This window comes from Pseudomonas oryzihabitans, assembly GCF_001518815.1.
GTDB classification, from domain to species: domain Bacteria; phylum Pseudomonadota; class Gammaproteobacteria; order Pseudomonadales; family Pseudomonadaceae; genus Chryseomonas; species Chryseomonas oryzihabitans_E.
Map to the genome: position 1 here is coordinate 4350814 of NZ_CP013987.1, position 55324 is coordinate 4406137.

General features: G+C 63.5%; 66 protein-coding genes and 1 riboswitch (2 of these 67 running past the window's edge). Of the genes, 16 read left to right on the forward strand and 50 right to left on the reverse strand.

What is annotated here, in order from left to right:
- The 5 genes from adhP to APT59_RS19800 all read left to right on the forward strand — a co-directional run.
- On the forward strand, positions 1-367 hold the 3' portion of the coding sequence (gene adhP / locus APT59_RS19780) for an alcohol dehydrogenase AdhP (protein ID WP_059316426.1). It extends 665 nt beyond the left edge of the window; 367 of the gene's 1032 nt are visible here — the last part of the coding sequence; its start codon lies beyond the left edge, outside the window; its stop codon occupies positions 365-367.
- Positions 368-542: 175 nt separating this feature from the next.
- Complete coding sequence (locus APT59_RS19785; protein ID WP_059316427.1) at positions 543-1190, forward strand: DedA family protein; 648 nt, start codon at positions 543-545, stop codon at positions 1188-1190.
- A 4-nt stretch (positions 1191-1194) separates the two neighbouring features.
- Positions 1195-2031 (forward strand): zinc-dependent peptidase, encoded by an 837-nt coding sequence (locus tag APT59_RS19790; protein WP_059316428.1) that lies wholly within the window; start codon positions 1195-1197, stop codon positions 2029-2031.
- A 51-nt stretch (positions 2032-2082) separates the two neighbouring features.
- Entirely contained in the window at positions 2083-2610 is a 528-nt protein-coding gene (gene ppa / locus APT59_RS19795) for an inorganic diphosphatase (protein ID WP_007161198.1), read from the forward strand.
- 438 nt (positions 2611-3048) lie between these two features.
- Entirely contained in the window at positions 3049-4107 is a 1059-nt protein-coding gene (locus tag APT59_RS19800; RefSeq protein WP_059316429.1) for a DUF748 domain-containing protein, read from the forward strand.
- Between the two features lie 286 nt (positions 4108-4393).
- Here APT59_RS19800 and ilvA read toward each other — a convergent pair whose 3' ends face one another.
- Positions 4394-5935 (reverse strand): threonine ammonia-lyase, biosynthetic, encoded by a 1542-nt coding sequence (gene ilvA / locus APT59_RS19805; protein WP_059316430.1) that lies wholly within the window; start codon positions 5933-5935, stop codon positions 4394-4396.
- 272 nt (positions 5936-6207) lie between these two features.
- Here ilvA and APT59_RS19810 point away from each other — a divergent pair, with 272 nt between their 5' ends.
- From APT59_RS19810 to dxs, 3 genes are all read left to right on the forward strand, one after another.
- Positions 6208-6450 (forward strand): exodeoxyribonuclease VII small subunit, encoded by a 243-nt coding sequence (locus tag APT59_RS19810; protein ID WP_059316431.1) that lies wholly within the window; start codon positions 6208-6210, stop codon positions 6448-6450.
- Complete coding sequence (locus tag APT59_RS19815) at positions 6447-7325, forward strand: polyprenyl synthetase family protein (RefSeq protein WP_059316432.1); 879 nt, start codon at positions 6447-6449, stop codon at positions 7323-7325. The genes APT59_RS19810 and APT59_RS19815 overlap by 4 nt, the downstream gene beginning before the upstream one ends.
- Before the next feature lie 150 nt (positions 7326-7475).
- Positions 7476-9407 (forward strand): 1-deoxy-D-xylulose-5-phosphate synthase, encoded by a 1932-nt coding sequence (gene dxs / locus APT59_RS19820; RefSeq protein WP_059316433.1) that lies wholly within the window; start codon positions 7476-7478, stop codon positions 9405-9407.
- Positions 9408-9440: 33 nt separating this feature from the next.
- Here the strand turns inward: dxs and ribA are convergent, their stop codons facing one another.
- From ribA to nrdR, 10 genes are all read right to left on the reverse strand, one after another.
- Entirely contained in the window at positions 9441-10064 is a 624-nt protein-coding gene (gene ribA, locus APT59_RS19825) for a GTP cyclohydrolase II (RefSeq protein WP_059316434.1), read from the reverse strand.
- Positions 10065-10159: 95 nt separating this feature from the next.
- The gene (locus APT59_RS19830) at positions 10160-10792 is read right to left on the reverse strand and encodes a retropepsin-like aspartic protease family protein (RefSeq protein WP_059316435.1); all 633 of its coding nucleotides are present in this window, start codon (positions 10790-10792) and stop codon (positions 10160-10162) included.
- Between the two features lie 27 nt (positions 10793-10819).
- A complete protein-coding gene (locus APT59_RS19835) occupies positions 10820-11329 on the reverse strand; it encodes a phosphatidylglycerophosphatase A (RefSeq protein WP_059316436.1) in 510 nt (169 codons plus the stop codon).
- Positions 11330-11351: 22 nt separating this feature from the next.
- Complete coding sequence (gene thiL / locus APT59_RS19840; protein WP_059316437.1) at positions 11352-12308, reverse strand: thiamine-phosphate kinase; 957 nt, start codon at positions 12306-12308, stop codon at positions 11352-11354.
- 14 nt (positions 12309-12322) lie between these two features.
- Positions 12323-12814, reverse strand: coding sequence for a transcription antitermination factor NusB (nusB, locus tag APT59_RS19845; protein WP_059316438.1), 492 nt, complete (start codon positions 12812-12814; stop codon positions 12323-12325).
- On the reverse strand, positions 12811-13287 hold the full coding sequence (ribE, locus tag APT59_RS19850; RefSeq protein WP_007161209.1) for a 6,7-dimethyl-8-ribityllumazine synthase: 477 nt from the start codon (positions 13285-13287) through the stop codon (positions 12811-12813). The genes nusB and ribE overlap by 4 nt, the downstream gene beginning before the upstream one ends.
- 109 nt (positions 13288-13396) lie before the next feature.
- Complete coding sequence (gene ribBA / locus APT59_RS19855) at positions 13397-14434, reverse strand: bifunctional 3,4-dihydroxy-2-butanone-4-phosphate synthase/GTP cyclohydrolase II (RefSeq protein WP_420480528.1); 1038 nt, start codon at positions 14432-14434, stop codon at positions 13397-13399.
- A 61-nt stretch (positions 14435-14495) separates the two neighbouring features.
- The gene (locus APT59_RS19860) at positions 14496-15158 is read right to left on the reverse strand and encodes a riboflavin synthase (RefSeq protein WP_059316440.1); all 663 of its coding nucleotides are present in this window, start codon (positions 15156-15158) and stop codon (positions 14496-14498) included.
- Positions 15159-15300: 142 nt separating this feature from the next.
- A riboswitch (FMN riboswitch) is annotated at positions 15301-15460 on the reverse strand.
- A 56-nt stretch (positions 15461-15516) separates the two neighbouring features.
- Positions 15517-16641 carry a bifunctional diaminohydroxyphosphoribosylaminopyrimidine deaminase/5-amino-6-(5-phosphoribosylamino)uracil reductase RibD gene (ribD, locus tag APT59_RS19865; protein ID WP_059316441.1) on the reverse strand — a complete coding sequence of 375 codons (1125 nt, stop codon included), beginning with the start codon at positions 16639-16641 and terminating at the stop codon, positions 15517-15519.
- Positions 16638-17108, reverse strand: coding sequence for a transcriptional regulator NrdR (gene nrdR / locus APT59_RS19870; protein WP_007161213.1), 471 nt, complete (start codon positions 17106-17108; stop codon positions 16638-16640). The genes ribD and nrdR overlap by 4 nt, the downstream gene beginning before the upstream one ends.
- Before the next feature lie 181 nt (positions 17109-17289).
- On the opposite strand from nrdR, the gene APT59_RS19875 reads away from it, so the two are divergent.
- The 3 genes from APT59_RS19875 (at position 17290) to trxA (ending at position 19335) form a co-directional block, all read left to right on the forward strand.
- On the forward strand, positions 17290-17754 hold the full coding sequence (locus tag APT59_RS19875) for a YbaY family lipoprotein (RefSeq protein ID WP_059316442.1): 465 nt from the start codon (positions 17290-17292) through the stop codon (positions 17752-17754).
- The gene (locus APT59_RS19880; RefSeq protein ID WP_059316443.1) at positions 17751-18398 is read left to right on the forward strand and encodes a class I SAM-dependent methyltransferase; all 648 of its coding nucleotides are present in this window, start codon (positions 17751-17753) and stop codon (positions 18396-18398) included. The genes APT59_RS19875 and APT59_RS19880 overlap by 4 nt, the downstream gene beginning before the upstream one ends.
- A gap of 67 nt (positions 18399-18465) precedes the next feature.
- Complete coding sequence (gene trxA / locus APT59_RS19885) at positions 18466-19335, forward strand: thioredoxin (RefSeq protein ID WP_059316444.1); 870 nt, start codon at positions 18466-18468, stop codon at positions 19333-19335.
- A gap of 125 nt (positions 19336-19460) precedes the next feature.
- On the opposite strand, the gene APT59_RS19890 is transcribed toward trxA, so the two are convergent.
- Complete coding sequence (locus tag APT59_RS19890; protein ID WP_059316445.1) at positions 19461-19817, reverse strand: hypothetical protein; 357 nt, start codon at positions 19815-19817, stop codon at positions 19461-19463.
- 122 nt (positions 19818-19939) lie between these two features.
- Here APT59_RS19890 and APT59_RS19895 point away from each other — a divergent pair, with 122 nt between their 5' ends.
- From APT59_RS19895 to APT59_RS19915, 5 genes are all read left to right on the forward strand, one after another.
- Positions 19940-20482, forward strand: coding sequence for a ZrgA family zinc uptake protein (locus APT59_RS19895; RefSeq protein WP_059316446.1), 543 nt, complete (start codon positions 19940-19942; stop codon positions 20480-20482).
- Positions 20483-20489: 7 nt separating this feature from the next.
- Complete coding sequence (locus APT59_RS19900; RefSeq protein ID WP_059316447.1) at positions 20490-21197, forward strand: ABC transporter ATP-binding protein; 708 nt, start codon at positions 20490-20492, stop codon at positions 21195-21197.
- Between the two features lies 1 nt (position 21198).
- Positions 21199-22452, forward strand: coding sequence for an ABC transporter permease (locus APT59_RS19905; RefSeq protein WP_059316448.1), 1254 nt, complete (start codon positions 21199-21201; stop codon positions 22450-22452).
- Between the two features lie 13 nt (positions 22453-22465).
- Complete coding sequence (locus APT59_RS19910) at positions 22466-22960, forward strand: DUF3299 domain-containing protein (RefSeq protein ID WP_059316449.1); 495 nt, start codon at positions 22466-22468, stop codon at positions 22958-22960.
- Positions 22961-23056: 96 nt separating this feature from the next.
- Positions 23057-23746 (forward strand): OmpW/AlkL family protein, encoded by a 690-nt coding sequence (locus tag APT59_RS19915; RefSeq protein ID WP_059316450.1) that lies wholly within the window; start codon positions 23057-23059, stop codon positions 23744-23746.
- Positions 23747-23837: 91 nt separating this feature from the next.
- Here the strand turns inward: APT59_RS19915 and APT59_RS19920 are convergent, their stop codons facing one another.
- From APT59_RS19920 to rpoB, 38 genes are all read right to left on the reverse strand, one after another.
- Positions 23838-24767, reverse strand: coding sequence for an NAD-dependent epimerase/dehydratase family protein (locus APT59_RS19920; RefSeq protein ID WP_059316451.1), 930 nt, complete (start codon positions 24765-24767; stop codon positions 23838-23840).
- A complete protein-coding gene (locus APT59_RS19925) occupies positions 24760-25659 on the reverse strand; it encodes a sugar nucleotide-binding protein (protein ID WP_174523153.1) in 900 nt (299 codons plus the stop codon). The genes APT59_RS19920 and APT59_RS19925 overlap by 8 nt, the downstream gene beginning before the upstream one ends.
- 87 nt (positions 25660-25746) lie before the next feature.
- Positions 25747-27951 carry a YccS family putative transporter gene (yccS, locus tag APT59_RS19930; protein WP_174523154.1) on the reverse strand — a complete coding sequence of 735 codons (2205 nt, stop codon included), beginning with the start codon at positions 27949-27951 and terminating at the stop codon, positions 25747-25749.
- Positions 27952-28096: 145 nt separating this feature from the next.
- Complete coding sequence (locus tag APT59_RS19935; RefSeq protein WP_059316453.1) at positions 28097-29554, reverse strand: catalase; 1458 nt, start codon at positions 29552-29554, stop codon at positions 28097-28099.
- A gap of 196 nt (positions 29555-29750) precedes the next feature.
- Positions 29751-30140, reverse strand: a complete 390-nt coding sequence (rplQ, locus tag APT59_RS19940; RefSeq protein ID WP_007161227.1) for a 50S ribosomal protein L17 — start codon at positions 30138-30140, stop codon at positions 29751-29753.
- Positions 30141-30184: 44 nt separating this feature from the next.
- Entirely contained in the window at positions 30185-31186 is a 1002-nt protein-coding gene (locus tag APT59_RS19945; RefSeq protein WP_059316454.1) for a DNA-directed RNA polymerase subunit alpha, read from the reverse strand.
- Between the two features lie 22 nt (positions 31187-31208).
- On the reverse strand, positions 31209-31829 hold the full coding sequence (gene rpsD / locus APT59_RS19950) for a 30S ribosomal protein S4 (protein WP_059316455.1): 621 nt from the start codon (positions 31827-31829) through the stop codon (positions 31209-31211).
- A 16-nt stretch (positions 31830-31845) separates the two neighbouring features.
- On the reverse strand, positions 31846-32235 hold the full coding sequence (gene rpsK / locus APT59_RS19955) for a 30S ribosomal protein S11 (protein ID WP_003281811.1): 390 nt from the start codon (positions 32233-32235) through the stop codon (positions 31846-31848).
- A 30-nt stretch (positions 32236-32265) separates the two neighbouring features.
- Complete coding sequence (gene rpsM / locus APT59_RS19960) at positions 32266-32622, reverse strand: 30S ribosomal protein S13 (protein ID WP_059316456.1); 357 nt, start codon at positions 32620-32622, stop codon at positions 32266-32268.
- 130 nt (positions 32623-32752) lie between these two features.
- Positions 32753-32869 carry a 50S ribosomal protein L36 gene (gene rpmJ / locus APT59_RS19965; RefSeq protein ID WP_002555468.1) on the reverse strand — a complete coding sequence of 39 codons (117 nt, stop codon included), beginning with the start codon at positions 32867-32869 and terminating at the stop codon, positions 32753-32755.
- Between the two features lie 30 nt (positions 32870-32899).
- The gene (gene secY, locus APT59_RS19970; protein WP_027599183.1) at positions 32900-34231 is read right to left on the reverse strand and encodes a preprotein translocase subunit SecY; all 1332 of its coding nucleotides are present in this window, start codon (positions 34229-34231) and stop codon (positions 32900-32902) included.
- The gene (rplO, locus tag APT59_RS19975; protein WP_007161232.1) at positions 34232-34666 is read right to left on the reverse strand and encodes a 50S ribosomal protein L15; all 435 of its coding nucleotides are present in this window, start codon (positions 34664-34666) and stop codon (positions 34232-34234) included.
- Positions 34667-34669: 3 nt separating this feature from the next.
- Entirely contained in the window at positions 34670-34852 is a 183-nt protein-coding gene (gene rpmD / locus APT59_RS19980; protein ID WP_059316457.1) for a 50S ribosomal protein L30, read from the reverse strand.
- A gap of 2 nt (positions 34853-34854) precedes the next feature.
- A complete protein-coding gene (gene rpsE / locus APT59_RS19985) occupies positions 34855-35355 on the reverse strand; it encodes a 30S ribosomal protein S5 (protein ID WP_059316458.1) in 501 nt (166 codons plus the stop codon).
- Between the two features lie 3 nt (positions 35356-35358).
- Entirely contained in the window at positions 35359-35709 is a 351-nt protein-coding gene (gene rplR, locus APT59_RS19990; protein WP_059316459.1) for a 50S ribosomal protein L18, read from the reverse strand.
- 10 nt (positions 35710-35719) lie between these two features.
- On the reverse strand, positions 35720-36253 hold the full coding sequence (gene rplF / locus APT59_RS19995; protein WP_017640286.1) for a 50S ribosomal protein L6: 534 nt from the start codon (positions 36251-36253) through the stop codon (positions 35720-35722).
- An 11-nt stretch (positions 36254-36264) separates the two neighbouring features.
- Positions 36265-36657 (reverse strand): 30S ribosomal protein S8, encoded by a 393-nt coding sequence (rpsH, locus tag APT59_RS20000; protein ID WP_017640285.1) that lies wholly within the window; start codon positions 36655-36657, stop codon positions 36265-36267.
- Between the two features lie 162 nt (positions 36658-36819).
- Complete coding sequence (gene rpsN, locus APT59_RS20005; RefSeq protein ID WP_017640284.1) at positions 36820-37125, reverse strand: 30S ribosomal protein S14; 306 nt, start codon at positions 37123-37125, stop codon at positions 36820-36822.
- A 13-nt stretch (positions 37126-37138) separates the two neighbouring features.
- Positions 37139-37678 carry a 50S ribosomal protein L5 gene (rplE, locus tag APT59_RS20010; protein WP_007161239.1) on the reverse strand — a complete coding sequence of 180 codons (540 nt, stop codon included), beginning with the start codon at positions 37676-37678 and terminating at the stop codon, positions 37139-37141.
- Positions 37679-37697: 19 nt separating this feature from the next.
- The gene (gene rplX / locus APT59_RS20015) at positions 37698-38012 is read right to left on the reverse strand and encodes a 50S ribosomal protein L24 (protein WP_059316460.1); all 315 of its coding nucleotides are present in this window, start codon (positions 38010-38012) and stop codon (positions 37698-37700) included.
- A 12-nt stretch (positions 38013-38024) separates the two neighbouring features.
- Entirely contained in the window at positions 38025-38393 is a 369-nt protein-coding gene (rplN, locus tag APT59_RS20020) for a 50S ribosomal protein L14 (protein ID WP_007161241.1), read from the reverse strand.
- Between the two features lie 12 nt (positions 38394-38405).
- Positions 38406-38672 carry a 30S ribosomal protein S17 gene (gene rpsQ, locus APT59_RS20025; RefSeq protein WP_007161242.1) on the reverse strand — a complete coding sequence of 89 codons (267 nt, stop codon included), beginning with the start codon at positions 38670-38672 and terminating at the stop codon, positions 38406-38408.
- 2 nt (positions 38673-38674) lie between these two features.
- A complete protein-coding gene (gene rpmC, locus APT59_RS20030; RefSeq protein WP_007161243.1) occupies positions 38675-38866 on the reverse strand; it encodes a 50S ribosomal protein L29 in 192 nt (63 codons plus the stop codon).
- Positions 38866-39279 carry a 50S ribosomal protein L16 gene (rplP, locus tag APT59_RS20035; RefSeq protein ID WP_017640282.1) on the reverse strand — a complete coding sequence of 138 codons (414 nt, stop codon included), beginning with the start codon at positions 39277-39279 and terminating at the stop codon, positions 38866-38868. The genes rpmC and rplP overlap by 1 nt, the downstream gene beginning before the upstream one ends.
- Before the next feature lie 12 nt (positions 39280-39291).
- On the reverse strand, positions 39292-39981 hold the full coding sequence (rpsC, locus tag APT59_RS20040; RefSeq protein ID WP_059316461.1) for a 30S ribosomal protein S3: 690 nt from the start codon (positions 39979-39981) through the stop codon (positions 39292-39294).
- A 13-nt stretch (positions 39982-39994) separates the two neighbouring features.
- Entirely contained in the window at positions 39995-40327 is a 333-nt protein-coding gene (rplV, locus tag APT59_RS20045; protein WP_007161246.1) for a 50S ribosomal protein L22, read from the reverse strand.
- A 12-nt stretch (positions 40328-40339) separates the two neighbouring features.
- Positions 40340-40615 (reverse strand): 30S ribosomal protein S19, encoded by a 276-nt coding sequence (rpsS, locus tag APT59_RS20050; RefSeq protein ID WP_010796754.1) that lies wholly within the window; start codon positions 40613-40615, stop codon positions 40340-40342.
- An 18-nt stretch (positions 40616-40633) separates the two neighbouring features.
- Positions 40634-41455: a 50S ribosomal protein L2 gene (gene rplB / locus APT59_RS20055; RefSeq protein ID WP_059316462.1), complete on the reverse strand. Its 822-nt coding sequence runs from the start codon at positions 41453-41455 to the stop codon at positions 40634-40636.
- A gap of 12 nt (positions 41456-41467) precedes the next feature.
- Positions 41468-41767 carry a 50S ribosomal protein L23 gene (rplW, locus tag APT59_RS20060; protein ID WP_007161249.1) on the reverse strand — a complete coding sequence of 100 codons (300 nt, stop codon included), beginning with the start codon at positions 41765-41767 and terminating at the stop codon, positions 41468-41470.
- Complete coding sequence (gene rplD, locus APT59_RS20065) at positions 41764-42366, reverse strand: 50S ribosomal protein L4 (protein ID WP_007161250.1); 603 nt, start codon at positions 42364-42366, stop codon at positions 41764-41766. The genes rplW and rplD overlap by 4 nt, the downstream gene beginning before the upstream one ends.
- A gap of 13 nt (positions 42367-42379) precedes the next feature.
- On the reverse strand, positions 42380-43015 hold the full coding sequence (gene rplC, locus APT59_RS20070) for a 50S ribosomal protein L3 (RefSeq protein ID WP_007161251.1): 636 nt from the start codon (positions 43013-43015) through the stop codon (positions 42380-42382).
- 84 nt (positions 43016-43099) lie between these two features.
- Positions 43100-43411, reverse strand: a complete 312-nt coding sequence (rpsJ, locus tag APT59_RS20075) for a 30S ribosomal protein S10 (protein ID WP_003243886.1) — start codon at positions 43409-43411, stop codon at positions 43100-43102.
- Between the two features lie 171 nt (positions 43412-43582).
- Positions 43583-44776 (reverse strand): elongation factor Tu, encoded by a 1194-nt coding sequence (gene tuf, locus APT59_RS20080; RefSeq protein ID WP_059316463.1) that lies wholly within the window; start codon positions 44774-44776, stop codon positions 43583-43585.
- A 28-nt stretch (positions 44777-44804) separates the two neighbouring features.
- Entirely contained in the window at positions 44805-46907 is a 2103-nt protein-coding gene (gene fusA, locus APT59_RS20085; RefSeq protein WP_059316464.1) for an elongation factor G, read from the reverse strand.
- Between the two features lie 30 nt (positions 46908-46937).
- Positions 46938-47411 (reverse strand): 30S ribosomal protein S7, encoded by a 474-nt coding sequence (gene rpsG / locus APT59_RS20090; RefSeq protein WP_007163088.1) that lies wholly within the window; start codon positions 47409-47411, stop codon positions 46938-46940.
- Positions 47412-47497: 86 nt separating this feature from the next.
- On the reverse strand, positions 47498-47869 hold the full coding sequence (gene rpsL, locus APT59_RS20095) for a 30S ribosomal protein S12 (RefSeq protein ID WP_058765563.1): 372 nt from the start codon (positions 47867-47869) through the stop codon (positions 47498-47500).
- A 165-nt stretch (positions 47870-48034) separates the two neighbouring features.
- The gene (rpoC, locus tag APT59_RS20100; RefSeq protein WP_007163090.1) at positions 48035-52234 is read right to left on the reverse strand and encodes a DNA-directed RNA polymerase subunit beta'; all 4200 of its coding nucleotides are present in this window, start codon (positions 52232-52234) and stop codon (positions 48035-48037) included.
- Between the two features lie 62 nt (positions 52235-52296).
- Positions 52297-55324, reverse strand: the 3' portion of a protein-coding gene (gene rpoB, locus APT59_RS20105) for a DNA-directed RNA polymerase subunit beta (protein ID WP_059316465.1). It continues 1046 nt past the right edge of the window; only the last 3028 of its 4074 coding nucleotides appear in the window; the start codon falls outside the window, past its right edge — the gene reads right to left on this strand; it ends in the stop codon at positions 52297-52299.

Sequence of the window (55324 nt, forward strand, 5' to 3'; positions counted from 1 at the left end):
GGACCCGGCGGCCTACCTGAAGAAGGAGATCGGCGGTGCCCACGGCGCCCTGGTCACGGCGGTCTCGCCCAAGGCCTTCGAGCAGGCCATCGGCATGACCCGTCGCGGTGGCACCATTGCCCTCAACGGCCTGCCGCCGGGTGACTTCCCGCTGTCGATCTTCGACATGGTGCTCAACGGCACCACGGTGCGCGGTTCCATCGTCGGCACCCGCCTGGACCTGCAGGAGGCCCTGGACTTCGCCGGCGAAGGCAAGGTCAAGGCCACGGTGAGCGCCGAGCCGCTGGAGAACATCAACGACATCTTCGCCCGCATGCATGAAGGCGGCATCGAGGGTCGAGTGGTGATCGACATGGCGCTGAGCTGAGAACCGGTCCAACAGTCCCGCGCCCATCTAGGCGCGGGACTGAACCTTTGCCCTACCGTGACCTCTGAGCGGCTGGCGTTTTTTCCCGGCGCCGATCTCGACCAGGCCACAAACGCTGGCCCCGGCTGCCCTTATAATCGCCGCCGGACCCTCGCACCTACGGTAGGCACGCCCCATGGAATTCAACCCGATCGACCTGATCCTGCACCTCGACATCTATCTCAGCGGGTTGGTAGCCCAGTACGGCACCTGGATCTACGTCATCCTCTTCGCCGTGATCTTCTGCGAGACGGGCCTGGTGGTCATGCCCTTCCTGCCCGGCGACTCCCTGCTGTTCATCGCCGGTGCCATTTCCGCCCTGGGCGACATGGATCCCTATCTGCTGGCCGGCCTGCTGATGTTCGCCGCAGTGGCGGGCGACAGCACCAACTACCTGATCGGCCGCTTCGCCGGCGACAAGCTGTTCAGCAACCCCGACTCCAAGGTATTCCGCCGCGACTACCTGCTGCGCACCCAGGCCTTCTACGAGCACCACGGTGGCAAGACCATCACCCTGGCGCGCTTCCTGCCCATCATCCGTACCTTCGCCCCCTTCGTCGCTGGCGTCGGGCGCATGCACTACCCCTACTTCCTTGCCTACAGCGTGCTCGGTTCGCTGTTGTGGGTCGGCGGCCTGGTGAGCCTGGGCTACTTCTTCGGCAACGTGCCCTTCATCAAGCAGAACCTCACCGTCATGGTCCTGGCCATCATCGGCATCTCTCTGCTGCCGATGATCCTCGGCCTGATCAAGAGTCGTCGCGCCGCGGTCCAGAGCGGGGCCTGAGTCCTTGGGCTTCTGGCGCGCCTGGCGCGAGCGGCGCCTGCTGGAGCGGGTCGCCATCGCCGATGACCTCTGGGCGCGCCTGCGCCAGCGCCTGCCGATCCTCGATGGCCTGAGCGAGGAGGAAGACACCTGGCTGCGCGAGCACTGCGTGCTGTTCCTCGCCGAGAAGCGCCTCACCCTGCTCCAGGGCCTGGCACTGGACGACGGCGACCGGCTGCTGCTGGCCGCCCAGGCGCTCTTGCCGCTGCTGCACCTGCCGGAAGCGGCGCTCTACCCCAATGTCCGCGAGATCGTCGTCTACCCGGACGCCTTCGTCAGCCCGCAGCGCCATCGCGACGAGGGCGGCCTGGAACACGAGTGGGACGAGGAACGCGACGGCGAGGCCTGGGACCGCGGCCAGGTGGTGCTGGCCTGGCCCGGCATCCAGGCCAGTGGCGGCTGGGAGGCCTACAACCTGCTCATCCACGAATTCGCCCACCTCATCGACCTGCTCGCCGGTGGCCTGTGCAATGGCCAGCCGCCGCTGCACGAAGGCATGCCGCAGGCCGCCTGGACCAGCGCCTTGCAGACCGCCTACGACGACCTCAATCGCCAGCTCGATGCCGATCCGGACGCGCAGACCGTCCTCGATCCCTATGCGGCGGAAAGCCCCGAGGAATTCTTCGCCGTCGCCTGCGAGTACTTCTTCAGCGCCCCCGACCTGCTCAGCGAGCACTACCCGGCGGTCTACGCACAGCTGCAGCAACTGTTCCGCCAGGACCCGCGCAGCCGTCTCGCCGCCAGCCTGGCGAGCGTGCAACACCCGACAACCCCGGGGTCCGAGGCTCGAACCCCGATCTGAAAGCGCCTATACTCCCGGCCACTTTTCCCAACCGACCAGAGGGACCCGTTCATGAGCTACAGCAAGATTCCCGCCGGCAAAGACCTGCCGAACGACATCTACGTCGCCATCGAGATTCCGGCCAACCACGCGCCGATCAAGTACGAGATCGACAAGGACAGCGACGCCCTCTTCGTCGACCGCTTCATGGCCACCCCCATGTTCTACCCGGCCAACTACGGCTACATCCCCAACACCCTGGCCGACGATGGCGATCCCCTGGACGTGCTGGTCGTGACCCCCTACCCGGTCGCGCCCGGCGCCGTGATCCGCGCCCGTCCGGTCGGCGTGCTGCACATGACCGACGAAGCCGGTGGTGATGCCAAGCTGATCGCCGTCCCCCACGACAAGCTGAGCGTCCTGTACAAGGACGTGAAGGAATACACCGACCTGCCAGCCCTGCTGCTGGAGCAGATCAAGCACTTCTTCGAGAACTACAAGGATCTGGAGAAGGGCAAGTGGGTCAAGGTCGAAGGCTGGGGCGACGCCGACGCCGCCCGCGCCGAGATCACCAAGGCCGTGGCCGCCTACAAGGGCTGATCCGCGCTCCTTTCGAAAAGCCCGGCTCGCCGGGCTTTTCTGTTTCCGGACGTCACACCAGCCATTCCGGACTTCCTATCCGGCGGCAAAGCGACTACTCTGCACCCCTCGTCGCCATCCGCGACCCTGCGCCGATCCGCCATCTGCCGATCGCCGCCCGAGGCCCAGGCCTCTTTCTCATCTGCCCGGCAAGGGCAACCCGGGCGGGCCGGGCTCACCAAAAATCAGCTCAACCCGCCCTCGAAAGCCGGCCACAAGCCGGCTTTTTTGCGCCTGTCGTTCAAGCCCGGGCCGTGTAGTGCGGTGGGGCGCCGGCCGCCAAGCAGAGCCGCTCGCGACATTTAGATCAGCTTGAGTCAACGGGCCAGGCGCAGCCGAAAGAAACTCAGACCCGCTCTGCAGGGTCGACCGGGAACGAGTCCGCCCTGAGCTGCCATCATGTCCCGTCGTCTGCGTTTGCCTCTTTTCATCCTTATCGGCCTGGTCGTCGTGCTGCTGTGCCTGCACCTGGCCGCCCCCCTGGTGATCCGCCACTACCTCAACGAGAAGCTGGCGGACATGGGCGACTATCGTGGCCAGATCGCCGACGTGGACCTGGCCTGGTGGCGCGGCGCCTATCGCATCGAAGGACTGGAGATCGTCAAGGTCAACAAGGTGCCGGTGCCCTTTCTCAAAGCGCCCAGCATCGATATCGCGGTGAGCTGGCGTTCGCTGTGGCAGGACCATGCCATCGTCGGGCGCATCCTCTTCGATCGCCCCGAACTCAATTTCGTCGACGGCGGTGCACGCAAGGAGCAGTCGCAGACCGGTGAAGGCACCGACTGGCAGGACCAGGTGGACAAGCTGATCTCCATCACCCTCGACGAGGTACGGGTGGTGAATGGGCGGGTGACCTTCCGCAACTTCAACTCCAAGCCCCAGGTGAACCTGGCGGCCACCGACGTCAACGCCAGCCTCTACAACCTGACCAACGCCGCCGACGCCCAGGGCGAACGCATCGCCCACTTCGAAGGCAAGGCCGCCATCCTCGGCAGCGCCCCCCTGGAAGCCAGCGCCCGCTTCGATCCCTTCAAGGATTTCACCGACTTCGATTTCCGCCTGAGAGTCACCGACATCGACCTGCCCAAACTCAACGATTTCGCTCGCGCCTATGGCAAGTTCGATTTCCGTGCCGGTAGCGGCGACGTGGTGGTGGAGGCTAAGGCGGTGGACGGCCGGCTCAGTGGCTACGTCAAGCCGCTGATGAAGAACGTCGATATCTTCGACTGGCAGCAGGACGTCGAGAACCGCAACAAGAACGCCCTGGAAAGCGCCTGGGAAGCCGTGGTGGGCACCGCCCAGACCCTGCTCAAGAACCAGCCCCGCGACCAGTTCGCCACCCGGGTGGATCTCTCAGGCAGCGTGAAGAACCAGGACATCAGTCCGCTACAGGCTTTCTTCAACATCCTGCGCAACGCCTTCGTCCAGGCCTTCAGTGCGCGGTATGACGCGGATTGACGCTCTCGTAGGTTGGCGCTGAGCACAGCGAAGCCCAACAGCTAATTTCTGACGTCTGGCCGCCCTCACCCCAGCCCTCTCCCGGAGGGAGAGGGGGCGATTGGACTCCGTAGCGTGGAAAACGGCGCAGCCTTTTCCACTGACGGGCTCCAGTGCCCGTTACAGACTATCGCGGCCATGGGCCGCTCCTACAGCCATGGATGAACCCGTAGGAGCGGCCCATGGCCGCGATCAATGCAGAGCGGCCGCATCGACGGACTGCCATGCTGCGGTCCTGAAAACCCAATCACCCGATAAACAACCGATACGCCGGATTCTCGGTCTCGTCCCAGTAGCGATAGCCGATGGCATCCAGGGTCGCCAGCAGCTCGCCCCGCTCGGCATCACTGGCTTCCAGTGCGGCGAATACCCGCCCATCCGCCGCGCCGTGATTGCGGTAGTGGAACATGCTGATGTTCCAGCGTCCGCCCAGGCGGTCGAGGAAGTCGAACAGCGCCCTGGGCCGCTCGGGGAATTCGAAGCGGAACACCTGCTCCTCACCGACCCGTGCCGCGTGGCCACCCACGGTGTGGCGGATATGCAACTTGGCCAGTTCGTTGTCGGTCAGGTCCAGCACCGGGAAGCCCTGGTCGCGCAGGCCCTGGATGAGGGCGTCACGCGGATCGCGCTGCGGATGGGTCTGGACGCCAACGAAGATGTGGGCTTCCTGGCCGGTGTGGTACCGGTAGTTGAATTCGGTGATCTGCCGCCGGCCCAGCGCCTCGCAGAAGGCGCGAAAGCTCCCTGGCCGCTCGGGAATGGTCACGGCGATGATGGCTTCGCGCTGCTCGCCCAGCTCCGCGCGTTCGGCCACATGCCGCAGGCGGTCGAAGTTGATGTTGGCGCCGGAATCGATGGCCACCAGCACCTGGCCGCCACTGCCCGCGCGCTCGGCGTATTTCTTGATCCCCGCTACGCCCAAGGCACCCGAGGGCTCGGTGATGGAGCGGGTATCGTCGTAGATGTCCTTGATCGCCGCGCAGATCTCATCGCTGTTCACGGTGATCACTTCGTCCACGTAGCGCCGGCAGACCTCGAAGGTATGGTGGCCGATCTGGGCCACGGCCACGCCATCGGCGAACAGCCCCACGCGTGGCAGGACCACCCGCTCACCGGCGGCCATGGCCTGCTGCAGGCAGTTGGAGTCGTCCGGCTCGACGCCGATGACCCGGATCTCGGGACGCAAATATTTCACATAGGCGGCGATACCGGCGATCAGACCACCACCGCCCACGGGGACGAAGATGGCGTCCAGGCGCCCGGGATGCTGGCGCAGGATCTCCATGGCCACGGTGCCCTGGCCGGCGATGACGTCGGGATCGTCGTAGGGCGGCACGAAGGTGTAGCCCTGCTCCTCGACCAGGCGTAGCGCCTCGGCCAGGGCCTCGGGAAAGGCGTCGCCGTGCAGTACCACCTCACCGCCACGGGACTGCACGCCGATGACCTTGAGCTCGGGGGTGGTACGCGGCATGACGATGATCGCCCGCACGCCCAGCTCACGGGCCGCCAGGGACAGGCCCTGGGCATGGTTGCCGGCGCTGGCGGTGATCACCCCACGGGCCTTCTCGCTGGCCGAGAGGCTGGCCAGTTTGGTGTAGGCGCCACGGATCTTGAAGGAAAACACCGGCTGCAGGTCTTCGCGCTTGAGCAGCACCTGGCAGCCCAGCCGTTCGGACAGCGCCCGCGCCGGTTGCAGGGGCGTTTCGATCGCCACGTCGTAGACGGGGGCTTCGAGGATCTTGCGGGCATAGCGCTGCAAGAGAGCGGTGGCGGGTTCCTGGGCGGTCATGGTGGGCTCCTGGGGTGTTTCGTCGGGGCCCAGGAGTCAGAAAGTACAAACCCGCCTCTTGGGCGGGTCTGGTTGCGCAGCTAACGCTGTCCCGCCATCAGGTAATGGCGGTAATAATGCTGGAGCGTTGGGGGCTGCGCGTATTCATGACCGCTACCCTAGGGCGTCGACGAGCACCGCGTCAAGCAGCGCTACCAAGTGTGGCAAAATTGCTACCCTGCTCCGCCCTTTGCTACCTTCCCGCGATCCGATCGCGTCTGCCGAGAATCCCGATGGCCCGCAAGAAAGCTCCCGACTTCGAACAATCCCTGGCCGAACTGCAGACCCTGGTGGAACGCCTGGAAAGCGGCGAGCTGTCCCTGGAGGACTCCCTCGGCGCCTTCGAACAGGGCATCCGCCTGACTCGTGAATGCCAGGGCGCCCTGGCGCAGGCCGAGCAGAAGGTGCAGATCCTGCTGGAAAAGGATGGCGAACTCACGGCCGCCCCCTTCGCTCCGGCCGGGGACGACGCATGATCGAGGCCTACCAGCAACGCTGCCAGACCCGCGTCGATACCGCCCTCGCTCCCCTCTTCAGCGCACCCCGCGCCGAACTCGCCCGGCTCTATGCCGCCATGGCCTATAGCGTCATGGGTGGCGGCAAGCGAGTACGGCCACTGCTGGTCTACGCCGCCTGCGAAGCCCTGGGGGGCGATCCGGCGCGCGCCGACCAGGCGGCCTGCGCGGTGGAGCTGATCCACGCCTATTCCCTCGTCCACGACGACCTGCCGGCCATGGACGACGACGACCTGCGCCGCGGCCGACCCACTACCCACAAGGCCTATGACGAGGCCTGCGCCATCCTCGCGGGCGACGGCCTGCAGACCCTGGCTTTCGAGACGCTGCTGGCGGCGCCCCAGGCTGCCGCCGTGCGACTGGAGATGGTCGCCGTGCTGGCCCGCGCCAGTGGCCCGGCGGGCATGGTCGGTGGCCAGGCCATCGATCTGGAATCGGTCGGCCGGCGTATCGACCAGCCGGCGCTGGAAACCATGCACCTGCACAAGACCGGTGCCCTGATCGCCGCCAGCGTCCAGCTCGGCGCCCTGGCCAGCGAAGCCGCCGGCCCTACCGAGCGCGACGCCCTCGCCCGCTATGCCGAGGCCATCGGCCTGGCCTTTCAGGTGTGGGACGACGTGCTCGACATCGAGAGCGATACGGAAACCCTCGGCAAGCGCCAGGGCGCCGACCTCGCCCGCGACAAACCGACCTACCCGGCGCTGCTTGGCCTGGACGCCGCCAAGGCCTATGCCCTGGAGCTACGCGACACCGCCCTGGCCGCCATAGAGCCGCTGGGCGAGCCCGCCGAACCCCTGCGCGCCCTGGCCAGCTATATCGTGGAACGACGTAGCTAGACGCGCTCCAGCGGAAAAACTCGCGACCCGAGCCGCATTTGCCCCCGGGTCCGTTGTCACAGGGGCATAACAAGACGCCCTGCCCGCTGTTGGGATGCCACGCGGGCATCGGGTAAACTGCCTAATTCTCTGCGCAAAGTGATCAGCCAGATGCCCAAGACGTTTCACGAGATTCCCCGCCAGCGTCCCGCGACGCCCCTGCTCGACCGCATCGACTCGCCGGTGCAGCTGCGCCAGCTCGATGACGCCGAGCTGGAAGCCGTCGCCGACGAACTGCGCGCCTTTCTCCTGTGGACCGTGGGCCAGACCGGCGGTCACTTCGGCGCCGGCCTGGGCGTCATCGAACTGACCGTGGCCCTGCATTACGTCTTCAACACCCCGGAAGACCGGCTGGTGTGGGACGTGGGCCACCAGGCCTATCCGCACAAGATCCTCACCGGTCGTCGCGAAGGCATGGCCAGCCTGCGCCAGAAGGACGGCCTGGCCGCCTTCCCGCGCCGCAGCGAGAGCGAATACGACACCTTTGGCGTCGGTCACTCCAGCACCTCCATCGGTGCCGCCCTGGGCATGGCCATCGCCGCCCAGTTGCAGGGCATCGAGCGCAAGTCGGTCGCGGTGATCGGCGACGGCGCCCTGACCGCGGGCATGGCCTTCGAGGCACTCAACCACGCCTCGGACACCGGCGCCAACATGCTGGTGGTGCTCAACGACAACGACATGTCCATCTCGCGCAACGTTGGCGGGCTGTCCAATTACCTGGCGCGGCTGCTCTCCAGCCGCACCTACCAGCACCTGCGCGAGAACGGCAAGAAGGCCCTCTCCAAGCTGCCCGGTGCCTGGGAAATCGCCCGCCGCACCGAAGAAGCCGCCAAGGGCATGCTGGTACCCGGCACCCTGTTCGAGGAGCTGGGCTGGAACTACATCGGCCCCATCGACGGCCATGACCTGCCGACCCTGGTCACCACCCTGCGCAACCTGCGCGATGCCAAGGGTCCGCAGTTCCTCCATGTGATCACCCGCAAGGGCAAGGGCCTGTCCATCGCCGAGGCCGATCCCATCGGCTATCACGCCATCACCAAGCTGGAGCCGCTGGACGCCAAGCCCAAGCGCCCGGGTGCGCCCAAGTACTCCAACATCTTTGGCGACTGGCTGTGCGACATGGCCGCCGCCGATTCCAAGCTGGTGGGCATCACCCCGGCGATGAAGGAAGGCTCCGACCTGATCCGCTTCGCCGAACGCTATCCCGAGCGCTATTTCGACGTAGCCATCGCCGAGCAGCATGCGGTAACCCTGGCCGCAGGGCTGGCCTGCGACGGCATGAAGCCGGTGGTCGCCATCTATTCCACCTTCCTGCAGCGCGGCTATGACCAGCTGATCCACGACGTGGCGGTGCAGAACCTGGACGTGCTCTTCGCCATCGACCGCGCCGGTCTGGTGGGCGAAGACGGCCCTACCCACGCCGGCAGCTTCGACCTGTCCTACCTGCGCTGCATCCCCGGCATGGTGATCATGGCGCCCAGCGACGAGAACGAGCTGCGCCGCCTGCTTACCACCGGCTATCGCCACCAGGGTCCGGCTGCGGTGCGTTATCCCCGTGGCAGCGGCCCCAACGCCGCCCTCGATCCGGGCCTGGAACCCCTGCCTATCGGTAAAGGCGTGGTGCGTCGCCAAACCAGCCTGAAGAGCGGCCCCAAGGTCGGCTTCCTGGTCTTTGGCGTGCAACTGGCCGAAGCCCTGCAGGTCGCCGAGCGTCTGGACGCCAGCGTGGCCGACATGAGATTCGTCAAGCCGCTGGACGAGGCGCTGATCCGCCAGTTCGCCGCCGACCACGACCTGTTGGTCACCGTCGAGGAAAACAGCGTCATGGGTGGCGCCGGCAGTGCGGTCAACGAGTTCCTGCAGGCCAACGCCCTGCTCCGGCCGGTACTCAACCTGGGCCTGCCGGATAGCTACATCGAACACGCCAAGCCGGCTGACATGCTGGCCGAATGCGGCCTCGACGAGGCGGGCATCGAACGCTCAGTACGCGAGCGTCTGGCCCTGGCGGACCTGGCACCGACCGGTCTGCGCAAGGAAGCCTGAGCGCAGCCTGCCGCTGGCCAGTAAAAAGGCGCCCTAGGGCGCCTTTTCCATGTCTTCGTTTTGGTGCAGATTACCGAGCATGTGACCCAGCTTGCCGGCCTTGGTCAGCAGATAGCGGCGGTTGTGCGGATTGAGCCCCTCTTGCAGAGGCACCCGCTCGGCTACGGGAACCCCCAAGGCTTCCAACGCCTTCACCTTGCGCGGATTGTTGGTCATCAACCGCAGCGAGGTGATGCCCAGGTGGTCGAGCATCGGCTTGCACAGGGCATAGGTGCGCTGGTCGGCGCCAAAGCCCAGACGTTCGTTGGCTTCCACCGTATCGGCCCCGGCATCCTGCAGCTCATAGGCGCGGATCTTGTTGAGCAGGCCGATACCACGCCCTTCCTGGCGCAGATAGAGCAGCACGCCACGGCCCGCCTCGGCGATGGCACGCAACGCCGCTTCCAGCTGGAAGCCACAGTCACATCTCAGGCTGAACAGCGCATCGCCGGTCAGGCATTCGGAATGCAGCCGTCCCAGCACCGGCTCGCCGTCGGCCACGTCGCCGAAGGTCAGGGCGACATGCTCCTTGCCATCGGTCTCATCGAGAAAACCGTGCATGGTGAACAGGCCGAAGGGGGTGGGCAGTTGGGAGGCGGCGACAAAGACGACGGACACCTGCAGGCTCCTGACGGGGAAAGACGTACATTGTAACCTTTTCCCCGGGTCCGGCGTCATCGCCAGGGGTTATGACGTCGATACCCAATGATCTATCAGCGCGCCTGGACGTAGAAGATGCCCTGGGCCTCGCGCCAGCCGACCCGGTTGAGGAAACTCATGCCCAGCAGACCCTGGCTGGGGTAGTTGCCCTCCAGCACCATGGCCTCCACCCCGACGACCTCCACATCGCCCAGGCGCACCTGCGTGAGCGTGGTACGCCAGGCGCGGGCATGGCCACTGGCGGTCTCCACCCATCCCGGCGTGCCGTCACGGTAGCGGATCCCCAGCTGGTCGGCCTGGGCGCCGCTCAGGGCCACGCTGGTGGCGCCGGTATCCACCAGCAGGGATACCGGCCGGCCGTTGACGTTGGCGGTGACCTGATAGTGACCGTTGTTGCTGCGTGGCACGCTGAATTCGCGGCGCTGCGGCGCGCTGTAGCCATCGCTGTATTCGCGATCGAGACCAAAGGCCTGGGTCCGGCCCTCGATGCGCAGCACCGCCTGCTGGGAATCCGCGCTGACCACCTCGACCTCGTCCAGCCGCTGCCCGACCTTGAGCAGCTTGCGCTGGCCATTGACGTTGATCACCGCCGCGCCGTTGAACAACCCCACGACCCTGACCTGGGGCTGCGCCCAGGCGAGCGTACCGACGGCCCAGATGAGGCCGCACGCGCCCAGTCTTTTCACTGCCCTGCTCCTTGGGCCTGCGTCTCGTCAGCCGACGAGATGACCCCAACCGATATGTAGTCCCTGAACCACCAGCCAGGCGAGGATGCCGGCCAGTACATCGTCGACCATGATGCCGACGCCGCCGCGGACATTGACATCCAGCCAGCGGATTGGCCAGGGCTTGCAGATGTCTAGCACGCGGAAGGCGACGAAACCCACCACCAGCCAGATCAACCCCGGGGGCGCCAGCCAGAAGGTGATCCAGATGCCGACCATCTCGTCCCAGACGATGCCCTCGTGGTCGTGCACGCCCAGCTCCCGGGCAACCTTGCCGCACAACCAGCAACCGAACAGGGTGAGGGCCACCAACAACAACGGATAGCTCCAGCCAGTGAGCAGCTGCCACAGCGGCACGAAGGGCAAGGCGATCAGCGATCCCCAGGTACCGGGTGCCTTGGGCAGGGTGCCGGAACCCAGGCCAAAGGCCAGGAAGTGCCAGGGATCACGCCAGACCGACAGGGGGACCGGCTGGGCGGGGGCTTGGTGTTCGCTCAAGGAAGGACTCCGCTCGAAGGCGCTAGAAGTGTTGGAAACCGGTCTGCGCCAGCGTCATGGGCTGACCGTCGGCGGCGAGGACAGCAACACCGCTGCCCGTTTCGACCCGACCGATCACCTGCGCCTGGGGCCAGGCGACGGCCAGGGCCGGGGCCTGCTCGGGCGGCAGGGTGAAGACCAGCAGATAGTCATCGCCCGCACCCAGCGCCAGGCGCAGCACCTCGTCGGCCGGAAACAGCTCGGCCAACGCCGGGCTCACCGGCAGCCGCGCGGCCTCCACCACCAGTCGCACGCCAGAGGCCGCGGCGATATGCCCGCAATCGGCCACCAGGCCGTCGGAGACATCCTGGGCCGCCGTCGCCCTGCCCCGCAGCCAGAGGCCGAGTTCGAATTGCGGTTGGGGCGCCCAGTAGCGAGCCAGCAGGTGCCGACTGGCGGCGCCCTCTGGAGCACGCTGGCCGAGAACGAAGGGCAAGGCGCCGCCTGCCTCGCCGGGCGCGCCGCCCAGGCACAGCAGATCGCCCGGCCGGGCGCCGCTGCGCAGCAGCGCCTGACCAGCTGGAACCCGACCGAAGACCGTGAGGGTGAGGGACAATGGACCGCGGGTGGTATCACCCCCGACCAGGCGCAGGTCGCACCGCTCGGCCATCTGGGCGAGTCCTGCGGCGAGGCCTTCCAGCCAGCTCGGTTCGACCACCGGCAGGGTCAGCGCCAGGGTGAAGCCCAAAGGCGCCGCACCCATGGCGGCCAGGTCGCTGGCGCTCACCGCCAGGGCGCGCTGCCCGAGGCCGAAGGCGTCCGGGCAGGGATCGGGGAAGTGCACCCCGGCGGTCAGGGTGTCGGTGGATACCGCCAGCTGCTCACCCGGAGCAGGTGCCAGTAACGCGCAGTCGTCACCGATCCCCAGGGCCACGCCCGGACCGCCGCGCGCGCAGGGCGCCGCGGCGAAATAGCGACGGATGAGTTCGAATTCACCCATGCCGACGTGGGCGATCAGCGCTTGCCGCGCAACTCGGCGCTGCGCAGCTTGGGCGCCAGCTTGTCCAGCACGCCGTTGACGAACTTGTGGCCGTCGGTGGCGCCGAAGATCTTGGCCATCTCGATGCCCTCGTTGATCACCACGCGATAGGGCACGTCGATGCGCTTGAGCAGTTCGTAGCAGGACAGCCGCAGCACGGCGAGTTCGACCGGGTCCACCTCGTCCATGGCACGGTCCAGGCAGGGCAGGATCAGGCCATCGATCTCGCTCTTGTTGGCCGGGACGCCATGGAGGACTTCATGGAAGTAGGCGCCGTCGACCTTGGCGAAGTCGTTGTCGACGCGAAACTGCGCCTCGATCTCGTTGATCGCCTGGCCCGCCATGTGCCACTGGTACAGGGCCTGGACCGACAGGCTGCGCGCTTCGCGGCGAGCAGCCAGTTTGCCGGTGGGGGCCTTCTTGCCCGCGGGCTTGCCGGCCGCGGGCGGAGTCAGATCGCCGCTCACTTGGCCTCCAGCTGCGCCAGCAGGCTGACCATTTCCAGAGCGGACAGGGCCGCTTCGGCGCCCTTGTTGCCGGCCTTGGTGCCGGAGCGCTCGATGGCCTGCTCGATGGAGTCGACGGTCAGGACGCCGAAGGACACCGGGACGCCGAATTCCATGGAGACTTGGGCCAGACCCTTGGTGCATTCGCCGGCCACGTATTCGAAGTGGGGCGTGCCGCCACGGATGACCGCGCCGAGGGCGATGATGGCGTCGAATTCGTCGCGCTGGGCGATTTTCTGCACGGCCAGCGGGATCTCGAAGGCGCCGGGGACGCGGATGATGGTCAGGTCGTCCGGCTTGATGCCGTGGCGCACCAGGGCGTCGATGGCGCCTTGCAGCAAGCTCTCGACGACGAAGCTGTTGAAGCGGCCGACCACCAGGGCGAAACGGCCCTGGGGAGCGATGAAGGTGCCTTCAAAGGTCTTGATGTTCATGTGCGGGTCCAGTTGTCAAAGAGCCGGACGGCCGGCAACTGCCAGGCCGTCCGTGGAAATCCAGGTGAAGCGCGCCGCACCACCCGGGCGGGCGCGCCAGGCGGAAGGGTCATTCTTCAGGAGGCAGATAGTCTACTACTTCCAGGTCGAAGCCGGATATGGCGTTGAACTTCATCGGCGAGCTGAGCAGCCGCATCTGACGAATGCCCAGGTCGCGCAGGATCTGCGAACCGGCACCGACGGTGCTGTAGGTGGACAGCGCCTTGGGCGCCGGGCGCGGCTCGCGCAGATGCGCCAGCAGGTCGTCGCCTTCCAGCGAGTGCCCCAGCAGCAGCACCACGCCAGCGCCTTCGCGAGCGACCCGCTCCATGGCGCTGCGCAGGCTCCAGCGACCCGGCTGGTGGACCTGCAGCAGGTCGCGCAGCGGGTCCATGTTGTGCACCCGCACCAGTGGCAGCTCCTGGCTGGCCAGGTCACCGCGGATCAGCGCCAGATGGACGTCGCCCTCCACCTCATCGCGGTAGGTCACCAGCTTGAAGGGGCCGAGTTCGGTATCGAGCTGCTGCTCGTCGATGCGCTTGACGGTGTGCTCGTGAAGCAGGCGGTAGTGGATCAGATCGGCGATGGTGCCGACCTTGAGGCCGTGCTGCTCGGCGAAGGTCTCGAGTTCGTCGCGACGGGCCATGGTGCCGTCGTCGTTCATCACCTCGCAGATCACGCCGCTCTCGGCGAAGCCGGCCATGCGCGCCAGGTCGCAGGCGGCCTCGGTGTGGCCGGCGCGGGCCAGCACGCCACCGGGCTGGGCCATCAGCGGGAACATGTGGCCAGGGCTGACCACGTCGCCGGCCTTGGCGTCCTTGGCGATGGCGGCCTGCACGGTGCGCGCCCGGTCAGCGGCGGAGATGCCGGTGCTGATGCCCTCGGCGGCCTCGATGGAGACGGTGAACTTGGTGCCGAAGCCGGAGGCGTTGCGGCTGGCCATCATCGGCAGACTGAGGCGTTCGCAGAGGCCCTTGCTCATGGGCATGCAGATCAGGCCGCGGGCATGGCGGGCCATGAAGTTGATGTGTTCGGCGGTGACGCATTCGGAGGCGATGATGATGTCGCCTTCGTTCTCGCGGTCCTCGTCGTCCATGAGGATGACCATCTTGCCCGCGCGGATGTCCTGGATGATGTCTTCGATGCTGGAAAGTGCCACGGTGTCGTCCTTAGCGCTGCAGATAGCCGTGTTCGGCGAGGAAGTTTTCGGTGACGCCGCCCTTGCTGGACTCGGCGGCCTTGTCGCCCAGCAACAGGCGTTCCAGGTAGCGGGCCAGGAGGTCAACCTCCAGGTTCACCCGCCGACCGGCGCGGTAGTCGGCCATGATGGTCTCGCCGAGGGTATGGGGGACGATGGTCAGCTCGAACTCGGCGCCGTCCACCGCGTTCACCGTGAGGCTGACGCCATCCACGGTGATGGATCCCTTTAGGGCGATGTAACGGGCCAGCTCGGCCGGGGCGCGCAGACGGAATTGCACGGCACGGGCGTTATCGGCGCGGGAAACCACTTCGCCGAGGCCGTCCACGTGGCCGCTGACCAGGTGGCCGCCGAGACGGCTGGTGGGCATCAGCGCCTTTTCCAGGTTGACCCGGCTGCCAGGCTTGAGCCCGCCCAGGCTGGTAAGGCTCAGGGTCTCGCGGCTGACGTCGGCCCAGAAGCCGTCGCCAGGCAACTCCACGGCGGTGAGGCAGACCCCGTTGACGGCGATGCTGTCGCCGAGCTTGACGTCGGCAAGGTCGAGCTTGCCGGTGGCGACATAGAGGCGCACGTCTCCGCCCTTGGGCGTGAGGGCGCGGATCTCGCCGAGGGCTTCGATGATTCCGGTAAACATCAGCTCAGGCCTCCAAGAGGCGGAGCCGAAACGGCGGTGCAGCTAGACATCGACGAACTCCTGTTTCGGTGAAAAAACAGGGCGTACGGACAGAAGGGAAATCAGACGGACGAGGGGCTCGCACCCCTGCCAGGCGAGGCTATCCCGTTCTCTCTCATCCGGACTATGACCGTCGGCCCCGGAATCCAACCAGGTCTGCTGACCTCCCCCGCCGCAGAGGGCAAGGGAGCGCTCGCGGGCTCGTCCCGAGTCGATCGGGCATTACCGCCGGTGGGGAATTACACCCCGCCCTGAGAACTCGCTACCCGCAGGCAGCGCAGGTTTTGTAACACAGTTCGCCGCCAGGGGGCCAGGGGCGTCAGGCACCCCGGACAGGTCGGGCGATCAGGTGCATGTCCGCGCCCACCAGCGTGGCGCTGAGGATTTCCAACTGCGGTGCCTCGGCCAGGTGCTCCAGCGGCCAGTCCAGCAGCGGCCGGGCACTGGAGCCGAGGAACTTGGGCGCCAGGAACAGATGGTATTCATCGACCAGCCCGGCCTGGGCGAAGGCACCGGCGAGGCGCGGCCCGCCTTCCACCAGGACGTCGTTGACCTGCTCGCCGCCCAATCGGGTCAGCAGGGCGGCCAGATCGACCTGGCCCTGGGCGCCAGGCAACTCCAGGTAGTCGTGACCAGCAGCGGCATAGGCGGGCGCCTCGGCGGCCATACCGGCCACTCGCGCCGCGCCGGCCTGGAAGAACGGGGCCGTGAGCGGCACCCGGCCGCGGCCGTCCACCAGCAGCCGCTGCGGCGTGCGCAGGGTGGCCAGCTCCAGTTCGTCACCGCTCAGGCCCAGCTCGGCCTGGCGCACGGTCAGGCGGGCGCCGTCGGCCAGCACGGTATCGGCGCCGGTGATCACCACGCCCGCTTCGGCGCGTAGCCGCTGGACACTCTGGCGCGCCAGCGGCCCGGTGATCCACTGGCTCTCGCCATTGGCCATGGCGGTGCGACCGTCCAGACTCAGCGCCAGCTTGACCCGCACGAAGGGCCGCCCGGTCAGCATGCGCTGGATGAAGCCGGCATTGAGCGCGCGGGCCTCGGCTTCCAGCACCCCGGCGCGGGTGGCAATGCCAGCGGCGGCGAGACGGGCGAGGCCACGGCCGGCCACCAGCGGATTGGGATCGGTCATGGCTGCCACCACCTCGGCCACGCCAGCCGCGACCAGGGCGTCGGCGCAGGGCGGTGTGCGGCCATGGTGGCTGCAGGGTTCCAGGGTCACATAGGCGGTGGCGCCGCGCGCGGCCTCCCCTGCCTGGCGCAGGGCATGCACCTCGGCATGGGGACCGCCGGCCTGGCGGTGCCAGCCCTCGCCCACTATCCGGCCATCCCGGACGATGACGCAGCCCACCCGGGGATTGGGCGCAGTGCTGTAGCGGCCGAGCGCCGCCAGTGCCAGGGCGCGGGCCATCCAGAATTCGTCATTCATCTCGTTGGCAGCGCTCATACCGGCTGCTTGCCCGGATCCTGGGCCAGTCGCTCGATCTCGTCGCGAAACTCGGCCAGGTCCTGGAATTGCCGATAGACCGAGGCGAAGCGGATATAGGCCACCTGGTCCAACTTGCGCAACTCGTCCATCACCAGTTCGCCCACCACCCGCGAACGGATCTCCCGCTCGCCGGTGGCGCGCAGCCGGTGCTTGATCAGGGCGATGGCCTCTTCCAGGCGCTCGACGCTGACCGGGCGCTTTTCCAGGGCGCGCTGCATGCCGGCGCGCAACTTGTCTTCGTCGAAGGGCTGGCGGGTCCCGTCCTGCTTGATCAGCCGCGGCAGGACCAGCTCGGCGGTTTCGAAAGTGGTGAAGCGTTCCTGGCAGGCCAGACATTCACGCCGCCTGCGCACCTGCTCGCCGGCCGCAACCAGCCGGGAATCCGTGACCTTGGTGTCGTGGGCGCCGCAGAAGGGACAATGCATGGGAGAGTCGACCGCCGGAAGGGAAAGCCCTCATGGTACCCGATCACCCCTCGCCGGGAACCTCCGGGTACCGGACGAATCGACAGCCAGAGGCCGCCAGGCTATAAGAGCGCACTCTACTCGACGGCCACTCCTCAACCTCCCGTGCAGCCCTCGCGGGCCGCGACCTACGGATCCTGCCATGACCCCACGCGTCCTCCTGCCCCTGCTGCTCACCGGTCTGCTCGTGGCGTGCTCCAGCCCACCCGAAACCACGCCGCCGCAGCCCACCACCCCGGCCGACGAGCCGGTTCCGGTGGCCGGCGCCCCTACCCCGGCCAATCTGCGCGAGATCTCCGGCGTCTTGCGCAATGCCCAGGGCCTGGTCCCGGCCGGCGCCCAGGTCGAGATCGCCCTGCTGGCGGTCAACGCCAAGGGCCTGCCCCAGCGCCTGCTGGCCAGCGAGACGGTGACCGGCAAGGGCGCGCCCCTGGCCTTCCGCCTGCCCTTCAACCCGGACATCTTCCCCACCCGTCCGGACCTCAAGGTGGAATTCCACGCCCGTCTGATCCAGGCCGGTCAACTGGCCAGCTACCTGCCACCGGTCGGTGTGGGCGGGCCGACCACGCAGAACCTCGGCGAACTGGTGCTGAACCAGACTCCGTGACCCCGCCCTCCGACCTTGCCGACGCCCTGGCGGCGCTGCTCGGCGACGCCCGCCTCCGCCTGCAGGCCTTGCCCGGCAGTACGCTATCCTTGTGGCTGGTCGATCCCGCCAACATGACGCGGGCCTTTTCCCCGGCGGAAACCCAGCGCCTGCTGGAGGCGCCGCCCTACTGGGCCTTCTGCTGGGCCAGTGGTCTGGCCCTGGCGCAGTGGATAGTCGCGAACCCCGCGGTAGTCGCTGGGCGCCAGGTACTGGATTTCGGCAGCGGTTCGGGCATCGCCGGTCTTGCCGCCGCCCAGGCCGGCGCGGCGCGGGTGGTCTGTTGCGACCTCGATCCATTGGCACTGGCCGCCTGTCGTGCCAATGCCCGGGCCAACGGCCTGCAGATCCAGACGCTGGCCGATTTCCAGGCCAGCACCGAGCGCTTCGAGCTGATCCTGGCCGCCGACGTGCTCTACGACCGCGCCAACCTGTCCCTGCTGGGATCGTTGCAGAGCCGTGCCGACAGCCTATTGCTGGCCGACTCGCGCGTACGCGACCTGGTCCACCCCGGTTTCAGCCGCCTCGCCGAACTCCAGGCCTGCACCCTGCCGGATCTGGCGGAGCCGGAAGAATTCCGCCGCGTGACGCTCTATCAGGGCTGAGCCACCTGCCTTGTTTCCAAGGGCGGCGCCCCCACCTATAGTGCATCTTTCGTCTGCCGAGTCCGCCATGAGCCAGGTCCCCTACATTTTCGACGCCACCCTCGACACCTTCCAGCAACAGGTCATCGACGCCTCCTTCAGCACCCCGGTGCTGGTGGACTTCTGGGCGGAGTGGTGCGCGCCCTGCAAGGTGCTGATGCCGCTGCTGGCCAAGATCACCGAGTCCTATGGCGGCGCCCTGCACCTGGCCAAGGTCAACTGCGACATCGAGCAGGAACTGGTGATGAGATTCGGCATCCGCAGCCTGCCGACGGTGGTGCTGTTCAAGGACGGCCAGCCGGTGGACGGCTTCGCTGGCGCCCAGCCGGAGTCGGCCATCCGTGCCCTGCTCGAACCCCATGTGCAGGCCTTGCCACCGGCCGCGGAAGATCCGCTGGAAGCCGCCCAGGCGCTGTTCGCCGAAGGCCGTTTCGCCGAGGCCGAGGCGCTGCTCAAGGCGCTGCTGGAAGAGGACAACAGCAACGCCCTGGCGCTGATCCTCTATGCCCGCTGCCTGGCCGAGCGCAATGAACTGGACGATGCCCAGGCGGTACTGGACGCGGTCAAGGGCGACGAACACAAGCAGGCCCTGGCCGGCGCCCGTGCCCAGCTGACCTTTCTCCGCCAGGCCGCCAGTCTGCCCGAGGTCGCCGAGCTCAAGAGCCGCCTGGCTCGCGATGCCGGTGATGACGAAGCCGCCTACCAGCTGGCCGTGCAGCAACTGGCCCGCCAGCAGTACGAACCGGCGCTGGATGGCCTGCTGGACCTGTTCCGCCGCAATCGTGGCTATGGCGACGACCTGCCGCGCAAGACCCTGGTGCAGGTCTTCGATCTGCTGGGCAATGATCATCCCCTGGTCGCCACCTATCGCCGCCGCCTGTACCAGGCCCTGTACTAAGCGCCTATCGATAAGGCTGCGTCGTCCCGGGCGCAGCCTCATCCACAGCCAGCGCCAGCCTGGCGCTGTGGACCTTTCGTAGCGTGGAAAACCGCGCAGCGTTTTCCACCAACCCGCACCCAGCCTCACCCCTGCCAGATATAGAACTGCGCCTCCCCCACCCGCTCCATGCGCACCTGGGGACTGTGCCTCAGCCGGACCAGCAGCTGCTTGGCCACGCCCAGATTGCCGGTCAGCTTTTCCAGCGCCACGAGGATGTCCGGTCCGCTGAGCCGCCCAGCGGAGCTGAGCAACTTCACCACCTGATCCCAGAGCATGTCGCCTCCCGACTTGGGCCCGCTGGGTGCGGCGGCCACCGTCGCAGCAGGCAGGGACGCCTCCATCGGCCGCAGGGCCGCGGCCAGGCGCTGCCAGTCGGCCTCATCCAGTTCCACCGTGAGATCCACGGGCTGGCTGCCGATGGTTCCGCGAATGCGTACCATGGTGTTCTCCTCGTCGTGCAGAGGCCCATGCTCCCACAGCCACCGGCCGACGCCAAACCAAGGTTGCAGCGCGGAAAAGCAACAACATAACATAGCGCCTTTCCGTTCACTGGAAGCCCACCATGCGCCTGCCCCTGCTGACCTTCTGCCTTGCTGCCGCACTCGTCCAACCGGCTCTTGCCCATGACGACCATGACGAACACGAGCACGGCGCCCTGGGTGCCCATGTGCACGGCGAATCCCACCTCGATCTGGCGCAGACCGATACGGGCCTGGAGTTGCAGTGGCGCAGTCCGGCGGCCGATCTGCTGGGTTTCGAACATGCACCGCGCAACCAGAAGGAGCAGGACGCCGTCGCCGCGCTCCGGCAGAGCCTGGAGAATCCTCAGGCACTGGTGAAGCTGCCCGCAGCAGCCGATTGCCAACTGGCCGAAGCCAGTGCCATCAGCCCGCTGTTCGCCAAGGACGCCAGCGCCAGCGGCCATCTGGATGTGGAAGCCACCATGAGCTTTACCTGCAGCAAGCCGACCGCCCTCGACGGCCTGGACCTCTCCGGCTGGTTCGCCCGCTTTCCCAACAGTCACAGTGTCGAAGTGCAGGCCATCGTCGCCAGTGGCCAGCAGGGCGCCGAGCTGACGGCTCAGCAACCGCAGCTGACGTGGTAGGACGGCCATGAGCACCGCGCCCCTGGTCGAGATCCGGGACCTTGGCTTCGCCTGGCCTGGCCAGGCGGAATGCCTGGATATCCAGCACTTCCAGCTGGCGCGCGGTGAGGCGCTGTTTCTCGAAGGCCCCTCGGGTAGCGGCAAGACCACCCTGCTCGGCCTGCTCGGCGGCGTGCAGCGCCCCAGCCGCGGCCAGGTCCGGCTGCTCGGTCAGGATCTGGGGCAACTCGCCACTGCCCGGCGCGATCGTTTTCGCGTCGACCACACCGGCTTTCTCTTCCAGCAGTTCAACCTGCTGCCCTTTCTCTCGGTGCTGGACAATGTCCTGCTGCCCTGTCAGTTCTCCAGACTGCGCCACGAGCGTGCCCGCGCGCGCCATGGCGATCCACAGGACGCTGCCCTGACCCTGCTGCGCGCCCTGGGCCTGAGCGATCCCGACCTGCCCCGGCGCCCGGCCCGCGAATTGTCCATCGGCCAGCAGCAGCGGGTCGCCGCCGCTCGCGCCCTGATCGGCCAGCCGGAACTGGTGATCGCCGACGAACCCACCTCGGCGCTGGATACCGATCACCGCGACGCCTTCCTGCAGCTGCTGTTCGGCGAGTGCGCCGCAGCCGGCGCCGGCCTGCTGTTCGTCAGCCACGATCGCGGCCTGGCAGGCCATTTCGACCGCCACCTCACCCTGGCCCAGCTCAACGCTGCCCGGGCGGAGACCTAGGATGCCCCTCCTTCAGCTGGCCTGGGCCAGCCTGCGCAATCGTCGCGCTACCGCCCTGCTCACCATCTTCACCATCGCCGTCTCGGTGGCCCTGCTACTAGGCGTCGAACGGCTGCGCACCGAGGCCAAGGCCAGCTTCGCCAGTACCATCGCCGGCACCGACCTGGTGGTGGGCGCCCGCTCCGGCGCGGTCAACCTGCTGCTCTATTCGGTGTTCCGCATCGGCAATGCCACCAACAACATCCGCTGGGAAAGCTACGAAAAGCTCGCCGCCGATCCTCGCGTCGCCTGGACCATCCCGCTGTCGCTCGGCGATTCCCACCGCGGCTACCGGGTGCTGGGCACCGACGGCAACTACTTCACCCACTATCACTATGGGCGCAACCAACCCCTGCGCCTGGTCCAGGGCCGGCCCTTCAACGACGTCTTCGAGGTCGTGCTGGGCGCCGAGGTGGCCAAGGCGCTGCACTACCGGCTGGGCGACAAGATCGTGCTGGCCCATGGCGTCGCCACCATCAGCCTGACCGAGCACAGCGACCATCCCTTCACCGTGGTCGGCATCCTCGCGCCCACCGGCACCCCGGTCGATCGCACCCTGCACATTCCGCTGAACGGCATGACCGCCCTGCACCTGGACTGGCGCGGCGGCATGCCCGGCCCCTCGCTCAGCGATGCTGAGGTGCGCCAGCGCGACCTCACCCCGCAGGATCTCACGGCCGCCCTGGTCGGCCTCAAGAGTCGGGTAGCCACCTTCGCGGTGCAGCGCGCGGTCAACAGCTATACCGGCGAGCCCTTGCTGGCGATCCTGCCCGGCGTGGCCCTGCAGGAACTCTGGGGCCTGCTCGGCACCGCGGAACAGGCGCTGCTGGTGATGTCGCTGTGCGTGGTGCTCACCGGACTGGTGGGCATGCTTACCGCCCTGCTCGCCAGCCTCAACGAACGGCGGCGGGAGATGGCCATCCTGCGTTCAGTGGGCGCCCAGCCGCGGCATCTGTTCGGCCTGCTGCTGGCCGAGGCCCTGGCCCTCACCCTGGCCGGCTGCCTGGGCGGCCTGGCCCTGCTCTATGGCGCCATCGCCCTGGGCCGCCCCTGGCTGCTGGCGGAATACGGTCTGGCATTGCCGCTGGACTGGCCCTCGCTCTACGATGGGCAACTGCTCGGCGGCATCCTGCTCGCCGCCCTGGTGCTCGGCTGCATTCCGGCCTGGCGCGGCTGTCGCCAGGCCCTCACGGACGGGTTGTCCGTGCGACTATGAACGAGGCCCCACCATGCGCCTGGCGCTCCTGCTGTTGCTCTGCTGGCTGCCCTGGGCCCAGGCCGAACCCCGTCAACTCGCCTGGCGCGAGCTGGTACCGGCCGATGCGCCGCGCTTCAACCCAGGCAGCATCGACCACGGTCTCGGCGAAGACGGCCCGACCGCCAGCCAGCCCTGGCCGGACGCCCCGACGGTGGCGGCGCTGGATGGCCAGGACGTGCGCCTGCCCGGCTACGTGGTCCCCCTGATGGTTACCGACGAGGGCGAGGTAACCGAGTTCCTCCTGGTCCCCTACTACGGCGCCTGCATCCACGTGCCACCGCCGCCGGGCAACCAGATCGTCTACGTCAAGGGCAGCCACGACCTCTGGCTGTCCAAGCTGCACCTGCCCTATTGGGTGGAAGGCCGCCTGGGCGTGGGCAGCCAGCGCAGCGAGGTGGCCGTCGCCGGCTACTGGCTGCAGGCGCAACGCATCCTTCCCTACATCCTCAAGGGCGACGGCTCCTGAGGGATATGCCCTACCCTTGAGCGAGATCAAGAGTCTGACATTTAAGCTTCGCTAGGCTGCTCCCAGCCCTTTTTCAATGCTTCCGGAGCCTTAGCCATGCGTCCTCTCTTCCGCCTCAGCCTGCTCGCCCTCGCCTTGGCCGCCCCCCTCGCCCAGGCCCACCAGGCCGGCGACATCATCCTGCGTGCCGGTGCCATCACCGTCGATCCCCACGAGCGCAGCTCCGACGTCAAGATCGATCGAGGCGCCCTGAGCGGCGCCAACCTCGGCGGCAAGGCGACCATGGACAGCGACACCCAGCTGGGGCTGAACGTCGCCTACATGCTGACCGACCACCTGGGCTTAGAACTGCTGGCGGCCACGCCCTTCGAGCATGAGGTCAACATCAAGGGCACCGGTCTGAACGCCGCCAATGGCAAGCTGGGCACTCTCAAGCACCTGCCGCCGACCTTGAGCCTGGTCTACTACCCACTGGACGCCAAGGCGACGTTCCAGCCCTATGTCGGCGCCGGCCTCAACTACACCTGGATCTATGACGAGCACGTCGGCAGCGGCGCCAGCGCGGCCGGTTTCGATAATTTCCGCGCCGACAACTCCTGGGGCTGGTCCGCCCAGGTCGGCGCTGATCTCATGCTTACCGACCGGGTCATGCTCAATGCCCAGGTCCGCTACATCGACATCTCGACCACCGCCCACGTCGACAACACCGCCCTCGGCGCTCGGGCCAAGGTCGATCTGGACGTGGATCCCTGGGTGTACATGGTCGGCCTGGGCTATCGCTTCTAACCTACTGCCCGCCACTAGCACCGTAGGTTGGCGCTGAGGCAGCTCCAGCGTTGAAGCCCAACAGGCCAGGGGTTGCCCTTGGCCTCCCCGATTAGTCTCGTAGCAGCGCCGCCAGCCCCGTGCCCATGGCCGTGGGCTGGCTGAAGTCGAAGCGCTCGCGCAGACGACGGTTGTCCGCCTTCGAATGGCGGATGTCCCCCGCCCGCGCCGCACCATGGGTCACCTGCGGCAGGCCACCGAGCACCTGGCCGATCTCGGCCAGGAGGCCGTTCAGGCTGATGGTCTCGCCGCGCCCTACGTTCACCGCCCCGGCTGTCACCTCGGGTGCTTCCAGCGCCTGCACCAGGATACCCACCAGGTCGGCCACATAGACGAAATCGCGGGTCTGCTCGCCGTCACCAAAGACCGTGATCGGTGTCTGGCGGCGGGCGCGCTCGGTAAAGATGCTGATTACCCCCGAATAGGGCGAGGACGGATCCTGACGCGGGCCATAGATATTGAAGAAGCGAAAAATCGCCGGCTCCAGAGCGTGCTCGCGGCGATAGAAGTCGAAGTAGTACTCGCCAGCCAGCTTATCCGCTGCATAGGGCGTCAACGGCGCCTTGGGCAATTCCTCGTCGATGGCCTGGCCCTGGCCGTTGGCGCCGTAGACCGCCGCGCTGGAGGCATAGACCACCCGCTTGATCCCGGCCTTGCGCATGGCCTCGCACAGATTCAGGGTACCGATGAAATTAGCCCTGTGGGTGCCCACCGGGTCTTCCACCGAGGCCTGCACCGAGGCCACCGCGGCCAGGTGTACCACCGCTGCGCAGCCAGTTACCGCGGCTTCCAGCGTCGCGGTATCGGCCACGTCGCCCACCCGCAGCTCGATACCTTCATTGTCCAGCGGCAGATTCTCGCGCTTGCCGGTACTCAGGTCGTCCAGTATCCGTACCTGTTTGCCCCGCGCCAGCAGCGCATCGGCCAGGTGGGAGCCGATGAAACCGGCACCGCCAGTGATCAGAATGGGCGCATCACTCATCGAAACCTACCTCGTCCTGCCGAAAGCCCTGCAACAGCGCTGGCAGCTCCTGCTGCCAGCGCCGCGCCTTGATTCCAAAGGTGTTGAGCAGCTTGCGACTGATCAGCACCCCCTGTTGTGGCTCTTCCGCGGCATCCGCACGCTCCAGGTGCGTCACCTCCTGCCATTCGCAGCGCACCGGCCGGTCGAATTCCTGCCAGAGCTGAGCGACGGTTTCGCCCAGGCCCAGCTCCGACACCGCTTCCTGGGCACCGTAGTGATAGGTCCCCCAAAGCGGTGCGCCGCAGTCGAGCTGCTTGACCACCGCCAGCAGCACCCGGGCAACATCGCCCACCGTGGTCGGATTGCCGCGCCGGTCACCCGCCAGGGGGACGACCTGCTCGGTACCCAGTTGCTGTAGCAGACGTCCCAGGCGACCGTCGCAGGAATCGTCCAGCACCCAGCCCAGGCGCAGCAGGATATGCATCGGGCACAGAGCCCTGACCAGCTGCTCGACCCGCCAGAGCGCTTCGCCCCGCGCCCCGGGAGGCCGCGGAAGATCCTTTTCACTATAGCCGGCCACGCGCGAGCCATCGAACAGCTGATAACCGGAGGGTTGGATCAAGGGAATCTGGTAGTGCTGACAGAGGCCGGCCAGGCGTTGGACGGCGAGCGCCTGACGCTGCATCAACGCCGGATCGAAATCCGCCGCCTGCAGCCAGTCGCGATAATAGGCGAGATTGATCACCGCCCCCGGACGTACCCGGTCGAGCACCTCGGTCAGCCCGGCGGCGTACCAGCCCTCCGCCGGGGTCTCGGGGGCAACGAATTCGATGCCCGCTTCGGCACCGGCGGCGAGTAGCGCCTTGCCCAGGGCGCTCTCCCCGCCCACTACTAGAAGACGCATACGCATGACTTGGAACAGCCTTCAGACCAGCATAAACAGGCGTCGAAAAAGTCGACGGACATCAATCAACATAGCGCGTCGCGCCAACCTTGCTCAAGCATCGGCGGTAACGGCTGCCGGTTGTTCGCGGCTTTGCTCACGCAGCGTATGGTTGGCGGCGCTCTTGAGATTGGGCAGCAGCCGACAGATCAGCGCCAGCTGGGTGCACACCAGCCGGTAGCCATCGTCGTTGTCGTCGGCCGCGGCTTCCAGCTCGTCGGCGAGGCTGCTTTCCTCCTCGGCGGTAGGCGGCAGACTGCGTCGCTCCGCCACGGCCGCGGCGATGGCCTCCATGCCCTCGGCGATGCGCGTCACGGCGCGCTCCACCAGAGCATCGTGCTCGGCCGCCTCCAGCTGGCGGCGATGCGCGCCCAACGCCGACAGATAGCCCAGCAGCGTGTTGGACAGTGCCAGGTAGCGAAAGCCCGCCTCCAGGTTGCGGCGGAAGTGCCCGGGATCGCGCAGCATGTTGGCCAGCGCGGCCGATAGTGTTGCATCGGCGTTATGGGCATTGCGCCGCGCCACACGGTAGTCGAGATCGTCCCGCTTGCCGGTCCGGTACTGCTCGTGCAACCGGCGCAGATAGAGCGCATTGGTGCGCAGGGTATTGGCCATCACCTGATGCAGGCGCCGCCCCTGCCAGTCCGGCAGGACGAAGAACACCGCCAGCACCGCGATCAGGCAGCCCAGCAGGGTATCCAGCAGCCGCGGCCAGATCAGCATGAAGCCATTGCCCACCTGGTTGAAGCAGAACAGCACCATCAGGGTGATGGCCGCGGTAGCGATGGTGTATCGATCCGTGCGGGTAATAAAGAACACCAGCCCGGCGACCAGCGCCAGCAGCAGCTGGACTTCCGGCTGAGCGAACAGCTCCAGCAAGGCACTACCCAGCAGCAAGCCGATCACCGTGCCCACGATCCGCTGCACCAGGCGTACTCGGGTCGCCCCGTATTGCGGTCGGCAGACGAATACCGTGGTCAACAGGATCCAGTAGCCGTTCACCGGGTGGATCAGGTGCAGCACGCCATAGCCGGCCATCAACGCCAGGGCCATACGCAGGCCATGGCGGAACAGCAACGAGGTCGGGGTCAGCTGCAGGCGGATGCGCCGAAACACCTCGGGCAGGGAGCGCGCAGCGGGATCCAGCAGGCTGGTGTCCAGATCCGCCGCGCCCGAATCACTGTTGCCCGCTTCGGAGAACTGCCGTTCCAGGGTCGAAAGGTTATGGCCGAGCAGATCTAGGGAGCGCAACAGACCCCGCCAGCGCGGATTCTGCTGCTGCTTGAGATACTCCAGCGATGCCTGCAGATCGGTCAGCCCCTGTTGGCTCTGCTGACCGTATTCGAAGGGCTGGCCGAGCCGGATCGCCTCGCCCATGTTGAGACAGGCGCTGGCCTGCAGCTTGAGCAGGCGCTGGCAGCGAAACAGGATGTCGCTATGGAAGAAGGCCTCGGTCAGGGCGCTGTAGGGATAGTGGGAAGAGCTGGCACGCTCATGGATGTCCTGCGCCATGAAATAGAGGCGGAAGTAACGTCCGGAGCGCGCCCCAGGCCGCCCTGAGCGGCCGAAGCGATTGAGGATGGTCGCCTTGGCCTGGTTCAGCGCCTGCACCACCTTGCCGTTCTGCTGCGCCAGGAGCACGCGTCGCCGGTGCAGGTCCACCCCGCGCACCGGCTCAAGCATCTCGGCCTTGAGCCTGAGCAGGGTCCCTAGCTCGCCATAGAGGGCGGACAGATTCTGGCGTACCGGTTGGTGGGCGAAGAGCGCGCACCAGAGCACCGAGAGCAGGCCATACCACAGGGCGCCGGCCAGCAGGTGCGCCGGTTCGTACCACAGCGGTACCTGGGCGCCGAGGCGCTGATCCACGCCGATCATGGCATAGATGGAGAGGATCACCGTCGCCTGAGCCACCGAGGCATAACGCTCGCCGATAGCACCCAGCATCGTCAGGCTGAAGGTGGCCAGGCCCAGGCCCGCCACGAAAATCCAGGGATAGGGAAACAGCAGCTCAACGGCGAAGGCAGCGACCGCGAAGCACAGCAGCGTCACCACCAACGACTTGAGACGACCTAGCCAGCTGTCGTCGGTTTCCGCCAGGGCACTGGCGATAATGCCGAGGAACACCGGCGATAGCGCCCGCAAATCGCCGAGCGACCAACAGACGGCCATGGCGCCGCTCAGGGCGACAAAGACGCGAACGCCATAGCTGGCCTTTTCGTGCGCCCATAGCTGGCGCAAAGACACTCCAAACACAGTCATGACGGGAGAGCGAGCCTCGTGTTTTCGCGCTTGATGCGAACCTTAGCACTGCGACGTCGCAAGCGGCGTCCGAGACAGCCTTTCCCGCATTTTTTTCACGGACGAAAAAAGCCCGGCATGCGCCGGGCTTTTCCTTTCCCCTGTGTCAGGCCACTTCGCTGGGATCTATTCCCAGACCCTTGGCGATACCCATCCCATAGGCGGGGTCGGCCTTGAGGAAGTGACCGATCTGCCGCAGCTGGACATCGCGGGTCACCGAACCCATGGCACCGACGATGTTGCCGATCAGTAGCGCCTGCTGGTCCGCGTTCATCAGGCGGAACAGCGCACCGGCCTGGCTGTAGTAGTCCTCGTCCACCCGGTGATCGTAGCGGTCGGCGGGACCTGCGAAGTTCAGTGCGGGCTCTCGATACTGCGGCGCCTGCTTGGGCGTGTGGCCATAGCTGTTCGGCTCGTAGTTCGGCTGCGAACCACCATTGCCATCGAAGCGCATGGCACCATCCCGCTGGTTGTTGGCATAGGGGCAACGGGGGGCGTTGACCGGCAGTTGCTGGTAGTTGGTCCCCACCCGATACCGCTGGGCATCGGCGTAGGCGAATACCCGGCCCTGCAGCATGCGATCGGGCGACAGGCCTATGCCCGGCACCACGTTGCTCGGTGCAAAGGAGGCCTGCTCCACTTCGGCAAAGTAGTTCTGCGGATTGCGGTTGAGCTCCAGCACGCCCACTTCCTGCAACGGGTACTCCTGCTGCGACCAGACCTTGGTCACATCGAAGGGATTCTCGGCACGACCGGCTGCCTCGTGTTCGCTCATCACCTGGATGCACATCTTCCAGCGCGGGAATTCACCGCGCTCGATAGCCTGGAACAGGTCGCGCTGGCTGTAGTCCGGATCGGTACCCGCCAGGCGCGCCGCTTCGGCAGGCGCCAGGTTCTTGATCCCCTGCTGGCTCTTGAAGTGAAACTTCACGAAATGCCGCTCGCCCTGGGCGTTGATCAGGCTGAAGGTGTGGCTACCGAAGCCATGCATGAAGCGATAGCCATCCGGAATGCCGCGATCGGAGAAGAGGATGGTCACCTGATGCAGCGACTCCGGCGACAGCGACCAAAAGTCCCACATCATCTGGGGGCTCTTCAGGTTGCTCCAGGGATCGCGTTTCTGGGTATGGATGAAGTCGGGAAACTTGAGGGGATCACGGATGAAGAACACCGGGGTGTTGTTGCCGACGATGTCCCAGTTACCTTCCTCGGTATAGAACTTCAGGGCAAAGCCACGCGGATCGCGCTCGGTATCCGCCGAGCCCCGCTCGCCACCCACGGTGGAAAAACGCAGGATGGTCTCGGTCTGCTTGCCAACGGTGGCGAACAGCTTGGCGCTGGTCAGGTGGGTGATGTCCTGGGTGACGGTAAAGGTGCCATAGGCAGCAGAACCCTTGGCATGCACCCGGCGCTCGGGAATGACTTCCCGATTGAAATGCGCCAGCTTCTCGACCAGATGGAAGTCGTCGAGCATCAGGGGGCCACGGGGACCGGCGGTACGGGAATTCTGGTTATCGACCACCGGGATGCCGCTGGCGGTGGTGAGGATCTTGGTATCAGTCACAGGTTTTCTCCCTCTGGATCGCGTTGGCTGATCGCTTGGGAGAAGTATCGCCATGGCAATACTTTAGGACTAATTTATTGATCCTAGCACCCTGATAGAGAAAACCAGAATAATCCATATTTCTGGTGTTGCTCTAACGGAATGCCGGACATGAAAAAGCCGGGCAAGAGCCCGGCTTTTCCTGGAAGGCAGCTACTTATTCAGCAGCTTGTTCCACAGTACCACCAACAGGGCGGTCGATCAGCTCGACGTACGCCATGGGCGCGTTGTCGCCAGCGCGGAAGCCGCACTTCAGGATGCGCAGGTAGCCACCCGGACGGTTGGCGTAGCGCTTGCCCAGGTCGTTGAACAGCTTGCCAACGGCAGCTTTCGAACGGGTACGGTCGAAAGCCAGGCGACGATTGGCGACGCTGTCTTCCTTGGCCAGGGTGATCAGCGGCTCGGCAACGCGGCGCAGTTCCTTGGCTTTCGGCAGGGTAGTTTTGATCAGCTCGTGCTCGAACAGCGACACAGCCATGTTCTGAAACATGGCCTTGCGGTGTGCGCTCGTGCGGCTCAGATGACGACCACTTTTACGATGACGCATGATTGAAATTCCTTCCCAAACTATCGTTCGGTGAACAATGACGATCAGGCAGTAGCCTTGTCGTCCTTCTTAAGGCTTGCAGGGGGCCAGTTGTCCAGGCGCATACCGAGCGACAGACCACGGGAGGCCAGGACGTCCTTGATTTCGGTCAGGGACTTCTTGCCCAGGTTCGGGGTCTTGAGCAGCTCCACTTCGGTACGCTGAATCAGGTCACCGATGTAGTAGATGTTCTCCGCCTTGAGGCAGTTGGCCGAACGAACGGTCAGTTCCAGATCGTCCACCGGACGCAGCAGGATCGGATCGATCTCGTCTTCCTGCTCGACCACGACCGGCTCGCTGTCGCCCTTGAGGTCGACAAACGCTGCCAGCTGCTGCTGCAGAATGGTAGCGGCACGGCGGATGGCTTCTTCCGGATCCAGGGTACCGTTGGTTTCCAGGTCAAGCACGAGCTTGTCCAGGTTGGTACGCTGTTCGACCCGGGCGTTTTCCACCACATAGGCCACGCGACGAACCGGGCTGAACGTAGCATCGAGCTGGAGACGACCGATTGCGCGGGTTTCGTCTTCTTCGCTCTGACGCGCATCGGCGGGCTCATAGCCACGACCGCGCGCGATTTTCAGCTTCATGTTCAGCGAACCGTTGTCCGCCAGGTGGGCGATGACGTGCTCACCGTTGACGATCTCGACGTCGTGATCGACCTGAATGTCGGAGGCCAGAACTGGCCCCTGACCTTTCTTGCTCAGACTCAGGGTGACTTCGTCACGGCCGTGCAACTTGATGGCCAGACCCTTGAGGTTGAGCAGGATCTCGATCACGTCTTCCTGCACGCCTTCGATGGCGCTGTACTCGTGCAGAACACCGTCGATCTCTGCTTCGACTACCGCGCAGCCAGGCATGGAGGACAACAGGATACGCCGCAGCGCGTTGCCCAAGGTATGGCCGAAACCACGCTCGAGAGGCTCGAGGGTGATCTTGGCACGGGTCTGACTAACCGCCTGCACATCGATATGGCGGGGGGTCAGGAACTCATTTACCGAACTCTGCATGGATGCACCTACTTTCTAGCCCTTACTTGGAGTAGAGCTCGACAATCAGGTTTTCGTTGATGTCGGCGGAGAGATCACCACGGGCCGGCACGTTTTTGAAGGTGCCTTCCTTTTTCTCGGTGCTCACTTCGACCCACTCAACCCGGCCACGCTGGCCGCACAGCTCGAGAGCTTGAGCGATACGCAGCTGGTTTTTGGCCTTTTCACGGACCGCGACGACGTCGCCGACCTTGACCTGATAGGAGGGAATGTTAACGGTCTGACCGTTGACGGTGATCGACTTGTGGGAGACCAGCTGGCGCGATTCAGCGCGAGTGGCACCAAAGCCCATGCGATACACCACGTTGTCCAGACGGCATTCGAGCAGCTGCAGCAGGTTCTCACCGGTAGCACCCTTGCGACGGGCAGCTTCCTGGTAGTAACCGGCGAACTGACGCTCGAGCACGCCATACATACGGCGAACTTTCTGCTTTTCACGCAGCTGCAGACCGTAGTCGGACAGACGACCGCGACGCTGACCATGCTGGCCAGGAACGGTTTCCAGCTTGCACTTCGAGTCGAGGGCACGAGCGCCGCTCTTCAGGAAGAGGTCAGTGCCTTCGCGGCGGGACAGTTTGCACTTGGGACCAATGTAACGAGCCATTTCTCACTGTCTCCTATTACACGCGACGCTTCTTCGGCGGACGGCACCCGTTATGCGGGATAGGCGTCACGTCGGTGATGCTGGCGATCTTGTAACCACAGGCATTCAGGGCGCGAACAGCGGACTCACGGCCGGGGCCGGGACCTTTGACGTTCACGTCCAGATTCTTCAGACCATATTCCAGAGCAGCTTGGCCGGCACGTTCGGCAGCGATCTGCGCAGCGAACGGGGTGCTCTTACGGGAGCCACGGAAGCCGGAGCCACCGGAGGTCGCCCAAGACAACGCATTGCCCTGACGATCGGTGATGGTCACGATGGTGTTGTTGAAAGACGCGTGGATATGGGCGATGCCATCAACCACTGTCTTTTTGACTTTCTTACGAGGACGAGCAGCAGGTTTTGCCATGACTAGATTCCTGTCGATTCGCGGATGCGATTACTTGCGGATCGGCTTGCGCGGGCCCTTACGGGTACGGGCATTGGTCTTGGTACGCTGACCACGGACCGGCAGACCACGGCGGTGACGCAGACCGCGGTAGCAACCCAGATCCATCAGGCGCTTGATGTTCATGTTGATTTCGCGGCGCAGGTCACCCTCGGTGAGGATTTTGGCGACCTCGTTACGCAGCTGATCGACCTGCTCGTCGCTCAGTTCTTTGATCTTGACGGTCGGCTCGATGCCGGTGGCCGCGCAGATCTTCTGAGAGGTGGTGCGACCGACACCATAGATGTAGGTCAGCGAGATAACAGTATGTTTGTTATCTGGAATGTTGACGCCTGCAATACGGGCCATTCAGAAAAACTCCAATTGACAGCTACCGACGCCCCGGAAGCCAAGAAAAGGGCGCGCGATATTAACGCTGTAGGAACAAATGATCAACCCGGCAGCACACTAGCTGCCGGGTTAGACGCGTGGTTCACACTCAGCCTTGGCGCTGCTTGTGACGCGGTTCAGCGCTGCAGATCACGCGTACGACGCCTTCGCGACGAATGATCTTGCAGTTACGGCACAGCTTCTTGACCGATGCACGAACTTTCATGACAACTCCTCTAACCTTACGGGTAACGGATCAGCGCATCATGCCGCTGCCGTATCCCTTCAGGTTGGCTTTCTTCATCAGGGACTCGTATTGATGAGATACGAGATGGGATTGGACCTGAGACATGAAGTCCATGACCACTACCACCACGATCAGCAACGAGGTCCCGCCGAGATAGAACGGCACGTTCGCCGCGACCACCAGGAACTGGGGCAACAAGCACACCGCCGTCATGTACAGGGCACCGAACATGGTCAGACGGGTCAGCACGCCATCGATATAGCGTGCGGACTGCTCACCAGGACGGATACCCGGAATGAACGCGCCGGATTTCTTCAGGTTCTCAGCCACGTCTTTTGGGTTGAACATCAGCGCCGTATAGAAGAAGCAGAAGAAAATGATCCCTGCACTAAACAGCAAGATGTTCAGCGGCTGACCGGGAGCGATGGCCTGAGCCACGTCCTGCAACCAGCCGAGCCCTTCGGACTGACCGAACCACGAACCGAGCGACGCCGGGAACAGCAGGATGCTACTGGCGAAGATCGCCGGAATGACACCGGCCATGTTCACCTTGAGCGGCAGATGGCTGTTCTGCGCAGCGAAGACCTTGCGGCCCTGCTGACGCTTGGCGTAGTGCACAGCGATACGACGCTGCCCACGCTCGATGAACACCACGAAGGCAATGATGGCGACCGCCACCACACCGACCATGATCAGTGCGAAGATGTTGATATCGCCCTGCCGTGCCGACTCGAAGGACTGACCGATGGCGCGAGGCAAGCCCGCGACGATGCCGGCGAAGATCAGCATCGAGATGCCATTGCCGATACCGCGCTCGGTGATCTGCTCACCCAGCCACATCATGAACAGAGCGCCGGCGACAAAGGTGGTGACAGCAACGAAATAGAAGCTGAAGCCCACGCTGAACGCGACGCCCTGACTGGCGAGTCCTACCGACATCCCGGTGGCCTGAACGAGCGCCAGAACCAGCGTGCCGTAACGGGTGTACTGGCTGATCTTGCGACGACCAGACTCACCCTCTTTCTTCAATTGCTCCAGCTGTGGGCTGATCGCGGTAAGCAGCTGCATGATGATCGATGCCGAGATGTACGGCATGATCCCCAGTGCAAAGATGCTCATCCGCTCCAGCGCACCACCGGAGAACATGTTGAAGAGGCTAAGAATGGTCCCCTCGTTCTGCCTGAACAGTGCGGCCAGCTGATCGGGATTGATACCCGGAACAGGGATGTGCGCACCGATCCTGTAGACGATGATCGCCAGGAACAGGAATCGGAGGCGGGTCCACAGCTCGGACATACCACCGGTTTTGCTGAGCGCAGAGAGAGCACCTTGCTTAGCCATTTATTCCTCGATCTTGCCGCCAGCTGCTTCGATGGCTGCACGTGCGCCCTTGGTGGCACCAATGCCCTTCAGGGTGACGGCACGAGTGACGTCGCCGGACAGCACAACCTTGACACGCTTGATGTCGCGGCTGATCACGTTGGCGTCTTTCAGCGCCTGCAGATCGACCACATCTACATCGACCTTGGCCAGCTCGGAGGTACGAACCTCGGCGCGGTCCAGGGCTTTCAGCGATACGAAGCCGAACTTCGGCAGACGACGGTGCAGCGGCTGCTGGCCACCCTCGAAACCGGGGGCAACCTTGCCACCGGAGCGGGAGGTCAGACCCTTGTGGCCGCGGCCACCGGTCTTGCCCAGGCCGCTACCGATACCACGACCGGGACGCAGCTTCTCGCGGCGAGCGCCGGGAGCGGAACGCAGATCGTTCAATTTCATGACTTAACCCTCCACACGCAGAAGGTAGTAGGCCTTGTTAATCATGCCGCGATTCTCAGGGGTGTCCTGAACTTCGACGGTATGATTGATGCGACGCAGGCCGAGACCCTTGACGCAAGCCTTGTGATTGGCCAGACGGCCATGGACGCTCTTGATCAGCGTGACCTTTACGGTTGCATTAGCCATGATCAGAGGATCTCCTCGACGCTCTTGCCACGCTTGGCAGCAACAGCTTCCGGCGCCTGCATGTGCTTGAGACCTTCAAAGGTCGCATACACCACGTTTACCGGGTTGGTGGAGCCGTAGCACTTGGCCAGGACGTTCTGCACACCGGCCACTTCCAGCACGGCGCGCATGGCACCGCCAGCGATGATGCCGGTACCGTCGGAAGCGGGCTGCATGTACACCTTGGAGGCGCCATGGGCAGCCTTGACCGGGTACTGCAGAGTGGTGCCGTTCAGATCCACCTGGATCATGTTGCGGCGAGCAGCTTCCATAGCCTTCTGGATAGCGGCAGGCACTTCACGCGCCTTGCCACGGCCGAAGCCAACGCGGCCTTTGCCATCGCCAACCACGGTCAGAGCGGTGAAGGCAAAGATACGGCCGCCTTTCACGGTTTTGGCTACGCGGTTAACTTGAACCAGCTTCTCGATGTAGCCTTCGTCGCGCTTTTGATCGTTATTTGACATGACTTAGAACTCCAGCCCGCCTTCACGAGCAGCGTCGGCCAGCGCCTTGACGCGACCATGGTACTTGAAGCCAGAACGGTCAAAGGCCACCTGGGTAACGCCAGCGGCCTTGGCACGCTCGGCGACCAGCAGACCAACTTTCTTGGCCGCCTCGACGTTGCTGGTAGCGCTCTCGCGCAGTTCTTTGTCCAGCGTAGAAGCACTGGCCAGGACCTTGCCGCCGTCGGCCGCGATGACCTGGGCATAGATGTGCTGGGAAGAGCGGTACACGCACAGACGGACCACTTCCAGTTCGCGCATCTTCAGGCGAGCCTTGCGAGCGCGACGCAGTCGGGTTTCTTTCTTGACGGTCATTTGCTATGCCCTACTTTTTCTTGGCTTCTTTACGGTGGACGACTTCGTCGGCATACCGTACACCCTTGCCCTTGTAAGGCTCTGGCGGACGGAAACCACGAATCTCAGCCGCGACCTGGCCGACCAGCTGCTTGTCGATACCCTTGATCAGGATTTCGGTCTGGTTGGGGGTTTCTGCGGTGATGCCTTGCGGCAGGTCGTAGTCCACGGGGTGAGAGAAGCCCAGAGCGAGGTTCAGCACCTGACCTTTGGCCTGGGCCTTGTAGCCCACACCGACCAGTTGCAGCTTGCGCTCGAAGCCCTGGCTGACGCCGACTACCATGTTGTTGACCAGGGCACGGGTAGTGCCGGCCATCGCACGGGTCTGCTGATCACCATTGCGAGCAGCGAAACGCAGCTCACCGGACTCTTGGGTGACTTCAACGGACGGATGGACCTTCAGTTCCAGAGCGCCCTTGGCACCCTTGATCGAAAGAGCCTGACCGGCCAGATTAACTTCGACGCCTGCAGGCAGTCTTACAGGGTTTTTAGCAACGCGAGACATGCTGATTCCCCTTAGAAGACTGTGCAGAGCACTTCGCCGCCAACACCAGCAGCACGGGCTGCGCGATCAGTCATCACACCTTTGTTGGTGGAAACGATCGACACGCCCAGACCACCACGCACTTTCGGCAGCTGGTCAACGGCTTTGTACTGGCGCAGACCGGGACGGCTGCTACGCTTCAGTTCTTCGATGACAGGCTTGCCTTCGAAGTACTTCAGCTCGATGGACAGCGACGGCTTGGATTCCGCGCTGACCTGAAAATCCGCGATGTAACCTTCGTCCTTGAGGACTTTGGCAACGGCAGCCTTCAGCTTGGAAGAAGGCATGCTCACAACGGCCTTTTCAGCCATCTGGGCATTACGGATACGAGTTAGCATGTCTGCTAACGGGTCCTGCATACTCATGGGCTATTAGCTCCTAATACAGAAATTGAGCCTACCGGCTCTCAAAATCGCCCCTCGGCAATAGGCCGATTCGGGCGAGCCGAGCATTCTAGAGATCGGCCTGAAACGAATCAAGCCCCAAAAGGGGCTTGATTCAATTACCGCGATGAAAGGCGCTAGCTGTTACCAGCTGGCCTTCACCAGGCCGGGCACGTCACCGCGCATGGCTGCTTCACGCAGCTTGATGCGGGACAGACCGAACTTGCGGTACACGCCATGCGGACGACCGGTCAGGCGGCAGCGGTTACGCATGCGGCTAGCGCTGGCGTCACGGGGCTGCTTTTGCAGGGCGACCTGGGCATTCCAACGATCCTCGGGGGAGGCGTTGACATTACCGATGGTCGCCTTCAGCTCGGCGCGCTTCTTGGCGTACTTGGCAACCGTCTGCTGACGCTTCAGCTCGCGGTTAATCATGCTTTGCTTAGCCATCTGAAGACCTCAATCAGTTACGGAACGGGAAGTTGAACGCGCGCAGCAGCGCACGGCCTTCCTCGTCGGTACGAGCGGTGGTGGTCAGGGTGATGTCCATACCACGCAGCGCATCGATCTTGTCGTAATCGATTTCCGGGAAGATGATCTGCTCTTTCACGCCCATGCTGTAGTTGCCACGACCATCGAAGGACTTGGCATTCAGGCCGCGGAAGTCACGCACGCGCGGCAGGGAGATGGACAGCAGACGATCCAGGAATTCGTACATGCGATCGCTACGCAGGGTCACCTTGACGCCGATCGGCCAGCCTTCGCGAATCTTGAAGCCAGCAATGGAGTTGCGGGCATAAGTCACGACCGGCTTTTGACCAGCGATCTTTTCCAGGTCAGCTACAGCGTTGTCGATGATCTTCTTGTCACCGACTGCTTCGCCCAGACCCATGTTCAAGGTGATCTTGGTGATACGCGGAACTTCCATCACGTTACCCAGCTGAAGCTGCTCTTTCAGCTTGGGCGCGATTTCCTTCCGATAAATCTCTTTCAATCGAGCCATGGTGATCTACCTAGCAGCTTCAGGCCTGGACCGCTTTTTGGGTCGACTTGAAGATACGAATCTTCTTGCCGTCTTCGACTTTGAAACCAACGCGGTCAGCCTTGTTGGTCTCGGAGTTGAAAATGGCAACGTTGGAGACATGCAGAGGGGCTTCTTTCTCTACGATGCCACCCTGAACGCCCAGCATGGGGTTGGGCTTGGTGTGGCGCTTGACCAGGTTGACCCCACCAACGACCAGACGGTCATCGGCGAGCACCTTCAGCACCTTGCCACGTTTGCCCTTGTCCTTGCCGGCAATGACGATTACCTCGTCTTCACGACGAATCTTTTGCATGTCGGCTACTCCTTACAGCACTTCGGGGGCAAGGGAGACGATCTTCATGAACTTCTCGGAGCGAAGTTCACGGGTCACCGGCCCAAAGATACGGGTGCCAATCGGCTCTTGCTTGTTGTTCAGCAGAACCGCGGCGTTGCCGTCGAAGCGGATGATGGAACCGTCGGTGCGACGGACGCCGTGCTTGGTACGCACGACGACAGCAGTCATCACCTGACCTTTCTTCACCTTGCCGCGCGGAATTGCTTCCTTGACGGTGACTTTGATGATGTCGCCGATGCCGGCGTAACGGCGGTGGGAACCGCCGAGCACCTTGATGCACATCACGCGACGAGCGCCGCTGTTGTCGGCGACGTCAAGCATGGATTGAGTCTGGATCATGGCTCTCTACCCTTATACCTGAACGGCGCGCTCGACGACGTCAACCAGGGTCCACGCCTTGGTCTTGGCCAGCGGGCGGGTTTCGCGAATGGTGACCAGGTCACCAATGCGGCACTGATTGGTTTCGTCGTGAGCGTGCAGCTTGGTGGAACGCTTCACGTATTTGCCGTAGATCGGGTGCTTGACGCGACGCTCGATCAGTACGGTGACGGTTTTGTCCATCTTGTCGCTGACCACTCGGCCGGTCAGCGTACGGACAGTTTTTTCAGCTTCAGCCATGATCACTTACCTGCCTGCTGGTTCAGCACAGTCTTGACGCGAGCGATGTCGCGCTTCACTTGCGAGAGCATGTGAGACTGACCCAACTGGCCAGTTGCCTTCTGCATACGCAGATTGAACTGGTCACGCAGCAGGTTGAGAAGCTGCTCGTTCAGCTCCTCTACGGATTTCTCACGCAAATCTTTCGCTTTCATCACATCACCGTCCGCTTAACAAAGGAGGTTTCGAGCGGAAGCTTGGCAGCGGCCAGGGCGAACGCCTGACGAGCCAGATCCTCGGAAACACCCTCGATCTCGTACAGGACCTTGCCCGGCTGGATCTGGGCTACCCAGTACTCGACACTACCCTTACCTTTACCCATCCGCACTTCGAGAGGCTTCTTGGTGACAGGCTTGTCAGGGAAGACGCGGATCCAGATCTTGCCGCCACGCTTCACGTGACGGGTCAGCGCACGACGTGCGGATTCGATCTGGCGAGCGGTCAGACGGCCACGGCCGACAGCCTTCAGCGCGTACTCGCCGAAGCTGACCTTGCTACCACGATGAGCCAGACCACGGTTGTGGCCGGTCATCTGCTTACGGAATTTTGTACGCTTGGGTTGCAGCATGTTGCGTACTCCTTACTTAGCAGCAGCTTTTTTGCGCGGAGCCGGGGCGATGGGCTTGAGCTCTTCCTGGCGGCCACCAATGACCTCACCCTTGAAGATCCAGACCTTCACACCGATCACACCGTAGGTGGTGTGAGCTTCCGCAGTGGCGTAGTCGATATCGGCACGCAGGGTGTGCAGGGGCACACGACCTTCGCGATACCACTCGGTACGGGCGATTTCAGCACCGCCCAAACGACCGCTCACCTGAATCTTGATGCCTTTGGCACCAATGCGGATCGCGTTCTGTACGGCGCGCTTCATGGCGCGACGGAACATCACACGACGCTCAAGCTGCTGCGCAACACTCTGCGCAACCAGGGCACCGTCGAGCTCCGGCTTGCGGATCTCTTCGATGTTGATGTGCACAGGCACACCCATTCTTGCGGTCAGGTCCTGACGCAGCTTCTCAACATCCTCACCCTTCTTGCCGATCACGATACCGGGACGGGCGGTGTGGATGGTGATGCGTGCGGTTTGAGCCGGACGATGAATATCGATACGGCTTACGGACGCGCTTTTTAGTTTGTCCTGGAGGTACTCACGAACCTTCAGGTCGGCCAGCAGATAATCCGCATAAGTGCGCTTATCCGCGTACCAGACCGAAGTGTGCTCCTTGACGATACCCAGGCGAATGCCATTGGGATGTACTTTCTGACCCATCTGATCGACTCCGTTACTTGTCCGCAACCTTGACCGTGATATGGCAAGACCGCTTCACGATGCGATCAGCACGACCTTTGGCACGCGGCATGATGCGCTTGAGCGAACGACCTTCGTTTACGAAGACAGTGGAAACCTTCAGGTCATCCACGTCGGCGCCTTCATTGTGCTCTGCGTTGGCCACGGCCGACTCGAGCACTTTCTTCATGATCTCAGCGGCTTTCTTGCTGCTGAAAGTCAACAGGTTGAGCGCTTCGCCCACCTTCTTCCCGCGGATCTGGTCGGCGACCAAGCGGGCTTTCTGGGCGGAGATACGAGCGCCCGACAGCTTAGCGGCTACTTCCATCTTCCTTACCCCTTAACGCTTGGCTTTCTTGTCAGCCGCATGACCGCGATAGGTGCGGGTAGCAGCGAACTCGCCGAGTTTGTGGCCTACCATGTCTTCGTTCACCAGAACGGGGACATGTTGACGACCGTTGTGCACAGCAATGGTCAGACCGACCATTTGCGGCAGGATCATCGAACGACGCGACCAAGTCTTGATCGGCTTGCGGTCGTTCTTTTCCACCGCGACTTCGATCTTCTTCAACAGGTGAAGATCGATAAAAGGACCTTTCTTCAGAGAACGGGGCACAGTCGAATCCTCTACTGATTACTTGCCGCGACGGACAATCATCTTGTCGGTACGCTTGTTGGAGCGCGTCTTGAGACCCTTGGTCTTGACGCCCCATGGCGAAACCGGATGACGGCCACCGGAAGTACGACCCTCACCACCACCATGCGGGTGATCAACCGGGTTCATGGCAACACCACGAACGGTCGGACGAACACCGCGCCAGCGGGTGGCACCGGCCTTACCCAGCGAACGCAGGCTATGCTCACCATTGGACACTTCGCCCAGGGTGGCACGGCACTCCGACAGCACCTTGCGCATTTCACCGCTGCGCAGACGCACGGTGACGTAGGCGCCTTCGCGGGCAACCAGCTGAGCGGAGGTACCAGCGGAACGAGCGATCTGAGCGCCTTTACCGGGCTTCAGCTCGATACCGTGAACGGTGCTACCGACCGGCACGTTACGCAGCGGCAGGTTGTTGCCAGCCTTGATGGGCGCGCCAGCGCCGGACATGAGCTGATCACCAGCAGCAACGCCCTTGGGGGCGATGATGTAGCGACGCTCGCCGTCGGCGTACTTCAGCAGAGCGATGTGAGCAGTACGGTTCGGATCGTATTCGATACGCTCAACGACGGCAGGGATGCCATCCTTGTTGCGACGGAAATCGACCAGACGGTAGTGCTGCTTGTGACCACCGCCAATGTGGCGAGTGGTGATACGACCATTGTTGTTACGGCCGCCGGACTTGCTCTTCTTCTCCAGCAAAGGAGCGTAAGGCGCGCCTTTGTGCAGATCAGAGTTGACCACCTTGACCACAAAGCGGCGGCCAGCGGAGGTCGGCTTGCATTTTACGATTGCCATGATGCCCCCTGATTACTCGGCGCTGCTGGAAAAGTCGAGATCCTGGCCCGGCTGGAGCGCGATGTACGCTTTTTTCCAGTCGTTACGCTTGCCCAGACCACGAGCGGTGCGCTTGGTCTTGCCCTGAACGTTCAGGGTGCTGACGCTGCGAACCTTGACCTCGAACAGCTGCTCGACGGCCTTCTTGATTTCCAGCTTGGTTGCATCGGTGGCAACCTTGAATACGAACTGCTTCTGGCTGTCCGCCAGCATGGTGGCCTTCTCGGAGATGTGCGGGCCAAGCAGCACTTTGAATACGCGTTCCTGGTTCATGCCAGCAGCTCCTCGAATTTCTTCACGGCGGACACAGTGACCAGCACCTTGTCGTAGGCGATCAGGCTGACCGGGTCGGAACCCTGGACATCACGCACGTCGACGAAAGGCAGGTTGCGGGCGGCCAGATACAGGTTCTGGTCGACAGCATCGGTCACGATCAGCACGTCGCTCAGGCCCAGGCCGTCCAGCTTGCTGACCAGGGTCTTGGTCTTGGGTGCGTCGACGGCAAAGTCGTCAACCACGACCAGACGATCCAGACGGACCAGCTCGGCGAGGATGGAGCGCAGGGCAGCGCGGTACATCTTCTTGTTCAGCTTCTGGCTGTGGTCCTGGGGCTTGGCTGCGAAAGCTACGCCACCGGAGCGCCAGATGGGGCTGCGGATGGTACCGGCACGGGCACGACCGCTGCCCTTCTGACGCCAGGGCTTCTTGCCGCCACCACTGACTTCGGAACGGGTCTTCTGGGCACGGGTGCCCTGACGACCGCCAGCCATGTAGGCCACGACTGCCTGGTGAACCAGGGTCTCGTTGAATTCACCGCCGAAGGTGTGCTCGGAGACTTCGATAGCTTGAGAGCCATTCACATTGAGTTGCATGTTCTCTCTCCTCTCAACCACGGGCCTTGACGGCGGGACGTACGATCACGTCACCACCCGGCGCGCCGGGGACGGCACCCTTGACCAGCAGCAGGTTGCGCTCGGCGTCTACACGCACGACTTCCAGCGACTGAACAGTTACACGCTCCGCACCCAGGTGACCGGACATTTTCTTGCCCTTGAACACTCGACCAGGAGTCTGGCACTGGCCGATGGAACCAGGTGCACGGTGGGAAACGGAGTTACCGTGGGTGTTGTCCTGACCACGGAAGTTCCAGCGCTTGATGGTACCGGCGTAGCCCTTACCTTTGGACTGACCAGTGACATCAACCATCTGACCGGCTTCGAACAGGGCTACGGTGACTTCGTCACCAGCCTTGTACTCACCGTCTTCCAGGCGGAATTCGAGGACGCTACGACCAGCAGCAACGCTGGCCTTGGCGAAGTGACCGGCTTGCGCCTTGGTCACGCGGGAAGCACGACGCTCGCCCACGGTCACCTGTATGGCACGGTAGCCATCGGTTTCTTCGCTTTTGAATTGGGTTACACGATTCGGCTCGATCTCAATGACCGTAACCGGAACGGAAACGCCTTCTTCGGTGAAAACGCGGGTCATACCGCATTTACGACCGACTAAACCAATCGTCATGTTGAGAACCTCTTGAGTGTACGGGGCTTTCACCCGCTATGGCCGCCCATTTCAGAGCGTTACACGACTGAAACCTTGACGGTCTCAGCCGAGGCTGATTTGCACTTCAACGCCAGCGGCGAGATCGAGCTTCATCAGCGCATCGACGGTCTTGTCGGTGGGCTGAACGATGTCGAGCACACGCTTGTGGGTACGGATTTCGTACTGGTCACGAGCGTCCTTGTTGACGTGCGGAGAAATCAGCACTGTGTAACGTTCCTTGCGGGTAGGCAGAGGAATCGGACCACGCACCTGAGCACCAGTACGTTTCGCGGTTTCCACGATTTCCTGGGTGGATTGATCGATCAGGCGATGATCAAAAGCCTTCAACCGAATACGGATTTGTTGATTTTGCATTTGACCTCAGACTCCAAGCTTTCCCCTCGGGCAAAAAGGTGCCCGATTAAAGGAGGCGCAATTCTAAGGATGTCGCCGACCGCTGTCAAGAACGCCTCTTTTGCCATCTGTCAATTTCATGAGGCAAGAAAAAAGGCCCCGAAGGGCCTTTTTTCGTTTCAGATCAATCGATTACTCGATGATCTTGGCAACCACGCCGGCGCCGACGGTACGACCGCCTTCGCGGATGGCGAAACGCAGACCGTCTTCCATCGCGATCGGAGCGATCAGGGTGACAACCATCTTGATGTTGTCGCCCGGCATCACCATCTCGACGCCTTCCGGCAGCTCGCAGTTACCGGTCACGTCAGTGGTACGGAAGTAGAACTGCGGACGGTAGCCCTTGAAGAACGGGGTGTGACGACCGCCTTCTTCCTTGGACAGCACGTACACTTCGCACTCGAACTTGGTGTGCGGCTTGATGGTGCCCGGCTTGGCCAGAACCTGGCCACGCTCGACGTCTTCACGCTTGGTGCCACGCAGCAGGACGCCGACGTTCTCACCGGCACGACCTTCGTCCAGCAGCTTGCGGAACATTTCAACGCCGGTGCAGGTGGTCTTGACGGTGGCCTTGATGCCCACGATCTCGACTTCTTCCTGGACCTTGACGATGCCACGCTCGACACGGCCGGTCACCACGGTGCCACGACCGGAGATCGAGAACACGTCTTCGATCGGCATCAGGAACGGCTTGTCGATGGCGCGCTCGGGCTCGGGGATGTAGGAGTCAAGGGTCTCGACCAGCTTGCGCACGGCAGAAACGCCCATCTCGTTGTCATCCTGGCCGTTCAGGGCCATCAGCGCGGAGCCGATCACGATCGGAGTGTCGTCGCCCGGGAAGTCGTAGGTGTTCAGCAGATCGCGAACTTCCATTTCGACCAGTTCCAGCAGCTCGGCGTCGTCAACCATGTCGGCCTTGTTCAGGAACACGACGATGTACGGAACGCCTACCTGACGGGACAGCAGGATGTGCTCACGGGTCTGCGGCATGGGGCCGTCAGCAGCCGAGCAAACCAGGATCGCGCCGTCCATCTGGGCAGCACCGGTGATCATGTTCTTCACGTAGTCGGCGTGGCCGGGGCAGTCGACGTGCGCGTAGTGACGGGTCGCCGAATCGTACTCAACGTGGGAAGTGTTGATGGTGATACCGCGAGCCTTTTCTTCCGGCGCGTTGTCGATCTGGTCGAAACCACGAGCGGAACCGCCCCAGGTGTCGGCACAGACTTTGGTCAGCGCTGCGGTCAGAGTGGTCTTGCCATGGTCAACGTGACCGATGGTGCCCACGTTCAGGTGCGGTTTGTTACGTTCGAATTTTTCTTTAGCCACGAGATAAAACCTCTAGTCAAAGCGCTGATTAAGCTTGTTTCTTGATGATGGCTTCGGCGATGTTCGACGGAGCTTCGGAGTACTTGGAGAACTCCATGGAGTAGCTTGCGCGACCCTGAGACATGGAGCGGACATCCGTAGCGTAGCCAAACATCTCGCCCAGCGGAACCTCGGCACGGATGACCTTGCCGGTCACGGTGTCTTCCATACCCTGGATCAGGCCACGACGACGGTTCAGGTCGCCCATGACGTCGCCCATGTAGTCTTCCGGGGTCACGACCTCGACCTTCATGATCGGCTCGAGCAGCACGGCACCACCCTTCTGGGTGAGCTGCTTGGTCGCCATGGAGGCAGCGATCTTGAACGCCATCTCGTTGGAGTCGACGTCATGGTAGGAACCATCGAACACAGCGGCCTTCAGACCGAGCAGCGGATAGCCGGCAACGATACCGTTCTTCATCTGCTCTTCGATGCCCTTCTGGATCGCCGGGATGTATTCCTTCGGAATCACACCGCCCACGACTTCGCTCACGAACTCCAGACCTTCCTGACCTTCGTCAGCCGGTGCGAAGCGGATCCAGCAATGACCGAACTGACCACGACCACCCGACTGGCGAACGAACTTGCCTTCGATCTCGCAGGTGTTGCGGATGGTTTCGCGGTAGGCGACCTGAGGCTTACCGATGTTCGCTTCCACGCCGAATTCGCGCTTCATGCGGTCCACCAGGATGTCCAGGTGCAGCTCGCCCATGCCGGAGATGATGGTCTGACCGGACTCTTCGTCGGTCTTGACGCGGAACGAGGGATCTTCCTGAGCCAGCTTGCCCAGTGCGATGCCCATCTTCTCCTGGTCGGCCTTAGTTTTCGGCTCGACGGCGACCGAAATCACCGGCTCCGGGAAGTCCATGCGCTCGAGGATGATCGGCTTCTCGATCGAGCACAGGGTGTCACCGGTGGTGACGTCCTTCATGCCGATCAGGGCGGCGATGTCGCCAGCACGAACTTCCTTGATCTCTTCACGGGTGTTGGCGTGCATCTGCACCATACGGCCGACGCGTTCTTTCTTGCCTTTCACCGAGTTGATGACGGAGTCACCGGAGCTCAGGACGCCCGAATAAACGCGAGCGAAGGTCAGGGTACCGACGAAGGGGTCGGTCGCGATCTTGAACGCCAGAGCCGAGAAGGGCTCATTGTCGTCTGCATGACGCTCGTCGGCGATTTCCTCGTTGTCCGGGTTGGTACCCTTGATCGCGGGAATCTCGATGGGCGCCGGCAGGAAGTCGATCACGGCGTCCAGAACCAGGGGCACACCCTTGTTCTTGAAGGACGAACCGCAAACGGCCGGGACGATTTCGCAGGCGATGGTACGCTGACGCAGGCCGGCCTTGATCTCGTCGATCGACAGCTCGCCGCCTTCCAGGTACTTGTTCATCAGCTCTTCGTTGGCTTCGGCCGCAGCCTCGACCATGTTGGAGCGCCACTGCTCGGCGTCAGCCAGCATGTCCGCAGGAATGTCTTCCTCGCGGTAGGTCATGCCCTGATCGTCGTCGTTCCAGAAGATGGCCTTCATCTTCAGCAGGTCGATCTGACCCTGGAAGTTGTCTTCCGAGCCGATTGCCAGCTGAACCGGGACCGGAGTGTGGCCCAGGCGCTTCTTGATCTGCTCGACAACGCGCAGGAAGTTGGCACCGGCACGGTCCATCTTGTTGACGTAGACGATACGCGGCACGCCGTACTTGTTGGCCTGACGCCATACGGTTTCGGACTGGGGCTCGACACCGGAGGTGCCGCAGAACACCACTACCGCACCATCCAGCACGCGCAGGGAACGCTCCACCTCAATGGTGAAGTCCACGTGGCCGGGGGTATCGATGATGTTCACGCGGTACTTGTCGTACTGCTTGGTCGAACCGGACCAGAACGCGGTGGTGGCAGCGGAGGTGATGGTGATACCACGCTCCTGCTCCTGCACCATCCAGTCCATGGTCGCAGCGCCGTCATGAACCTCACCCATTTTGTGGTTCACGCCGGTGTAGAACAGAATCCGCTCGGTAGTGGTCGTCTTACCTGCGTCCACGTGGGCGCAGATACCGATGTTCCGGTAGCGGTTAATAGCAGTTGTACGAGCCATAAGGTCCTCGCTTGATTGGAAGCGCTAGGCTTAGAAGCGGTAGTGCGAGAAGGCCTTGTTGGCTTCTGCCATGCGATGCACGTCTTCGCGCTTCTTGACTGCGGCACCCTTGCCTTCAAAAGCGTCCATGAGTTCACCCGCCAGGCGCAGAGCCATGGACTTTTCGCCGCGCTTACGCGCGGAGTCCACCAGCCAGCGCATGGCCAGGGCATTACGACGGGAAGGACGAACCTCAACCGGCACCTGGTAGGTAGCACCGCCGACACGGCGGGACTTCACTTCGACCAGCGGAGCGATGGCGTCGAGCGCTTTTTCGAAAACTTCCAGGGGTTCGGCATTCTTGGAACGCTCTTTGACCTTGTCCAGAGCACCATAAACGATACGCTCGGCAACGGCTTTCTTGCCGCTCTCCATCACGTGGTTCATGAACTTGGCCAGGATCTGGCTTCCGTATTTCGGATCGTCAAGTATTTCGCGCTTGGCCGCTACACGACGTCTTGGCATTGATAAGCCCTCAAAACGGTCTTCAGGTTAGCTCGGGACACGCTGCCCGACCTTACTCTTATCGACTCGAACAAAAAGAAAGGTGATTACTTCGGACGCTTGGTGCCGTACTTGGAACGGCCCTGCTTGCGGTCCTTCACACCGGTGGTGTCCAGCGAGCCGCGCACGGTGTGATAACGCACACCCGGCAGATCCTTGACCCGGCCACCGCGGATCAGCACGACGCTGTGTTCCTGCAGGTTGTGACCTTCACCACCGATGTAGGAGGTGACTTCGAAGCCGTTGGTCAGACGTACACGGCAGACCTTCCGCAGTGCGGAGTTGGGCTTCTTGGGAGTGGTGGTGTACACGCGAGTGCACACGCCACGACGTTGCGGGCAGTTTTGCAGCGCAGGCACGTCGGATTTCTCGACGAGACGCTTGCGTGCACTACGCACCAGCTGGTTGATAGTTGCCATCTATAGCTCCACTGATTGTCTTGCGACATAAACGAAATGACAGAACGTTAGTGCTGCCCATTTTCGGGGAACGAAAGTCTAAAGAGCTTAGGCGCTCCAGTCAAGACAAAGCCCCCGGACGCCTGGGGCGCCGGGGGCTTTGTCAAGCGAGACCTGCTACCGAACTCAGCTGGCGCTAGAGTTCAGCGCTTCGGTCAGAGCGGCCTCGGCCTCGCTGGCGCTCACGCGCTGCGGCTTGCCGAGTTCGCGCTGACGCTTGCGCTCGCTGTGGTAGGCCAGACCGGTACCGGCCGGGATCAGACGACCCACCACCACGTTTTCCTTCAGGCCGCGCAGGAAGTCGCGCTTGCCAGTCACGGCAGCCTCGGTCAGGACACGGGTGGTCTCCTGGAACGAAGCAGCCGAGATGAAGGACTCGGTGGACAGCGAGGCCTTGGTGATACCCAGCAGGACACGCTCGTACTTGGCGACGAAACGATCATTGCCGACCAGCTGCTCGTTCTCTTCCAGGACGTGGGTCAGTTCGACCTGGTCGCCCTTGATGAAGCTCGAATCACCAGTATCGCTCACCTCGACCTTGCGCAGCATCTGCCGCAGGATGGTCTCGATGTGCTTGTCGTTGATCTTCACGCCCTGCAGGCGGTACACGTCCTGGATCTCGTTGACGATGTACTTGGCCAGCGCGCTGACACCCAGCAGGCGCAGGATGTCGTGCGGGTTGCTCGGACCATCGGAGATGACTTCGCCGCGGCTTACCTGTTCGCCTTCGAAGACGTTCAGGTGGCGCCACTTCGGAATCAGCTCCTCATAGGGGTCGGTGCCGTCGGTCGGCGTAATGACCAGGCGACGCTTGCCCTTGGTTTCCTTGCCGAAGGAGATGGTACCGCTGATCTCGGCCAGGATTGCCGGCTCCTTGGGACGACGCGCCTCGAAGAGGTCGGCCACGCGGGGCAGACCACCGGTGATGTCGCGGGTCTTGGAGGTTTCCTGGGGGATACGTGCGATGACGTCACCCACATGCACCTTGGCACCGTCGCTCAGGTTGACCAGCGCGTTCGGCGGCAGGAAGTACTGGGCCGGTACGTCGGTACCCGGCAGCAGCAGGTCCTTGCCATTGGCGTCGATCAGCTTGACCGCCGGACGGATGTCCTTGCCGGAAGTCGGGCGATCTTTAGCGTCGAGCACCTCGATGTTGGTCAGACCGGTCAGTTCGTCGGTCTGGCGCTTGATGGTGATGCCCTCCTCCATACCGACGAAGGCCACGGTACCGTCCATCTCGGTGACGATGGGGTGGGTGTGCGGGTCCCACTTCGCGACGATGGCGCCAGCGTCGACCTTGTCGCCTTCCTTGACCGAAATCACGGCACCGTAGGGCAGCTTGTAGCGCTCGCGCTCACGACCGAATTCATCGGCAATGGCCAACTCGCCGGAACGGGATACGGCAACCAGGGCACCATCGGCACGTTCGACGTGCTTCAGGTTGTGCAGGCGGATGGCACCGCCGTTCTTGACCTGGACGCTGTCGGCAGCGGAGGTCCGGCTGGCCGCACCACCGATGTGGAAGGTACGCATGGTCAGCTGGGTACCCGGCTCACCGATGGACTGGGCGGCGATGACGCCGACCGCTTCACCGATGTTGACCTGGTGACCGCGAGCCAGATCGCGACCGTAGCACTTGGCGCAGATGCCATGACGGGTTTCGCAGGTGATCGGCGAACGCACCACGACTTCGTCGACGCTGTTGAGCTCGAGGAACTCGACCCAGCGCTCGTCGACCAGGGTGCCTGCAGGCACGATGATCTCTTCGGTACCCGGCTTGGGCACGTCACGGGCGATGACTCGACCCAGAACGCGCTCACCCAGGGGCTCGACCACGTCACCGCCTTCGATGTGCGGAGTCATGATCAGGCCACGCTCGGTACCGCAATCGACCTCGGTCACTACCAGATCCTGGGCCACGTCGACGAGACGACGGGTCAGGTAACCGGAGTTCGCGGTCTTCAGTGCGGTATCCGCCAGACCCTTACGGGCGCCGTGGGTGGAGATGAAGTACTGGAGTACGTTCAGGCCTTCACGGAAGTTGGCGGTGATGGGCGTTTCGATGATGGAGCCGTCCGGCTTGGCCATCAGGCCACGCATGCCGGCGAGCTGACGAATCTGGGCCGCGGAACCCCGGGCGCCGGAATCGGCCATCATGTACATGGAGTTGAAGGACTCCTGGTCGACTTCCTTGCCCTCGCGGTCGATGACCTTCTCTTTCGAGAGGTTGGTCATCATCGCCTTGGACACTTCGTCGTTGGCCTTCGACCAGAGGTCGATCACCTTGTTGTACTTCTCGCCCTGGGTCACCAGGCCGGAGGCGTACTGGCTCTCGATCTCCTTCACTTCGGCGGTGGCGGCATCGATGATGCGAGCCTTCTCGTCCGGAATGACGAAGTCATTGACGCCAATGGAGACGCCAGACAGGGTCGAATAGGCGAAACCGGTGTACATCAGCTGGTCGGCGAAGATGACAGTGTCCTTCAGACCCACCACGCGGTAGCAGTGGTTGATCAGCTTGGAGATGGCCTTCTTCTTCATCGACTGGTTGACCACGTCGTACGGCAGACCGGCGGGCACTACCTGGAACAGCAGCGCACGGCCGACGGTGGTGTCGACGATGCGGGTGTTCTTGGTCAGGCTGCCGTCCTTGTGACGGATGGTCTCGTTGATGCGCACCTTGACCTTGGCGTGCAGTGCGGCTTCGCCGGCACGGAAGACGCGATCGACTTCCTGCAGGTCGGCGAACACGCGGCCCTCGCCCTTGGCGTTGATGGCTTCGCGGGTCATGTAGTACAGACCTAGAACCACGTCCTGCGACGGCACGATGATCGGCTCGCCGTTGGCGGGCGACAGGATGTTGTTGGTCGACATCATCAGGGCGCGCGCTTCCAGCTGGGCTTCCAGCGTCAGCGGCACGTGCACGGCCATCTGGTCACCGTCGAAGTCGGCGTTGTACGCGGCGCAGACCAGCGGGTGCAGCTGGATGGCCTTGCCTTCGATGAGGACCGGCTCGAACGCCTGGATACCCAGACGGTGCAGGGTCGGGGCGCGGTTGAGCAGCACGGGGTGTTCGCGGATGACTTCGGCGAGAACGTCCCAGACCTCGGGCAGCTCGCGCTCGACCATCTTCTTGGCGGCCTTGATGGTGGTCGCCATGCCACGGGCTTCCAGCTTGCCGAAGATGAAAGGCTTGAACAGCTCCAGGGCCATCTTCTTGGGCAGGCCGCACTGGTGCAGACGCAGGGTCGGACCCACGGTGATCACGGAACGACCGGAGTAGTCGACGCGCTTGCCCAGCAGGTTCTGACGGAAACGACCCTGCTTGCCCTTGATCATGTCGGCCAGGGACTTCAGCGGGCGCTTGTTGGAACCGGTGATGGCGCGACCGCGACGGCCGTTATCCAGCAGGGCGTCGACGGCTTCCTGCAGCATGCGCTTCTCGTTGCGCACGATGATGTCGGGCGCGGCGAGGTCGAGCAGCCGCTTGAGGCGGTTGTTCCGGTTGATGACGCGACGATAGAGGTCGTTCAGGTCGGAGGTCGCGAAGCGGCCGCCATCCAGCGGCACCAGCGGACGCAGGTCCGGCGGCAGCACGGGCAGCACGGTCATGACCATCCACTCCGGCTTGTTGCCGGAGCCCTGGAAGGCTTCCATCAGCTTGAGACGCTTGGACAGCTTCTTGATCTTGGTCTCGGAATTGGTCTGCGGAATCTCTTCGCGCAGGCGGCCGATCTCGTGCTCCAGATCAATGGCGCCGAGCAGCTGGAATACGGCTTCCGCACCCATGCGGGCGTCGAAGTCGTCACCGAATTCTTCCAGGGCCTCGAAGTACTGCTCGTCGTTGAGCAGCTGATACTTCTCGAGGGTGGTCATGCCCGGATCGATCACCACGTAGCTCTCGAAATAGAGCACGCGCTCGATGTCACGCAGGGTCATGTCCAGCAGCAGGCCGATACGGGACGGCAGCGACTTCAGGAACCAGATGTGGGCAACGGGCGAAGCCAGCTCGATGTGGCCCATGCGCTCGCGGCGCACCTTGGCCAGGGCGACTTCCACGCCGCACTTCTCGCAGATCACGCCGCGATGCTTGAGACGCTTGTACTTTCCGCACAGGCACTCGTAGTCCTTGACCGGGCCAAAGATCTTGGCGCAGAACAGACCGTCGCGCTCCGGCTTGAAGGTACGGTAGTTGATGGTCTCCGGCTTCTTAACTTCACCGAACGACCAGGAGCGAATCATCTCGGGCGAGGCCAGACCGATACGGATGGCATCGAACTCCTCGAGTTGACCCTGGTTTTTCAACAGATTGAGTAAGTCTTTCAAGGCCTTTCCTCCTCACGGACCGGATGCAGCCGCCGCGCGGCCGCATCCTCTAGGGTCTCGTGTTATTCGGTTTCCAGTTCGATATCGATGCCGAGCGAGCGGATTTCCTTGATCAACACGTTGAAGGACTCGGGCATGCCGGCCTCCATGCGGTGATCCCCGTCCACGATGTTCTTGTACATCTTGGTCCGGCCGTTCACATCGTCCGACTTCACCGTGAGCATTTCCTGCAGGGTGTAAGCCGCGCCATAGGCCTCCAGTGCCCAGACCTCCATCTCCCCGAAACGCTGACCACCGAACTGCGCCTTACCACCCAGCGGCTGCTGGGTAACCAGGCTGTAGGAACCAGTGGAACGGGCGTGCATCTTGTCGTCCACCAGGTGGTTCAGCTTGAGCATGTACATGTAGCCAACGGTGGTGGTGCGCTCGAAGGCGTTGCCAGTGCGGCCATCGTACAGGCGCATCTGACCGCTCTCGGGCAGATCGGCCAGCTTCAGCATAGCCTTGATCTCGCGCTCCTTGGCACCGTCGAATACCGGCGTGGCCATGGGAACACCGCCACGCAGGTTCTTAGCCAAGTCGAGGATTTCCTGGTCGCTCAGGTCGTCCAGCTTCTCCTGGCGGCCACCGATCTCGTTATAGATCTCGTGCAGGAAGCCACGCAGTTCGGCGACCTTGCGCTGCTCTTCGAGCATCAGGTTGATCTTCTCGCCCAGGCCCTTGGCCGCGAGGCCCAGGTGGGTTTCAAGGATCTGACCGACGTTCATCCGCGAGGGTACGCCCAGCGGGTTGAGCACGATGTCCACCGGTGTGCCGTTGGCGTCGTAGGGCATGTCTTCGACCGGCATGATCACCGAGACCACACCCTTGTTACCGTGACGACCGGCCATCTTGTCGCCCGGCTGGATGCGGCGCTTGATGGCGAGGTAGACCTTGACGATCTTCAGTACGCCCGGTGCCAGGTCATCGCCCTGCTGCAGCTTGCGCTTCTTGTCTTCGAACTTGTCGTCCAGCAACTGGCGACGGTCGGACAGGTAGGCCTGGGCCTTTTCCAGCTGCTCGTTGTGAGCATCTTCCGCCATGCGCAGCTTGAACCACTGACCGCGCTCGAGGCCATTCAGGTACTCGTCGGTGATGACGGCACCCTTCTTGACTGCCGGACCGCCCTCGGCGACTTGACCCACCAGGGCCTGACGCAGACGCTCGAAGGTCGCACCTTCGACGATACGGAACTCTTCGTTCAGATCCTTGCGGATCTCGTCGAGCTGGGACTTCTCGATGGCCAGGGCGCGGGAGTCACGCTCGACGCCGTCACGGGTGAAGACCTGAACGTCGATGACGGTACCCTTGGTGCCGGTGGGCACGCGCAGGGAGGTGTCCTTAACGTCGCTGGCCTTCTCACCGAAGATGGCGCGCAGCAGCTTCTCTTCCGGGGTCAGCTGGGTTTCGCCCTTGGGCGTGACCTTGCCGACCAGGATGTCACCGGCACCGACCTCGGCACCGACATAGACGATACCCGCCTCGTCCAGCTTGTTCAGCGCAGCCTCACCCACGTTCGGGATGTCGGAGGTGATCTCCTCCGGGCCGAGCTTGGTGTCACGGGCCACACAGGTCAGTTCCTGGATGTGGATGGTGGTGAAGCGGTCTTCCTGAACCACGCGCTCCGACAGACAGATGGAGTCTTCGAAGTTGAAGCCGTTCCAGGGCATGAAGGCCACGCGCATGTTCTGACCCAGTGCCAGCTCGCCCATGTCGGTCGAGGGGCCATCGGCCAGGATGTCGAACTTGGCCACCTGATCACCCTTGCTCACCAGCGGACGCTGGTTGATGCAGGTGTTCTGGTTGGAACGGGTGTACTTGGTCAGGTTGTAGATGTCGACGCCGGCTTCACCGGTCTCGACTTCGTCATCGTTGACACGCACCACGATACGGCTGGCATCGACGGAGTCGATCACACCGCCACGGCGAGCCACGACGCAGACGCCGGAGTCACGGGCGACGTTGCGCTCCATGCCGGTACCTACCAGCGGCTTGTCCGAACGCAGGGTCGGCACGGCCTGACGCTGCATGTTGGAACCCATCAGCGCACGGTTGGCGTCGTCGTGCTCGAGGAACGGAATCAGCGAGGCAGCGACGGAAACGACCTGCTTGGGCGAAACGTCCATCAGGGTGACGTCTTCGGGCGCCTTCACGGTGAATTCGTTCAGGTGACGCACGGCCACCAGCTCGTCGATCAGCCGGTTGTTCTCATCCAGCCCTGCAGAGGCCTGGGCGATCACGTGGTTGGCTTCTTCGATGGCCGACAGGAAAACGATCTCGTCGGTGGCCACGCCGTCCTTGACCATGCGATACGGGCTTTCGAGGAAGCCGTACTGGTTGGTGCGGGCATAGGCAGCCAGGGAGTTGATCAGGCCGATGTTCGGGCCTTCCGGCGTTTCGATCGGGCAGACCCGGCCGTAGTGCGTCGGGTGTACGTCACGAACTTCGAAACCGGCGCGCTCACGGGTCAGACCGCCCGGGCCGAGTGCGGAGACACGACGCTTGTGGGTGATCTCCGACAGCGGGTTGTTCTGGTCCATGAACTGGGACAGCTGGCTGGAGCCGAAGAATTCCTTGATCGCGGCAGCCACCGGCTTGGCGTTGATCAGATCCTGCGGCATCAGGCCTTCGCTTTCGGCCATGGATAGGCGTTCCTTGACGGCACGCTCCACCCGCACCAGGCCCACGCGGAACTGGTTCTCGGCCATTTCACCGACGCAACGGACACGGCGGTTACCCAGGTGGTCGATGTCGTCGACGATGCCCTTACCGTTACGGATGTCGACCAGGGTCTTGAGCACGTCGACGATGTCTTCGCGGCTGAGGACACCCGAGCCTTCGATGGCGTCGCGACCGATACGGCGGTTGAACTTCATGCGGCCGACGGCGGACAAGTCGTAACGCTCGGCGCTGAAGAACAGGTTGTTGAACAGGGTCTCGGCAGCTTCCTTGGTCGGCGGCTCGCCAGGACGCATCATCCGGTAGATCTCGACCAGGGCTTCCAGCTGGTTGCCGGTGGAGTCGATCTTCAGGGTATCGGAGATGAAGGGA

Coding starts and splice junctions, on each gene's coding strand:
- APT59_RS19785 (WP_059316427.1), top strand. CDS start 543: ATGGAATTCAACCCGATCGACCTGATCCTGCACCTCGACATCTATCTC.
- ppa (WP_007161198.1), top strand. CDS start 2,083: ATGAGCTACAGCAAGATTCCCGCCGGCAAAGACCTGCCGAACGACATC.
- APT59_RS19800 (WP_059316429.1), top strand. CDS start 3,049: ATGTCCCGTCGTCTGCGTTTGCCTCTTTTCATCCTTATCGGCCTGGTC.
- ilvA (WP_059316430.1), bottom strand. CDS start 5,935: ATGACCGCCCAGGAACCCGCCACCGCTCTCTTGCAGCGCTATGCCCGC.
- APT59_RS19810 (WP_059316431.1), top strand. CDS start 6,208: ATGGCCCGCAAGAAAGCTCCCGACTTCGAACAATCCCTGGCCGAACTG.
- APT59_RS19815 (WP_059316432.1), top strand. CDS start 6,447: ATGATCGAGGCCTACCAGCAACGCTGCCAGACCCGCGTCGATACCGCC.
- dxs (WP_059316433.1), top strand. CDS start 7,476: ATGCCCAAGACGTTTCACGAGATTCCCCGCCAGCGTCCCGCGACGCCC.
- thiL (WP_059316437.1), bottom strand. CDS start 12,308: ATGGGTGAATTCGAACTCATCCGTCGCTATTTCGCCGCGGCGCCCTGC.
- ribE (WP_007161209.1), bottom strand. CDS start 13,287: ATGAACATCAAGACCTTTGAAGGCACCTTCATCGCTCCCCAGGGCCGT.
- ribBA (WP_420480528.1), bottom strand. CDS start 14,434: ATGGTCATCCTCATGGACGACGAGGACCGCGAGAACGAAGGCGACATC.
- APT59_RS19860 (WP_059316440.1), bottom strand. CDS start 15,158: ATGTTTACCGGAATCATCGAAGCCCTCGGCGAGATCCGCGCCCTCACG.
- ribD (WP_059316441.1), bottom strand. CDS start 16,641: ATGAGCGCTGCCAACGAGATGAATGACGAATTCTGGATGGCCCGCGCC.
- nrdR (WP_007161213.1), bottom strand. CDS start 17,108: ATGCATTGTCCCTTCTGCGGCGCCCACGACACCAAGGTCACGGATTCC.
- APT59_RS19875 (WP_059316442.1), top strand. CDS start 17,290: ATGACCCCACGCGTCCTCCTGCCCCTGCTGCTCACCGGTCTGCTCGTG.
- trxA (WP_059316444.1), top strand. CDS start 18,466: ATGAGCCAGGTCCCCTACATTTTCGACGCCACCCTCGACACCTTCCAG.
- APT59_RS19890 (WP_059316445.1), bottom strand. CDS start 19,817: ATGGTACGCATTCGCGGAACCATCGGCAGCCAGCCCGTGGATCTCACG.
- APT59_RS19895 (WP_059316446.1), top strand. CDS start 19,940: ATGCGCCTGCCCCTGCTGACCTTCTGCCTTGCTGCCGCACTCGTCCAA.
- APT59_RS19900 (WP_059316447.1), top strand. CDS start 20,490: ATGAGCACCGCGCCCCTGGTCGAGATCCGGGACCTTGGCTTCGCCTGG.
- APT59_RS19905 (WP_059316448.1), top strand. CDS start 21,199: ATGCCCCTCCTTCAGCTGGCCTGGGCCAGCCTGCGCAATCGTCGCGCT.
- APT59_RS19910 (WP_059316449.1), top strand. CDS start 22,466: ATGCGCCTGGCGCTCCTGCTGTTGCTCTGCTGGCTGCCCTGGGCCCAG.
- APT59_RS19915 (WP_059316450.1), top strand. CDS start 23,057: ATGCGTCCTCTCTTCCGCCTCAGCCTGCTCGCCCTCGCCTTGGCCGCC.
- APT59_RS19920 (WP_059316451.1), bottom strand. CDS start 24,767: ATGAGTGATGCGCCCATTCTGATCACTGGCGGTGCCGGTTTCATCGGC.
- APT59_RS19925 (WP_174523153.1), bottom strand. CDS start 25,659: ATGCGTATGCGTCTTCTAGTAGTGGGCGGGGAGAGCGCCCTGGGCAAG.
- yccS (WP_174523154.1), bottom strand. CDS start 27,951: ATGACTGTGTTTGGAGTGTCTTTGCGCCAGCTATGGGCGCACGAAAAG.
- rplQ (WP_007161227.1), bottom strand. CDS start 30,140: ATGCGTCATCGTAAAAGTGGTCGTCATCTGAGCCGCACGAGCGCACAC.
- APT59_RS19945 (WP_059316454.1), bottom strand. CDS start 31,186: ATGCAGAGTTCGGTAAATGAGTTCCTGACCCCCCGCCATATCGATGTG.
- rpsD (WP_059316455.1), bottom strand. CDS start 31,829: ATGGCTCGTTACATTGGTCCCAAGTGCAAACTGTCCCGCCGCGAAGGC.
- rpsK (WP_003281811.1), bottom strand. CDS start 32,235: ATGGCAAAACCTGCTGCTCGTCCTCGTAAGAAAGTCAAAAAGACAGTG.
- rpsM (WP_059316456.1), bottom strand. CDS start 32,622: ATGGCCCGTATTGCAGGCGTCAACATTCCAGATAACAAACATACTGTT.
- rpmJ (WP_002555468.1), bottom strand. CDS start 32,869: ATGAAAGTTCGTGCATCGGTCAAGAAGCTGTGCCGTAACTGCAAGATC.
- secY (WP_027599183.1), bottom strand. CDS start 34,231: ATGGCTAAGCAAGGTGCTCTCTCTGCGCTCAGCAAAACCGGTGGTATG.
- rplO (WP_007161232.1), bottom strand. CDS start 34,666: ATGAAATTGAACGATCTGCGTTCCGCTCCCGGCGCTCGCCGCGAGAAG.
- rpmD (WP_059316457.1), bottom strand. CDS start 34,852: ATGGCTAATGCAACCGTAAAGGTCACGCTGATCAAGAGCGTCCATGGC.
- rpsE (WP_059316458.1), bottom strand. CDS start 35,355: ATGTCAAATAACGATCAAAAGCGCGACGAAGGCTACATCGAGAAGCTG.
- rplR (WP_059316459.1), bottom strand. CDS start 35,709: ATGACCGTCAAGAAAGAAACCCGACTGCGTCGCGCTCGCAAGGCTCGC.
- rplF (WP_017640286.1), bottom strand. CDS start 36,253: ATGTCTCGCGTTGCTAAAAACCCTGTAAGACTGCCTGCAGGCGTCGAA.
- rpsH (WP_017640285.1), bottom strand. CDS start 36,657: ATGAGTATGCAGGACCCGTTAGCAGACATGCTAACTCGTATCCGTAAT.
- rpsN (WP_017640284.1), bottom strand. CDS start 37,125: ATGGCTAAGCAAAGCATGATTAACCGCGAGCTGAAGCGTCAGCAGACG.
- rplE (WP_007161239.1), bottom strand. CDS start 37,678: ATGGCTCGATTGAAAGAGATTTATCGGAAGGAAATCGCGCCCAAGCTG.
- rplX (WP_059316460.1), bottom strand. CDS start 38,012: ATGCAAAAGATTCGTCGTGAAGACGAGGTAATCGTCATTGCCGGCAAG.
- rplN (WP_007161241.1), bottom strand. CDS start 38,393: ATGATCCAGACTCAATCCATGCTTGACGTCGCCGACAACAGCGGCGCT.
- rpsQ (WP_007161242.1), bottom strand. CDS start 38,672: ATGGCTGAAGCTGAAAAAACTGTCCGTACGCTGACCGGCCGAGTGGTC.
- rpmC (WP_007161243.1), bottom strand. CDS start 38,866: ATGAAAGCGAAAGATTTGCGTGAGAAATCCGTAGAGGAGCTGAACGAG.
- rplP (WP_017640282.1), bottom strand. CDS start 39,279: ATGCTGCAACCCAAGCGTACAAAATTCCGTAAGCAGATGACCGGCCAC.
- rpsC (WP_059316461.1), bottom strand. CDS start 39,981: ATGGGTCAGAAAGTACATCCCAATGGCATTCGCCTGGGTATCGTCAAG.
- rplV (WP_007161246.1), bottom strand. CDS start 40,327: ATGGAAGTAGCCGCTAAGCTGTCGGGCGCTCGTATCTCCGCCCAGAAA.
- rplB (WP_059316462.1), bottom strand. CDS start 41,455: ATGGCAATCGTAAAATGCAAGCCGACCTCCGCTGGCCGCCGCTTTGTG.
- rplW (WP_007161249.1), bottom strand. CDS start 41,767: ATGAACCAGGAACGCGTATTCAAAGTGCTGCTTGGCCCGCACATCTCC.
- rplD (WP_007161250.1), bottom strand. CDS start 42,366: ATGCAACTCAATGTGAATGGCTCTCAAGCTATCGAAGTCTCCGAGCAC.
- rplC (WP_007161251.1), bottom strand. CDS start 43,015: ATGACGATTGGTTTAGTCGGTCGTAAATGCGGTATGACCCGCGTTTTC.
- rpsJ (WP_003243886.1), bottom strand. CDS start 43,411: ATGCAAAATCAACAAATCCGTATTCGGTTGAAGGCTTTTGATCATCGC.
- fusA (WP_059316464.1), bottom strand. CDS start 46,907: ATGGCTCGTACAACTGCTATTAACCGCTACCGGAACATCGGTATCTGC.
- rpsG (WP_007163088.1), bottom strand. CDS start 47,411: ATGCCAAGACGTCGTGTAGCGGCCAAGCGCGAAATACTTGACGATCCG.
- rpsL (WP_058765563.1), bottom strand. CDS start 47,869: ATGGCAACTATCAACCAGCTGGTGCGTAGTGCACGCAAGCGTCTCGTC.